The following is a 57,671-nucleotide window of genomic DNA, read 5'->3' on the forward strand; positions in this document are numbered from 1 at the left end:
CTCCCGTAGTCGTTGCGCACCTGTACGGCGCCCTCGGGCAGCCCCTCGAACTTGCCGCTGCCCGCACCCACCGGCAGCTCGGTCACCGAGGCCGGAATGTCGAACACGGACCAGTGCCAGAACCCGCTCCCCGTCGGGGCGTCCGGGTCGTAGCAGGTCACGGCGAAACTCTTGGTCTCGGGCGGGAAGCCCTCCCACCGCAGCTGCGGCGAGGTGTTGCCGGCCGCGTAGACCTGAGCGTCCTTGAGGGTCGCACCCTCCTCGACGTCCTCACTCGTGACCGTGAACGACGGCACGGGCGGATGGAAGTCATGGGGGAGCGGCCGCCTCTTGAGCTCGGTCACCTCGGTACCTCCTGATCGATTACTGGAATCAGCAGTTCCCGAGCCTAGAACCAGTTGCGCTTGCTGCCGACCTCGGACAGCCACTGGTTGAGATACGCCGCCCAGTCGGTCCCGTGGAAGTCGTGCAGACCCACCTGGAACGACCGGAAGGTGTCACTGCCCTCGCTGAACAGACCCGGCTTCTTGTCCATCTCCAGGATGACGTCCATGGCGTGCTCGTCGGCCACGAAGCTCAACTCGACCTGGTTCAGACCCCGGTACTGCGACGGCGGGAAGAACTCGATCTCCTGGTAGAACGGCAGCTTCTGCCGCGTACCCCGGATGTGCCCGCGCTCCATGTCCGCGTTCTTGAAGCGGAAGCCCAGCTGGATGAAGGCGTCCAGGATCGCCTTCTGCGCCGGCAGCGGGTGCACGTTGATCGGGTCCAGGTCACCGGAGTCGATGGCCCGCGCGATCGCCAGCTCGGTGGTGACCCCGATGTGCATCCCGCGCAGCGTCTGTCCGTCGATCGTCGTGACCGGCGTCTCCCACGGGATCTCGAGCCCGAACGGCACGGCGTGCACGGCACCGGCCTGCAGCTCGAAGGCCCCACCGAGACTCACCTTGGTGAACTCGATGTTCTGCTTGTACTCCTCGTCACCGCTCTCGACCTCGACCTTGGCCTGCAGACCCACGGACAGGCCCTCGATGTCCTGGTTCACGGACCCGCCCTGGATCCGCACCTCACCCTGGACGACGCCGCCCGGAACGACGTTGACCTCGGTCAGCACCGTCTCGACCGAAGCTCCGCCGGCCCCCAGGCTCGCGAGCAGCTTCTTGAACGCCATGTCTCTCCCTCTTACGTATGGACCCTTGATCCCTACAAACGCGATCCGGGCGTGGCCGGTTCCGCGCCCTCACCCTGGCAAGGAGACGGAACCTTGACCACCCCTTGGCCCGCACCCTCTGGACTAGGCTCGGGCGCCATGATCGCGCCCCCGGACCGTATGCCACTCCCCAGGGAATTCTTCGACCGCCCCGTCCTGGACGTCGCCCCCGACCTCCTCGGCCGCATCCTCGTGCGCACGACCCCGGACGGTCCGATCGCCCTGCGCCTCACGGAGGTCGAGGCCTACGACGGTCCGAACGACCCCGGCTCCCACGCCTATCGCGGCCCCACCGCCCGCAACGGCGTGATGTTCGGTCCGCCCGGGTACGTCTACGTCTACTTCACCTACGGCATGTGGTTCTGCATGAACCTGGTGTGCGGTCCGGAGGGGAAGGCGAGCGCGGTCCTGCTGCGGGCCGGCGAGGTCGTCGAGGGTGCCGAGCTCGCTCGTAAACGTCGAATCTCGGCCCGAAACGACAAGGAACTGGCCAAAGGGCCCGCACGCCTGGCCACAGCCCTGGACGTGGGCCGCGACCTGGACGGCACGGACGCGTGCACCCCCGGGGACACCCCCTTGCGGATCCTGACGGGCACTCCGGTCGGCTCCGACCAGGTACGCAACGGTCCGCGCACGGGGGTGGCGGGCGACGGGGGCGTGCATCCCTGGCGCTTCTGGATCGCCAACGACCCGACGGTGAGCCCTTATCGGGCCCATGTCCCCAGGCGCCGCTCAAGTTGACGCGTCCTTGGAAGCTGCGTAATGTAGCCCGAGCCGCTTGAACCGGGTACGGCAATCGCCAGCAGCCGGAAGCGGCCAAACCACTACCTACGATCACCCCTCAGCGGGGGCGAATTCGTCATGTCCGCATGCCTGAATTCGAACTCGCGGAACTCGATTATGAGCTCCCGGGGAAATCGGCTAACGTAGTGAATGTCGAAAGGCCCCGCCGACAGGGAATCAGGCCCGAAAGGATCTGATAGAGTCGGAAACACGAAGGGAAGCGCCCGGAGGAAAGCCCGAGAGGGTGAGTACAAAGGAAGCGTCCGTTCCTTGAGAACTCAACAGCGTGCCAAAAATCAACGCCAGATATGTTGATACCCCGTCTCCTGCCGGATATCCGGTGGGGGCGAGGTTCCTTTGAAGCAAAACACAGCGAGGACGCTGTGAACGACCGCCTTATTCCGGTGGTTGTTCCGCTCTCGTGGTGTCGACCCGATTACGGGTAAACATTCACGGAGAGTTTGATCCTGGCTCAGGACGAACGCTGGCGGCGTGCTTAACACATGCAAGTCGAACGATGAACCACTTCGGTGGGGATTAGTGGCGAACGGGTGAGTAACACGTGGGCAATCTGCCCTTCACTCTGGGACAAGCCCTGGAAACGGGGTCTAATACCGGATAGCACTCCTGCTCGCATGGGTAGGGGTTGAAAGCTCCGGCGGTGAAGGATGAGCCCGCGGCCTATCAGCTTGTTGGTGAGGTAATGGCTCACCAAGGCGACGACGGGTAGCCGGCCTGAGAGGGCGACCGGCCACACTGGGACTGAGACACGGCCCAGACTCCTACGGGAGGCAGCAGTGGGGAATATTGCACAATGGGCGCAAGCCTGATGCAGCGACGCCGCGTGAGGGATGACGGCCTTCGGGTTGTAAACCTCTTTCAGCAGGGAAGAAGCGCAAGTGACGGTACCTGCAGAAGAAGCGCCGGCTAACTACGTGCCAGCAGCCGCGGTAATACGTAGGGCGCAAGCGTTGTCCGGAATTATTGGGCGTAAAGAGCTCGTAGGCGGCTTGTCACGTCGGGTGTGAAAGCCCGGGGCTTAACCCCGGGTCTGCATTCGATACGGGCTAGCTAGAGTGTGGTAGGGGAGATCGGAATTCCTGGTGTAGCGGTGAAATGCGCAGATATCAGGAGGAACACCGGTGGCGAAGGCGGATCTCTGGGCCATTACTGACGCTGAGGAGCGAAAGCGTGGGGAGCGAACAGGATTAGATACCCTGGTAGTCCACGCCGTAAACGGTGGGAACTAGGTGTTGGCGACATTCCACGTCGTCGGTGCCGCAGCTAACGCATTAAGTTCCCCGCCTGGGGAGTACGGCCGCAAGGCTAAAACTCAAAGGAATTGACGGGGGCCCGCACAAGCAGCGGAGCATGTGGCTTAATTCGACGCAACGCGAAGAACCTTACCAAGGCTTGACATACACCGGAAAGCATTAGAGATAGTGCCCCCCTTGTGGTCGGTGTACAGGTGGTGCATGGCTGTCGTCAGCTCGTGTCGTGAGATGTTGGGTTAAGTCCCGCAACGAGCGCAACCCTTGTTCTGTGTTGCCAGCATGCCCTTCGGGGTGATGGGGACTCACAGGAGACCGCCGGGGTCAACTCGGAGGAAGGTGGGGACGACGTCAAGTCATCATGCCCCTTATGTCTTGGGCTGCACACGTGCTACAATGGCCGGTACAATGAGCTGCGATACCGTGAGGTGGAGCGAATCTCAAAAAGCCGGTCTCAGTTCGGATTGGGGTCTGCAACTCGACCCCATGAAGTCGGAGTTGCTAGTAATCGCAGATCAGCATTGCTGCGGTGAATACGTTCCCGGGCCTTGTACACACCGCCCGTCACGTCACGAAAGTCGGTAACACCCGAAGCCGGTGGCCCAACCCCCTTGTGGGGAGGGAGCTGTCGAAGGTGGGACTGGCGATTGGGACGAAGTCGTAACAAGGTAGCCGTACCGGAAGGTGCGGCTGGATCACCTCCTTTCTAAGGAGCACTTCTTACCGATCCCCACGGGGTGAGGTCAGAGGCCAGTACATCGGCGTACGTCCGATGCTGGTTGCTCATGGGTGGAACGTTGATTATTCGGCACACTTGATCGTCTTCTCCTTCCAGTACTGCTCGTCAGAGCGTGGAACGTTGAGGGAAGCGGGGAGTGGGCCGGGCACGCTGTTGGGTGTCTGAGGGTTCGGCCGGTTTTCGGCTGCCTTCAGTGCCGGCCCCAGTGAACTCGCCCGTGAGGGTGGGGTGATGGGTGGCTGGTCGTTGTTTGAGAACTGCACAGTGGACGCGAGCATCTGTGGCCAAGTTTTTAAGGGCGCACGGTGGATGCCTTGGCACCAGGAACCGATGAAGGACGTGGGAGGCCACGATAGGCCCCGGGGAGTCGTCAACCAGGCTTTGATCCGGGGGTGTCCGAATGGGGAAACCCGGCAGTCGTCATGGGCTGTCACCCTTGCCTGAACACATAGGGCAAGTGGAGGGAACGCGGGGAAGTGAAACATCTCAGTACCCGCAGGAAGAGAAAACAACCGTGATTCCGGGAGTAGTGGCGAGCGAAACCGGATGAGGCCAAACCGTATACGTGTGAGACCCGGCAGGGGTTGCGTGTGCGGGGTTGTGGGATCTCTCTTTTACGGTCTGCCGGCCGTGAGACGAGTCAGAAACCGTTGATGTAGGCGAAGGACATGCGAAAGGTCCGGCGTAGAGGGTAAGACCCCCGTAGTCGAAACGTCAACGGCTCGTTTGAGAGACACCCAAGTAGCACGGGGCCCGAGAAATCCCGTGTGAATCTGGCGGGACCACCCGCTAAGCCTAAATATTCCCTGGTGACCGATAGCGGATAGTACCGTGAGGGAATGGTGAAAAGTACCGCGGGAGCGGAGTGAAATAGTACCTGAAACCGTGTGCCTACAAGCCGTGGGAGCGTCGGGCAAGCACTTGTGCTTGCCTCGTGACTGCGTGCCTTTTGAAGAATGAGCCTGCGAGTTTGCGGTGTGTTGCGAGGTTAACCCGGGTGGGGTAGCCGTAGCGAAAGCGAGTCCGAATAGGGCGTTTTAGTAGCACGCTCAAGACCCGAAGCGGAGTGATCTAGCCATGGGCAGGTTGAAGCGGAGGTAAGACTTCGTGGAGGACCGAACCCACCAGGGTTGAAAACCTGGGGGATGACCTGTGGTTAGGGGTGAAAGGCCAATCAAACTCCGTGATAGCTGGTTCTCCCCGAAATGCATTTAGGTGCAGCGTCGTGTGTTTCTTGCCGGAGGTAGAGCACTGGATAGGCGATGGGCCCTACCGGGTTACTGACCTTAGCCAAACTCCGAATGCCGGTAAGTGAGAGCGCGGCAGTGAGACTGTGGGGGATAAGCTCCATGGTCGAGAGGGAAACAGCCCAGAGCATCGACTAAGGCCCCTAAGCGTACGCTAAGTGGGAAAGGATGTGGAGTCGCAGAGACAACCAGGAGGTTGGCTTAGAAGCAGCCACCCTTGAAAGAGTGCGTAATAGCTCACTGGTCTAGTGATTCCGCGCCGACAATGTAGCGGGGCTCAAGCGTACCGCCGAAGTCGTGTCATTGCGATATATACCCCCAACGGGGATCGTGATGGGTAGGGGAGCGTCGTGTGCCGGGTGAAGCCGCGCCGGAAGGCAGTGGTGGACGGTTCACGAGTGAGAATGCAGGCATGAGTAGCGATTCACACGTGAGAAACGTGTGCGCCGATTGACTAAGGGTTCCTGGGTCAAGCTGATCTGCCCAGGGTAAGTCGGGACCTAAGGCGAGGCCGACAGGCGTAGTCGATGGATAACCGGTTGATATTCCGGTACCCGCTGTGAAGCGTCAAACACCGAACCTATTGATGCTAAGGCCGTGAAGCCGTTCCGGACCCTTCGGGGAAAGGAAAGTGGTGGAGCCGCCGGACCAAGGTGGTAGTAGGTGAGTGATGGGGTGACGCAGGAAGGTAGTCCAGCCCGGGCGGTGGTTGTCCCGGGGTAAGGGTGTAGGACGTCAGGTAGGCAAATCCGCCTGACACATAGTCTGAGACCTGATGCCGAGCCGATTGTGGTGAAGTGGATGATCCTATGCTGTCGAGAAAAGCCTCTAGCGAGTTTTATGGCGGCCCGTACCCTAAACCGACTCAGGTGGTCAGGTAGAGAATACCGAGGCGTTCGGGTGAACTATGGTTAAGGAACTCGGCAAAATGCCCCCGTAACTTCGGGAGAAGGGGGGCCATCACCGGTGATCCGATTTACTCGGTGAGCTAGGGGTGGCCGCAGAGACCAGCGAGAAGCGACTGTTTACTAAAAACACAGGTCCGTGCGAAGCCGTAAGGCGATGTATACGGACTGACGCCTGCCCGGTGCTGGAACGTTAAGGGGACCGGTTAGTGCGCTTTCGGGCGTGCGAAGCTGAGAACTTAAGCGCCAGTAAACGGCGGTGGTAACTATAACCATCCTAAGGTAGCGAAATTCCTTGTCGGGTAAGTTCCGACCTGCACGAATGGCGTAACGACTTCTCGACTGTCTCAACCATAGGCCCGGTGAAATTGCACTACGAGTAAAGATGCTCGTTTCGCGCAGCAGGACGGAAAGACCCCGGGACCTTTACTACAGTTTGATATTGGTGTTCGGTTCGGCTTGTGTAGGATAGCTGGGAGACTTTGAACTCCGGACGCCAGTTCGGGGGGAGTCGTCGTTGAAATACCAGTCTGGTCGTGCTGGATGTCTAACCTGGGTCCGTGATCCGGATCAGGGACAGTGTCTGATGGGTAGTTTAACTGGGGCGGTTGCCTCCTAAAGAGTAACGGAGGCGCCCAAAGGTTCCCTCAGCCTGGTTGGCAATCAGGTGTTGAGTGTAAGTGCACAAGGGAGCTTGACTGTGAGACCGACGGGTCGAGCAGGGACGAAAGTCGGGACTAGTGATCCGGCGGTGGCTTGTGGAAGCGCCGTCGCTCAACGGATAAAAGGTACCCCGGGGATAACAGGCTGATCTTCCCCAAGAGTCCATATCGACGGGATGGTTTGGCACCTCGATGTCGGCTCGTCGCATCCTGGGGCTGGAGTCGGTCCCAAGGGTTGGGCTGTTCGCCCATTAAAGCGGTACGCGAGCTGGGTTTAGAACGTCGTGAGACAGTTCGGTCCCTATCCGCTGCGCGCGCAGGAATATTGAGAAGGGCTGTCCCTAGTACGAGAGGACCGGGACGGACGAACCTCTGGTGTGCCAGTTGTTCTGCCAAGGGCATGGCTGGTTGGCTACGTTCGGGAGGGATAACCGCTGAAAGCATCTAAGCGGGAAGCCTGCTTCGAGATGAGTATTCCCACCCACTTGATGGGGTAAGGCTCCCAGTAGACGACTGGGTTGATAGGCCAGATCTGGAAGGCGGGTAACCGCTGGAGGTGACTGGTACTAATAGGCCGAGGGCTTGTCCTCAGTTGCTCGCGTCCACTGTGTTAGTTCTGAGGCAACGACTGTTGCCGGCTTTGAGCTGAAAAACAAGTGAAGAGTGTGCTTGTTCGCTCGAAACCATTAGGGTTTCGGTGGTTATAGCGTGAGGGAAACGCCCGGTTACATTTCGAACCCGGAAGCTAAGCCTTACAGCGCCGATGGTACTGCAGGGGGGACCCTGTGGGAGAGTAGGACGCCGCCGAACAATCTTTGGAGGACCCCTGGTCCCAGCGTCAAGCTGGGACCAGGGGTCCTTTTTTGTTTTGAAACAAATTACAGCCCGAAGCGCGCCGGATACCGGGCTGCGCGAGAATGACTTGCAGTACCTAAGACAGGAGTCACCGATGTCCACCAACTCTCCCGAGGACCGACCGGAACGCGACCAGCGGCGACGGGACAGTGGGGACCGCGGCGACCGTGGTGGTTACCGCGGGGACCGCGGCAGCCGTGGTGGTCAAGGTGACCGTGGTGATCGTGGTGGCTTCCGTCGGGACGACCGGCGTGACGACAACCGCGGTGGTTCCGACCGCGGTGGCCATGGCCGCCGGGACGACAACCGGGGCGGTGACAATCGAGGCGGCGGGTACGGTCGGCGTGACGACCGCCCGCGTGATGACCGCGGTGACAACCGTGGTGACCGTGGCGGTTTCCGTCGGGACGACCGGCGTGACGACAACCGCGGTGGTTCCGACCGCGGTGGCTTCCGTCGGGACGACCGGCGCGACGGCGACCGTGGCCCCCGTCCGGCATTCCAGCGCGACGACCGTGACCGTGGGCCGCGTCGGGACGACCGCGGTGAACGCCCGCCCTTCCGCCGCGACGACCGCGGCGACCGTGGGGACCGTCCCTCCTTCCGTCGTGACGACCGCGGCGAGCGCCCTCCCTTCCGTCGGGACGACCGGGGGGACCGGCGCGACAACGACCGCGGCGGCTTCCGGCGCGACGACAACCGCGGCGGCTCCCACGGCGGCGGGTACGGTCGGCGTGACGACCGCCCGCGTGATGACCGCGGTGACAACCGTGGTGACCGTGGCGGTTTCCGTCGGGACGACCGGCGTGACGACAACCGCGGTGGTTCCGACCGCGGTGGCTTCCGTCGGGACGACCGGCGCGACGGCGACCGTGGCCCCCGTCCGGCATTCCAGCGCGACGACCGTGACCGTGGGCCGCGTCGGGACGACCGTGGTGAGCGCCCGCCCTTCCGTCGCGACGACCGCGGCGACCGAGGCGACCGTGGTGAGCGCCCGCCCTTCCGCCGTGACGACCGCGGCGACCGAGGCGACCGTGGGGACCGTCCTTCCTTCCGCCGTGACGACCGCGGTGACCGAGGCGACCGAGGCGACCGTCCTTCCTTCCGTCGTGATGACCGCGGTGACCGAGGTGAGCGTCCGCCCTTCCGTCGCGACGACCGCGGCGACCGTGGGGACCGTGGGGACCGTCCTTCCTTCCGTCGTGACGACCGCGGCGACCGAGGTGAGCGTCCGCCCTTCCGTCGCGACGACCGGGGGGAGCGCCGGGAGGGCGACCGCGGCGGCTTCCGTCGGGACGACAGTCGGGGCGAGCGCGGTGGGTTCCGCGGCCGTGACGACCGTGGTGGACGCGGCGGCCCCCGTCGTGACGACCGTGGTGGTCGCCCCGGAGGCTTCCGTGGCCGTGACGACCGGCGCGGCGGTGGCGGCGGGTTCCGTGACGAGCGGGACCGCGACCGGGAGCCGATCAAGCGGCTGCCCATCCCCGAGGACGTCACCGGCGACGAGATCGACAAGGACGTACGGCAGGAGCTGCAGAGCCTCCCGAAGGGGCTTGCGGAGGACGTCTCCAAGAACCTGGTGATGGTCGCCCGGCTTATCGACGAGGACCCCGAGAGCGCCTACGCCTACTCCAAGGTGGCCCTGCGGCTGGCGTCGCGCGTCGCCGCCGTACGCGAGGCGGGCGGGTTCGCCGCGTACGCGAACCAGAAGTACTCCGAGGCGCTTGCCGAGTTCCGGGCCGCGCGGCGGATGACCGGTGGTGTGGACCTGTGGCCCGTGATGGCCGACTGTGAGCGTGGTCTCGGGCGGCCGGAGAAGGCGCTGGACATGGCCGGGGCGCCCGAGGTGCAGAAGCTGGACAAGGCCGGGCAGGTCGAGATGCGTCTCGTCGCGGCAGGCGCCCGGCGCGACATGGATCAGCTCGACGCGGCCATCGTGACGCTGCAGAGCCCCGAGCTCGCCTCCAACTCCGTGCAGCCGTGGACCGCGCGACTGCGGTACGCGTACGCCGATGCGCTGCTCGCCGCCGGTCGTGAGGGCGAGGCACGGGAGTGGTTCGCGAAGGCCATCGAGGCCGACAAGGACGGCAGCACGAACGCCTCGGACCGGCTCGCCGAACTGGACGGTGTGGAGTTCGTCGACGCCTTCGACGAGGACGAGAACGAGAACGAGGGCGACAGTGAGGTCGAGGTCGAGGTCGACGGCGAGGTCGACGGCGAGTCCCGCGCCGCGGCTTCGGAGGACGACGAGGATAACGAGGACGACGACAAGGACTGAGGTCCTTGAGTGAGTGAAGGGGCGGGATCCCGGTCAACGGGGTCCCGCCCCTTTCACGTGTCGGGGGACGGCACAGGCGTCACAGGTCCAGCGTGCGCAGTACCAGACCCGACGCCGGCTTCGGGCCGAACGACGTCGACTTGCGGGGCATCGTCACGCCCTGGCGGGCCAGGTCGCGGACGACCTCCTCGCGGACCGGGTGCATCAGGACGGCCGTACCGCCGTCGCGTTCCGCCTTCTCGACCGTGGCGGCCGTGTCGTGGATGTAGGCGATGTGGGCCGGGGAGTCCTCGGGGATGTGCCAGACGTGGTCGAGGAGCGTGGCGTGGAGGACCGTCGCGTCCAGGGTGCGCCAGGCGGCGGGGTGGTCGGCGGGGACGGTGCGGGCCAGGAGGTCCGGGTCCGGGCGGTCGATCAGGTGGAAGGCGCCGTCGCCGGCCAGGAGGAAGGCGTTGCCGACACAGGCGGCGTCCGCCAGCGCGTCCAGGGCCTGTGGCAGGGGCACGGGCAGATGCCGTATGCGGAACCGGCCTTCCAGGGCGGCGAGTGCTTCGGCGACCGGCACGCCGTGCAGGAGGCGGTGGATGGCGCGGACGCGCAGTGGGTAGCGGGCCGTGTCGACAAGCAGGACGAGGCCGTAGTCCCAGGCGCTCGGGGAGGTGTGCTCCGTGCGGAGACGGCGATACGTCGCCCAGCGGTGGTGGCCGTCTGCGATCAGGGCCTGGTGCTCGGCCAGGTCGGACTGGACGCCGGCGAGTTCGGCCGGGTCGGTGATCGACCACAGGCGGTGGCTGAAGCCGTCCTCCGTGGTCGTGGACAGGAGCGGGGGGCGGTCGGTGACGCGTTCCACGAGCTGCGTCGCGGCCGATGTCGAGCCGTTGCCGCGGTAGGTCAGGAGCAGGGGCTCGAGGTTCGCGGAGGTGGCGCGCATCAGGGCCGCGCGGTCGGCGACCACGTGCGGCATGACGTCCTCGTGCGGCAGGACCACGCCCTCCGACGGGTCCGAGACGCGCAGGGCGCCGATGATGCCGCGCTGGAGCATTCCGTCGCTGTGGCGCTGCTCGTAGACGTACAGGCCCGGTTCCGCGTCGGGGGTCAGGACGCCCTCGGTCTGCCAGCGGCGCAGGGTGTCGGCGGCCTGTTCGTTGCGCGCGGTGGGGGTGGTGGCCTGCGGCAGGATCAGGCGGACGATGTTGTACGGGTCGGCGGACTGGAGGTGATGCAGGCCGTCGGGGCGTACGACGACGTCGTACGGCGGGGACGTCACGGCGGCCAGGCTGCCGACCCGGTCCGGGTCGTAGCGAAGACCTCGGAACGGCGTGAGTTCCAGGCCTCGGCGCACCGTTGCTTCCGAGTGACCTGCTGTGTTCATCCCGGCATCGTACGTGTGTCAGTGGTGTGAGGGATGATCGGGGGAAAGCCTGCTAACGAGGAGCGATGCGGAATGAGCCAGAGCGTCAGGACGAGGCCCGAGGGCAGTGGCCAGGCCCTGAGCGAGGCGTACGACACTGCGCTGCTCGATCTGGACGGGGTGGTGTACGCGGGGGGCAACGCCATCGCGTACGCCGTCGAGTCGCTCGGCACGGCCCGCGCGGGAGGCATGCATCTCGCGTACGTCACCAACAACGCGCTGCGGACGCCGGACACGGTGGCGGACCACCTGACCGAGCTGGGGATACCGACCGGCGCCGATGACGTCATCACCTCCGCGCAGGCGGTCGCGCGGCTGATCAGCGAGCAGGTGCCGGCGGGTGCGCGGGTGCTGGTGATCGGCGGGGAGGGGCTGCGGGTCGCGCTGCGCGAGCGCGGACTCGAGCCCGTCGAGTCGGCGGACGAGGATCCGGCGGCGGTCGTGCAGGGGTACGGCGGGCCCGAGTTGCCGTGGGGGCGGTTCGCCGAGGCCTGCTACGCCATTGCGCGCGGGGTGCCCTGGTACGCGTCCAACACCGACCTGACGATTCCGAGTGCGCGCGGGATCGCGCCGGGCAACGGGGCGGCGGTGGAGGTCGTACGGATAGCGACGGGTGCCGAACCCCAGGTCGCGGGCAAGCCGTTGCCCCCCATGCACCGGGAGACGATCCTGCGGACGGGCGCCGAGCGGCCGTTGGTGGTCGGGGACCGGCTGGACACGGACATCGAGGGCGCGTTCAACGGGGAGGTCGACTCGCTGCTCGTCCTGACCGGAGTGACCGACGGCGCGCAGCTGCTCGCCGCGCCGCCGCAGCACCGGCCGACGTACGTCGACGCCGATCTGCGCGGCATGCTCACGGGACAGCCGGAGGTCACCGAGGCGGGAGACGGCTTCCGGTGCGGCGGCTGGACGGCCACGGCGGGTGCGGACCGGCTTGAACTGGACGGTGACGGCGAGGCCCTGGACGGACTGCGGGCGCTGTGCGCGGCGGCCTGGACGGCGGCCGGCGAGAGTGCGTGCGAGCTGGATGCCGGGAAGGCGTTGGCGCGGCTGGAGTTGTGAGCCACGGCACATGTCCGGCGGGGAGCGGGGATCCTGTGAATCGCAGGTCTGCCGCGACCAGGGATCGAAGGGTAATGCGAGGGTAGGCTAACCTAACTGCGTGTTGGTCGACAGTCCTCCCGAACCGCGCGCGGAAACCGCCCCCGCGCCCCCAACCCGCCGGGCGATACGTGCCTTTGGGCTTCTCGCCTCCGTCGCCCTCCTGGTACTCGTCGCATTGGCGAGCATCGCGATCGGCGCGAAAGAGCTGCCCCTGGAGCAGGTCTGGCACGGACTGTTCCAGGACACGGGGACGTACGGCGACGTCGTGGTCGACGAGCGGCTGTCGCGGACCGTTCTCGGGCTGCTCGCCGGTGCGGCGCTCGGCCTGTCCGGGGCGGTGCTCCAGGCGCTCACCCGCAATCCGCTGGCCGACCCCGGACTGCTCGGCATCAACGCGGGTGCGTCGGCCGCGGTCGTCACGGCCATCACGTACTTCGGTGTCACGAGCCTCAACGGCTATGTCTGGTTCGCCTTCTTCGGCGCGGCCGCGGTCGGGGCGCTGGTCTGGTTCCTCGGCGGCAGCCGGGGCGCGACGCCGGTGCGGCTCGCGCTCGCCGGCACCGCCATCAGCGCCGCACTGTACGGCTATCTGCAGGCCGTGATGATCATGGACGAGTCGGCGCTCAACAAGATGCGCTTCTGGACGGTCGGTTCGCTCTCCTCGGCGACCAACTCGACCATCCTGGACGTGCTCCCGTTCTTCGCGGTCGGCACGGTCCTCGCCCTCGCGCTCGCCCGGCCGCTCAACGCCGTGGCCATGGGCGACGACACCGCCAAGGCCCTCGGCGCCAACCTGAACCGCACCCGGGCGCTGTCCATGCTCGCCGCGACCGTGCTGTGCGGGGCGGCGACCGCCGCCTGCGGCCCGATTGCCTTCGTCGGGCTGATGGTCCCGCACGTCGTACGGTCCTTCACCGGCCCGGACCTGCGCTGGATCCTGCCGTACGCCACGATCCTGTCGCCCGTGCTGCTGCTCGGTGCCGACGTCGTCGGCCGGGTCGTGGCCCGCCCCTCGGAGCTCCAGGTCGGCATCATCACCGCGATCATCGGCGGCCCGGTCTTCATCCTTCTGGTACGACGGCGGAGGACGGCGCAGCTGTGAAGAGCAACCGTGTGCTGAGGACGCCGGGCGGGCTGTCCGTGCGCCTGGACGTCCGGGCCGTCACCGTCGTCGCCCTGCTGCTGCTCGCCGCGCTCGCCGCGAGTGTCGTGCTCATCGGTACCGGCGACTTCCCGATCTCGGCGGGCGATGTGCTCAGGACGCTGGCCGGGAACGGAGACGCGGGGCAGGAGTTCATCGTCAACGAACTGCGGCTGCCGCGCGTCCTGGTCGGGCTGCTGGTCGGCGCCTCGCTCGGGCTCGGCGGCGCGCTGTTCCAGGCCGTCACCCGCAATCCGCTGGGCAGCCCGGACGTGCTCGGCCTGGGGCAGGGGGCGACGGCCGGGGCGCTCGTGATGATCGTGCTGTTCTCCGGGAGTTCGGCCCAGGTCACCATGGGCGCGCTGGTGGGCGGGCTTGCGACCGGGCTCGCCATCTATCTGCTCGCCTGGAAGCAGGGTGTGCACGGTTATCGACTGGTCCTGGTCGGTATCGGTGTCTCCGCGATCGTCACGGCGGTCAACGGCTATCTGCTCACCGTGTCCGACATCGTCGACGCCACCCGCGCGGTCGTCTGGATGACCGGGTCCCTCAGCGGCCGCGACTGGGACCAGGTCTGGCCGCTGCTTGGGCTGTGCGCCGTGCTCGTGCCGCTCGTCCTCGTGAACGCGCGCGGGCTGCGCATGATGGAGATGGGCGACGACGTCTCGAACGCCCTCGGGGTGCGCGTGGAGCGCGTACGGGAGCTGCTGATGGTGGCCGCCGTCCTGCTCACCGCCACCGCCACCGCCGCGGCCGGCCCCGTCAGCTTCGTGGCGCTCACCGCGCCGCAGCTCGCCCGCCGTCTGACCCGCTCGCCGGGCCCCAACCTGTTGTCGTCCCTGTGCATGGGCGCCGCCCTGCTGGTCACCGCCGACTGGGTCTCGCAGCGGGTGTTCGGCGCCGACCAGCTGCCCGTGGGCGTGGTCACCGGAGTCCTCGGCGGCGTCTATCTGCTGTGGCTGCTGGTCACCGAGCGCAAGGCGGGCCGGATATGAGCACCCGAGGCACCGCCAGCAGCGGGCTGAACAACCAAAGGAGCACCGTGAACCGCCTGTCCGCCGAGAACGTCACCCTCGCCTACGACCAGCGGGTCATCGCCGAGCAGCTCTCGGTGGAGATCCCCGACAACTCGTTCACCGTGATCGTCGGCCCCAACGCGTGCGGCAAGTCCACGCTGCTGCGGGCCCTGTCGCGGATGCTGAAGCCGAGCCAGGGCCGGGTGCTGCTCGACGGGCAGGTCATCCAGTCGATGCCGGCGAAGAAGGTCGCGCGGACGCTGGGCCTGCTGCCGCAGTCGTCGATCGCACCCGACGGCATCACCGTCGCCGACCTCGTCGGCCGCGGCCGCTACCCGCACCAGGGCATCCTGCGCCAGTGGTCGACCGAGGACGAGCGGGTCGTACAGGAGTCGATGGCGCAGACCGGGGTCGCCGAACTCGCCGATCGCTATGTCGACGAACTCTCGGGCGGTCAGCGGCAGCGCGTGTGGATCGCCATGGCACTCGCCCAGCAGACGCCGCTGCTGCTGCTCGACGAGCCGACGACGTACCTCGACATCCAGCACCAGATCGACGTCCTCGACCTGTGCGCCGAGCTGCACGAGGAGCAGGGGCGCACGCTGGTCGCCGTCCTGCACGACCTCAACCACGCGGCGCGGTACGCCACCCATCTGATCGCCCTGCGCGAGGGCACGGTGCTCGCCGAGGGGGCGCCGAAGGACATCGTCACGGCCGAACTGGTCGAGGAGGTCTTCGGGCTGCGCTGCCAGGTCATCGACGACCCGGAGACCGGTACGCCGCTGGTGGTGCCGGCGGCGCGCAAGGCACGGGCAGAGGCCAGGACCGAGCTCAAGAAGATGGCGGCTACAGAAGCGTCCTGAGCTGGAACAGATCGCGCAGGCCGGCCTCGAGCTTCACCCGGCCCGAGCCCCAGGCCTTGGCGAAGTTCAGCTCGCCGTCGACCATCGCTACCAGGTCGTCGCCCTTCATGGTCAGCCTGATCTGGGCCTTCTCCCGTGGTGGGCCCTGGATCGTGTCCTGGACCACGATCCGGCCGCCCGTCATCCTGCCGACGAACGTGATGTCGAGGTCGGTGATCCGGCAGCTCACCGAGCGGTCCAGGGCCGCGGCCGTGCGGACGTCCCCATCGGCGTTCTGCATGTTGTCCGAGAGCTTTTCGAGTGCGGCGCGGCACTCCTCGATCGTGGCCATCGCGATCGACGTTACCCCAGCGCTTCGGGGTAGCGTCTGGGCATGAGCGACTCTGTGCCCGAGGCCACGGTGGTGGAGGAGACGGTCGAGGTCGAACCCGAGTACGACCCCGCCGCTCCCGCCCCGCTGAACGTGCCCCGCACCCCGACCGGCAACGCAGATGTGGACGCCCAGCTGGAGCGGCTCGGTGACGCCGACCACCTCGCCACCGACGGGCACCTCGAGGTGTACGAGGATGTACACCGGGGGCTGCGCGACGCGCTCACCGCGCTCGACGCCCGCCCGGGACCTCCGGCGCCCCCTTCGACGTACCAGAGCAGGAGCTGAACCGAACGTGGCAGGAGTCGCACGTCGCCGTCTGGACGCGGAGCTGGTCCGCCGGAAGCTGGCGCGTTCGCGCGAGCATGCCAGCCAGCTGATCGCGGCCGGGCGGGTCAGTGTCGGCAAGACCGTCGCGACCAAGCCCGCCACACAGGTGGAGACCGCGGCGGCGATAGTCGTCTCGGCCGACGGCAGCGATCCCGAGTACGTGTCCCGGGGCGGGCACAAGCTTGCGGGAGCGCTGCAGGCGTTCGTGCCGCAGGGGCTCGTGGTGGAAGGGCGGCGTGCGCTGGACGCCGGAGCGTCCACCGGCGGGTTCACCGACGTCCTGCTGCGGTCGGGGGCCGCGCACGTCGTCGCCGTCGACGTCGGATACGGACAACTCGCATGGACTCTGCAGAGCGATGAACGCGTCACCGTCAAGGACCGTACGAACGTACGCGAGTTGACGCTCGAAGCGATCGATGGGGAGCCTGTGGATCTTGTCGTGGGGGATCTGTCCTTCATCCCGCTCGGCCTGGTACTGCCCGCCCTGGTGCGGTGTGTGAAGCCGGATGCCGATCTGGTGATGATGGTCAAGCCGCAGTTCGAGGTGGGGAAGGAACGGCTGGGCAGCGGGGGAGTCGTACGGAGTTCGCAACTGCGGGCGGAGGCCGTGCGGGGTGTGGCCCACAAGGCGTGGGAACTCGGGCTCGGCGTGAAGGGTGTCACCGCCAGCCCGTTGCCCGGACCATCCGGGAATGTCGAGTATTTTCTGTGGCTGCGGGCCGGAGCACCCGAACTGGACCCGGCCGACGTTGACCGTGCAGTGGCGGAGGGGCCGCGTTGACACAGAACCGAGCTCGTACTGTTTTCCTGCTCGCCCACACCGGGCGGCCCGCGGCCATTCGCAGTGCCGAACTCGTGGTCAAAGGGCTGTTGCGCGAGGGCATCGGCGTGAAGGTGCTCGAGTACGAGGCCGCCGATCTGCCGCTGCCCGAGGAGGTGGAGCTGGTCAAGGAGGCCACTCCGCAGTGCCTCGACGGGTGCGAACTGCTCATCGTGCTGGGCGGTGACGGGACGCTGCTGCGCGGCGCCGAGTTCGCCCGGGCCTCCGGGGTACCCATGCTCGGCGTCAACCTCGGGCGCGTCGGGTTCCTCGCGGAGGCCGAGCGGGACGATCTCGACAAGGTCGTCGACCGGGTGGTGACGAAGTCGTACGAGGTCGAGGAGCGGATGACCGTCGATGTCGTCGTTCATCGCAACGGCGACATCGTGCACACGGACTGGGCCCTGAACGAGGCGGCCGTGCAGAAGGTGTCCGCCGAGAAGCTGCTCGAAGTCGTGCTGGAGATCGACGGGCGGCCGGTGACCGGGTTCGGGTGTGACGGGATCGTGCTGTCCACTCCGACGGGGTCGACCGCCTATGCGTTCTCCGCGGGTGGGCCTGTGGTGTGGCCCGAGGTGGAGGCGTTGCTGATGGTGCCGATCAGTGCGCATGCGCTGTTCGCGAAGCCGTTGGTGACGTCGCCGGATTCCGTGCTGGCGGTGGAGGTGCTGCCTCATATTCCGCCGGGGGTTTTGTGGTGTGACGGGCGGCGGACCGTGGAGTTGCCGCCGGGGGCCAGGGTCGAGGTGCGGCGGGGGGCTGTGCCGGTGCGGTTGGCTCGGCTGCACCATGCGTCGTTCACCGACCGGCTTGTGGCGAAGTTTGCGTTGCCGGTTTCCGGGTGGCGAGGGGCGCCGCACTAGCGCTCTGCAGGGAGTGGCTGGGGATTCCTGCGCGGCTGCGGGTCCGTTGTGGCTTGTCGCGCCCACGCGGCGGAGCCGCACATCGATGCAGCCCCGCGCCCCTGAAAACGTTGCACTCGGCCGGGTGACAATGTGCGGTCGATGCGTATTCGTCACCTGCACCTTCACACAACCGAGCTGGGGGGCGTCGCACAGCCGCCCCCCGACCTCGTAAGGTCGTGTTCGTGTTGGAGGAGATGCGGATACGGTCGCTCGGAGTCATCGACGACGCGGTCGTCGAGCTGTCGCCCGGGTTCACTGCCGTCACCGGCGAGACGGGTGCGGGCAAGACCATGGTGGTCACCAGTCTTGGGCTGTTGCTGGGTGGGCGAGCCGACCCGGCGCTCGTGCGGATCGGGGCCGAGAAGGCGGTCGTGGAGGGGCGGATCACCGTTCCCCCGGGCGCCTCGGCCGTCGTACGCGCCGAGGAGGCCGGGGCCGAGCTCGACGACGGGGCGCTGCTCATCAGCCGTACCGTTTCCGCCGAGGGGCGGTCCCGGGCGCATGTGGGCGGGCGCAGTGTGCCGGTGGGCCTGCTCGCCGACCTGGCCGACGACCTCGTCGCCGTGCACGGGCAGACCGATCAGCAGGGGCTGCTGAAGCTGTCCCGGCAGCGGCAGGCGCTCGACCGGTACGCCGGGGACGCCGTCGCCGGGCCGCTCGCGAAGTACGGCGAGGCGTACCGGCGGCTGCGGGCCGTCTCCGTCGAGCTGGAGGAGATCGTCACGCGCGCGCGTGAGCGGGCCCAGGAAGCCGACATGCTGCGGTACGGGCTCGACGAGATCGGCGGCGTGGAGCCGCGGGCCGGCGAGGACGTGGAGCTGGCGGAGGAGGCCGAGCGGCTCGGGCACGCGGAGGCGCTGTCGTCCGCCGCCACGGCCGCTCATGCCGCTCTCGCCGGCAATCCGGAGGATCCCGAGGGCATCGACGCCGCCACGCTCGTCGCGGGTGCCCAGCGGGCGCTGGACGCCGTGCGCTCGCACGATCCGGCGCTGTCCGCGCTCGCCGACCGGATCGGGGAGATCGGGATCCTGCTGGGCGACGTGGCAGGCGAGTTGGCGGGATACGCCGACGACCTGGACGCGGATCCCTTGCGGCTGGCGGCTGTTGAGGAACGGCGGGCCGCGCTGGGCGCACTGACGCGGAAGTACGGCGAGAACGTCGCCTCGGTGCTCGCGTGGGCCGAGCACAGTGCCGCGCGGCTGACCGAGCTGGACGGTGACGACTCGCGGGTCGACGAGCTGACCGCCGAGCGGGACGCGCTGCGAACCGAACTGGGCGGGCTGGCACAGGCGTTGACGGATGCGCGGGCCGAGGCGGCGGAGCGGTTCGCTGCCGCCGTGACCGCGGAGCTGGCCTCGCTCGCGATGCCGCACGCGCGTGTGTCGTTCGAACTGCGGCAGACCGAGGACCCGGAGGGCGTGGAGGTCGGCGGTCGAGCGGTCGCCTACGGGCCGTCCGGCGTCGACGAGGTCGAACTGCTGCTGGCTCCGCATCCGGGGGCGCCGCCGCGGCCCATCGCCAAGGGCGCGTCCGGTGGTGAGCTGTCACGCGTGATGCTCGCCGTCGAGGTCGTGTTCGCGGGGACGGATCCCGTGCCGACGTACCTCTTCGACGAGGTCGACGCCGGTGTCGGCGGCAAGGCGGCGGTCGAGATCGGACGGCGGCTGGCGCGGCTCGCGAAGTCCGCGCAGGTCGTGGTCGTGACCCACCTGCCGCAGGTGGCCGCGTTCGCCGACCGGCAGTTGCTGGTCGAGAAGACGAACGACGGGACCGTGACGCGGTCCGGCGTGAAGGTGCTCGAGGGCGAGGAGCGGGTGCGGGAGCTGTCCCGCATGCTGGCCGGCCAGGAGGACTCCGAGACGGCCCGGGCACACGCGGAGGAGCTCTTGGCCACGGCCAGGGCGGACGGCTAGGGCGGGGTCTGGAGCGGGCGTTGACGGCCGGTGCCGGGGCTGAGGCCTCCGTGGCGGGCGGACGCGACCTCCGCCGTGAGATGGCCGGCCGCGGGGGCTCTGCGCGGACGGCTTGCTCGTGCGGCGGCCACCGATGCCTGGGCGTGCTGCTCACGCGGGCGGCCATGGGCGGGGGCCGATGCGGGCAGTTCGCGCGATACCGGGGCGGGGCGGCATGGCCGGTGCGGAGCTCCGGGGCGGCGGCCGTCCTGTGTGGTGGCATGACCTCGTAGGGTTGCCGGATGGTCAACCGCGCTCGTAGAACCACGTCGTTCGGACTTGCCGCCGTGCTCGCCCGTGCCGGGATCGCCGGCCTGCGGGCCAAGGCCCCTGGCGGCCGCGGGCGTTGGGAGCGGACGAACTACGCCGGGCGGACCGTCGAGTTGTACGCCGGGCCCGCGGTCGGCGTGGCGGCCGCTGTCGGGGCCGGGCGGGTTCGGCCCGCCGCCGGGTTCGCGGTGCTCGCGGCCGGGCTCTGCGGGGCCTACGACGATGTTGCCGGGGCCGGTGATCCCCGACGCGGCTTCCGGGACCATCTCCTCGCGCTTCGGGACGGCGAGGTCACCAGCGGGGCCGTCAAGCTGTTCGGGATCTCCGCGGCGGGGCTCGTCGCGGGCGCGCTGCTCAAGGAACGGGCCGTCGACAAGGTGCTCGCAGGGGTCGTGATCGCCGGAACCGCCCACTTCGTGAACCTCGTGGACGTACGACCGGGGAGGGCCGCGGCGGCGGTGGTCGCGCTCGGAGCGCCGGGGCTGTTGCGTTCGGGCGCCGGCGCGGAACTGGCCGCCGTCGCGACGGGCGCCGCCGCGGCCGTACTGCCCGACGACCTCGGTGAGCGCGCGATGCTCGGCGACACGGGGGCCCATGCGCTCGGCGCGGCTCTGGGCGCCGCCGTCGTCGCGGGCAACGGGCGCACCGGCCTCCTCGCCCACGCCGTCGCCCTCGTGGCCGCGGCGGCGTACGGCGACAAGGTGAGCGAGGCGGCAGGGATGTCGGCCGGGGGGTGAGGTGATCTGCGTGGGGGCGCACCACCTGGACCCGCGCCACCCCGAAGTGCCCCCATCTCACTCATGTGAGTGACCAACGCCACGACTCCGCAGCCCCCGCAGTCCCTCCGCGTTGTCGGAACACCCGTACGTCCTGGCATCCTTGACGCAGTACGTGGAGGAACAGCGCGGTACACCCCCTCCGCTCGATCCTTCTGTACTTTCTTCGTGACCGCCCGACGCCGAACCAGGAGCCCCGGCCACGTGAGCCCCGTGAGCAGCCACTCACCGCACGGCCAGTCACCGCTGCGCACCGTGCAGGTGCTGGGCGGCGGCAACTCCGGCAGCAGCGCGCATGTGCGCTCGCTGGCGTCGGGGCTTGTCGCGCGGGGCGTGCGGGTCACCGTGTGCGCCCCCGTCGAGGCCGATCGCTCCTACGACTTCACGGGCGCCGGGGCCGAACACGTGCACGTGCCGCGCAGCAGCGACCCGGGAGCCGTGGCCGCACTGCGAGCGGCCTGCGCCGACGCCGACCTGGTGCACGCGCACGGCCTGCACGCCTCCTTCCGCGCCGCGCTCGCCCTCAGCGGCCGACGCACCCCGCTCATCGTCACCTGGCACAACCGTGCACACGCCGAAGGCGCCCGGGCCCATCTGCTCCGTCTTCTGGAGCGGCGGGTCGTGAAGGCCGCCACCGTGGTGCTCGGCACCACCTCGGACCTTGTGGACCGGGCCCGCCGGACCGGAGCGCGGGACGCAAGGCTGGCCGCCGTCGCCCTGCCGGGACCGCGCCGGTCCGCCGAGCCGGAGGACCCCGAGCATCCGAGCCTCAAGATCCGGGCCGAACTCGGCGCCACCGGCCGCCCGTTGCTGATGGCCGTCGGCTCCCTCGACCGGCACCGGGGCTACGACACACTGCTGGACGCCACGCGCGCGTGGCGCCGCCTCGACCCCGTGCCGCTCGTCGTGATCGCGGGGGAGGGTCCGCTGCGAGCCGTTCTGCAGCGCCGTATCGAGGACGAAGGGCTGCCGGTCCGGCTGATCGGACGGCGTGACGACGTCACCGAGCTGCTCGCGGCCGCCGACCTCGCGCTGCTGCCCAGCAGTTGGGAATCGCGTTCCGTGCTCGCGCAGGAGGCCCTCCACGCGCGCGTGCCGCTCGTCGCGACCCAGGTGGGCGGCATCCCCGAACTCGTCGGCGACGCCGCCGAACTCGTCCCGTACGGAGACGCGGAGGCCCTCGCGGACGCCGTTGCCGGGCTCCTCGGCGATCCCGAGCGCCGCGAGCTGCTCCGGGAGAAGGGCACCCGGCAGGCCGCCACCTGGCCGACCGAGGACGAGACCGTCGCCCAAGTGCTCAGCGTCTACGACGAGTTGACCCAGCACCGCCCACTGATCTAGCCCCGCGCCCACTGATCCGGCTCCGGTCACTGATCCGGCCGCCCAGTGATCTACGGCACGTGTCGGCGCGCCCGCAGGGCCAGGCTCAACGCCAGTACCGTCTGCGGGTCGTCGAGGTCCGTGCCGAGCAACTCGCCGATCCGGGCGAGGCGGTTGTAGAGCGTCTGCCGGTTGAGGTGGAGTTCGCGCGCCGTCTCCGCCTTGCGGCCGGCATGCGCCAAGTACGTTTCCAGGGTGGGCACAAGGGGCGGCCTGGAGCGGTTGTCGTGGTCGCGCAGCGGACCGATCGCGCGGTCCACGAACGCCGCCAGGTCCGGGTGGTCGCGCAGGCGCCACAGGAGCAGGTCGATGTCCAGGCGGCGGGCGTCGTACCACGGCCTCTCCGACAGGCCCTGCGCCGCCGTCGCCGTCTCCGCCGCGTGTCTGAGGCCCGCCGAGGCCGCGGCCCAGCCGCCCGCCACCCCGACCACCACCACCGGCGGCTGCGCCCCGGGCCGCTGCATCCCGGCCCGCTCCACGCCCGCCCGCAGCGCCGCCGCGACCCGGTCCGCGACCGCCGACCGCTCCGACTCCGCACGCAGGCCCAGCAACAACGGGACGCGGCCCTCGACAGGTCGTACGCCCAACAGGACCGGAACCCCCACCGAGGCCAGCTCCTCCGAGACCGCGCGCGCCAGCACCGCCCAGCCCCCGCCGGGCGACAGCGTGTCGCCCAGCCGCATGACGACCGGCAGCAGCGGGCTGTTGCCCGGCTTGAAGCCCAGCACGCGCGCCTGCGCGGGCGCGTCCTGCGCGGCGATACGGCCCTCGGCGAGGTCGGTGAGGAAGTCCCCGCGGCCGCGCGCCGCCAGCTCCTCCTCCTGCCGCGCCTGCATCAGGACGACGGCCAGGATGCCCGCGGCCCGCTCGGCCGCGATCCGGTGCACCGGCGCCAGCGGCGCCCGTACGGGGAGCAGGACCAGACGCGCCCGCACCGAACCGGTGCCCGGCCCGCCCCCGGGCACGTCCACCAGGACCGACCCGGACGGCGGCGGGGCGTCCTTGTGCTGGCCGCGCAGCCCCTCCCACACCTGCAGTGGGTCCGCGCCCTCGGGCCCGGCCCCGGCCGCGTACAGCAGTTGCCCGTCCGTCGTCTCCAGGAAGACCGGGTTGCCGCTGAAGTCGGCCAGGATGCCCAGCACCTGGGGCACCCCGCCGCCGCCCAACAGGGCCTCGGTACACCGGCGGTGCACCTCCTCCGCCCGCTGCAGCAGCGCGTAGTGGCCGTTGACGATCTCGGTGTGGACCTCCTCCGTGACCGCCACGAAGGGCACCTCGCGGTGCAGTTGGACCAGCGGGAGCCCGGCCGAGCGTGCCGTGTCGACGAGTGCGGCGGGCAGACGCGTGAAGCGCGGGCCGAGCTCCACGACGAGGGCCGCGATGCCGCGCTCGGCCAGCGTGCGCACGAACGCCCGCTGCTCGGCCGGACGGGTGCCGAGGCCGTACCCCGTGGTCAGCAGCAGCTCGCCGCCCTTGAGCAGCGAGGCGATGTTCGGCACCTCGCCCGCGTGCACCCAGCGCACGGTGCGCTGCAGCCGGTCCGCGCCCGCGAGGACCTCCGGCAGCCCGCTGCGCAGGCCGGGCAGCTCCAGCGCCCGCTGCACGGTGATCCCGGCGCCCTGGGTGTCGAATCTGCTGTCCGTACCGCTGTCCATGAGCCGGACGCTACCCGCGCGTGGGCATCCGGGACATCTCCGGGCCGGGTTAGGGCTTCGGAAGCCGGGTAGCGGCCGGAGCATGGACTTCAGCGTGGTCGCCGTGGCACGGGAGGACGACACCCCGGTCGAGGAGCCGCTGCGGGTCGCGGCGCTCGCCGATCGGCTCGGCTACCGGGAGGTATGGGCCGGGGAGGGGCCGACCTGGGACTCCTTCGTCCTGGCCGCGGCCCTCGGCAACGTCACCGAACGGGCCGCGCTGACCGCCGGGCCCGTCCCGGTGTCCGTGCGCGACCCGATGACGATCGCGCGGGGTGCCGCGTCGGTCGCCGCCGTCACCGGACGGGCGGTCGGCGTGGCCCTGGGCACCTCCAGCAAACGGGTCGTCGAGGGCGTGCACGGACGGCCCCGGGTGCGCCCCGCGGCCGTACTGGAGGAGTCCGCGGCGGCCGTGCGCGCCCTGCTGCACGGAGCACCGGGCGAGCCGGTCGTGCCCGGCAGTCCCTTCCTGCGCCGGCTCGCGCCGCCCGGCGGCCCGCTCACCGTGGCCGCGTTCGGGGACCGCGCGATCGCCACCGCCGCCGCGCACGCCGACCGCATGCTCCTCGACGTCGTCTCCCCGGAGCAGGTCCGCGACCTGCGCGCCAGGCTCGTCGAGGCGGCCCGGAAGGCGGGCCGTACGCCGCCCACGCTCGCCGCCTGGCTGCCCGCGGCCGTCGACCCCGCACCTCAGTCGCTCGCGCAGGTGCTGGGCAGCATCGCCGGATACCTGACCGTGCCGGGCTACCGCGAGGTCTTCGCCGCGGCCGGTTTCGCCGAGGCCGTCGAGCTGGCCGCCTCCGGCGCCGACCGCGACACCCTCGTCCGCGTGCTCCCGCCGGAGGCCGCGGCCACCGTCGGCCTGGTGGGCGACCTCGCCACCGTCCGCGCCCGGATCGACGCCTATGCCGAGGCGGGTCTCGACGAGATCGCCCTCGTCCCGGCGACGGCCGCCGACCCGGCGGGGGATCGCACGCTGAAGGCCCTCAGCCCGGCTTGATGTTGTGGTTGAAGCGGAACACGTTGTCGGGGTCGTACGACCGTTTCACGTCCGCGAGCCGGCGGGCGTTCTCGGCGCCCAGGCCCGCCACCACCCGGTCGGTGCCCTCGTCGCCGATGAAGTTGAGGTAGACCGCTCCCGTGCTCCACGGCTGCACCGCGCTGCGCACGTCCCTCACCCACCGGATGCACCGCTCGTCGTCCGCCGCGTCCTCCCACAGCCCGAAGGGGTGCACGCCCCACGGCGCGTCCCGGTAGGGCACGGGGTACTCGTGCGGCCCGGTGCCGATCGCGCCGCCCTGCGGGAACAGCGCGTGCAGGGTGCCCGTCGGCACGGGCACCGACTCCCCGAGGCCGCAGAAGGCGGCCACGAAGTCGTCCGGGGCACCCGTCAGGTACTCCGCCGACCAGTAGTTCCGCATCCCCGGCGGATCGTCGAGCATGCACTGCACGTCGGCGTACGGCATCGCCCCGACGATCTCCGACTCGTGCGGCAGCGCCAGCAGCGGCTCGGCCAGCTTGCGCATGTCCGTCTCGGCGCCCGCGTACGTCAGCAGCACCCCGCACAGCAGCGTGCCGACCAGGTGCGGTGGGACGAACTCCTCGGGCGGGCCGGTGACGTAGATGACGGCACCGCTCGCCTCGTCCGGGCCGGCCTCGATCACATCCCGGTAGGTGCGGGTGGCCTCCGGCCCGAACTCCGGCAGGTACAGCACGAACGCGATGGAGAACTCGGGCAGTTCGTGCAGTTTCAGCGTGAGTGCGGTGGCGACGCCGAAGTTGCCGCCACCGCCGTGCAGGGCCCAGAACAGGTCGGGGTTCTCGTCGGCGCTCGCGTGGACCCGCTCGCCGTCGGCGGTGACCAGCTCGACGCCGAGGAGATTGTCGACGGCGTATCCGCAGCAGCGGTCCAGCCAGCCGGTGCCGCCGCCCAGCACGAAGCCGCCGACACCGGTCGTGGAGGCACGGCCGCCGGTCGTTGCGAGGCCGTGCGGCTGGCAGGTCCGGTCCAGGTCGCTCATGGTGGCCCCGCCCGCGATCCGTACCGCCTCGGCCGCCGGATCGACGGTCACCGCGCGCATGTGACGCAGGTCGACCACCACGGCTGCGTCGCCCAGTGCCGAGCCCGCCACGCTGTGCCCGCCCCCGCGCACCGCGATCTTCAGGTCCAGGTCACGGGCGAAGCGCACCGACCGCACGACGTCGGCTTCGTCCACGCACTGCGCGATCACCGCCGGACGCCGGTCGATCATCGCGTTGAAGACGGTCCGGGCCTCGTCGTAGCCCGGATCCTTGGGGGCGAACACGTCGCCGACCAGATCCTCGCGCAGCGCGGCGAGTGCCGTGCCCGCCTTCGATGGGGAGGCCATGGGGGCGCCCCCTTCCGTGCAGGGGCTGTTGGCTCCAGCGTAGGCGGGCCCGGTACGGCGGTCCTGTTCAGCCGCCGTAGGTCACCGATCCGTAAGGCTCAGCCGCCGTACGCACCCGACGCCGTCAGACGCAGCGCCGTGTCGATGAGCGGGACGTGGCTGAAGGCCTGCGGGAAGTTGCCGACCTGGCGCTGGCGGCGCGGATCCCACTCCTCGGCGAGCAGGCCCAGGTCGTTGCGGAGCGCGAGCAGCTTCTCGAACAGCTTGCGGGCCTCGTCCACGCGGCCGATCATCGCCAGGTCGTCCGCCATCCAGAACGAGCAGGCCAGGAAGGCCCCTTCGTCACCGGGGAGGCCGTCGACGCCCTCGCTGGAACCCTCCGTCGGGTAGCGCAGGATGAAGCCGTCCGTCGTGGACAGCTCGCGCTGGATCGCCTCGATGGTGCCGATCACGCGCTTGTCGTCCGGGGGCAGGAAGCCCATCTGCGGGATCAGCAGCAGCGACGCGTCCAGCTCCTTCGAGCCGTACGACTGCGTGAAGGTGTTGCGCTCCTTGTCGTACCCCTTCTCGCACACGTCCCGGTGGATGTCGTCGCGCAGCTCGCGCCAGCGCTCCAGCGGGCCGTCGGCGTCGCCCGACTCGATGAGCTTGATGGTCCGGTCGACGGCGACCCACGCCATGACCTTGGAGTGCACGAAGTGGCGGCGCGGGCCGCGCACCTCCCAGATGCCCTCGTCGGGCTCGTCCCAGTGCCGCTCCAGGTAGCGGATGAGCTTGAGCTGGAGCAGCGACGCGTAGTCGTTGCGGGCCAGACCGGTCATGTGGCCCAGGTGCAGGGCCTCGGTGACCTCGCCGTACACGTCGAGCTGGAGCTGGTGCGCGGCGCCGTTGCCGACGCGCACCGGCGCCGAGTTCTCGTAGCCCGGCAGCCAGTCCAGCTCCGCCTCGCCGAGCTCGCGCTCGCCCGCGATGCCGTACATGATCTGCAGGTTCTCGGGGTCGCCCGCGACCGACCTGAGCAGCCACTCGCGCCAGGCGCGGGCCTCCTCGCGGTAGCCGGTGCGCAGCAGGGAGGAGAGGGTGATCGCCGCGTCGCGCAGCCAGGTGTAGCGGTAGTCCCAGTTGCGGACACCGCCGATGTCCTCGGGGAGGGAGGTGGTGGGGGCGGCGACGATGCCGCCGGTCGGGCCGTACGTGAGCGCCTTGAGCGTGATCAGCGAGCGGATCACTGCCTCACGGTAGGGGCCGTGGTACGTACAGTGCTCCACCCACTCGCGCCAGAACTCCTCCGTCGCCTGCAGCGACTGCTCCGGCTCCGGCAGCGGGGGCGGCTGCTTGTGCGAGGGCTCCCACGAGATCGTGAACGCGATCCGGTCACCCGGAGCGACCGTGAAGTCCGCGTACGTGGTCAGCGACTTGCCGTACGTCTCGGCCTCCGTGTCGAACCACACCGAGTCCGGACCGGCGACGGCGACCGTACGGCCCTCGTGCTTGTGCACCCACGGCACCACACGGCCGTACGAGAAACGCATCCGCAGGGCCGAGCGCATCGGGACGCGGCCCGATACGCCCTCGACGATGCGGATCAGCTGGGGGGCGCCGTCACGTGGGGGCATGAAATCGGTCACTCTGACCGTGCCGCGCGGGGTGTCCCACTCGGACTCCAGGATCAGGGAGTCGCCGCGATAGCTGCGCCGGGCCGCGGTGGGCGGCGGTGCGTCGGAGGCATGGGCGGGACCGAGCCGCCAGAAGCCGTGTTCCTCGGTGCCCAGCAGGCCGGCGAAGATGGCGTGCGAGTCGAAGCGGGGCAGGCACAGCCAGTCCACCGTGCCGTCCCGGCAGACCAAGGCGGCGGTCTGCATGTCTCCGATGAGTGCGTAGTCTTCGATGCGCCCGGCCACGTGCAACTCCAGTCGAACGGCCACGTCACCCCCAAAGGGGGCTGTCGCTAGTGCGGTCAAGGGGTCGTTGTAATGCGTCGTTGAGCGGTGAAGCAAAGCAGGCGTCCAGCCATGTGGCAAAACGACGATTTCTGCTCAACGAACTGACGAGCTCTCGTTGTTCCGGTGCGTTACGGGCGGGGGTGGTGCCGTGTTGCCGGCCGGGCTCGGCAGCGAGTGTCCGAGCAGGATACGACGCACGTAGATGATCTGCGCGCCGCTCCGGGCAACCCGGATAGGCCGAACGGGTGAGCAACGGGTGAGGAACGTGTGTGTCCGTGCAGCTCTGTGGTGACTCGTGTGCGGAGCGTGGCCGGAAGCCATCTCGTCCGGGCGCTGATACCCTGGTAGCCCGTGGACCGGTGGGCACGAAACCCCCGAACCGCAGCGACGGCACCCCCGGAAATCTCCGGTCGGCAGCCGCACAGCACCCCAGACCGCGACCACGGGAGCCCCCCTTTGGCCATGCCGCCCGTTGCTTTCCGAAGCAGCACAGCCACGACGACCAAGCACATCTTCGTCACCGGGGGTGTCGCCTCCTCGCTCGGCAAGGGCCTCACCGCCTCCAGCCTCGGCATGCTGCTCAAGGCGCGGGGACTGCGCGTCGTGATGCAGAAACTCGACCCGTACCTCAATGTCGACCCGGGCACGATGAACCCCTTCCAGCACGGTGAGGTCTTCGTCACCAACGACGGTGCCGAGACCGACCTGGACATCGGACACTACGAGCGGTTCCTCGACCGTGACTTGGACGGCAGTGCCAACGTCACTACAGGCCAGGTCTACTCGACGGTGATCGCCAAGGAGCGGCGCGGCGAGTATCTCGGCGACACCGTGCAGGTCATCCCGCACATCACCAACGAGATCAAGCACCGCATCCGCCGCATGGCGACCGACGAGGTCGACGTCGTCATCACGGAGGTCGGCGGCACGGTCGGCGACATCGAGTCGCTGCCCTTCCTGGAAACGGTCCGCCAGGTCCGTCACGAGGTCGGCCGTGACAACGTGTTCGTCGTCCACATCTCGCTCCTGCCGTACATCGGCCCCTCGGGAGAGCTGAAGACGAAGCCGACCCAGCACTCGGTTGCGGCCCTGCGCAACATCGGTATCCAGCCGGACGCGATCGTGCTGCGGTCCGACCGCGAGGTGCCCACCGCGATCAAGCGCAAGATCTCGCTGATGTGCGACGTCGACGAGGCCGCCGTGGTCGCCTGCCCCGACGCCCGCTCGATCTACGACATCCCGAAGACCGTGCACAGCGAGGGCCTGGACGCCTACGTCGTCCGCAAGCTGGACCTGCCGTTCCGCGACGTGGACTGGCGGACCTGGGACGACCTGCTCGACCGCGTCCACAACCCCGACCACGAGATCACCCTCGCCCTGGTCGGCAAGTACATCGACCTGCCCGACGCCTACCTCTCGGTCACCGAGGCGCTGCGCGCCGGCGGATTCGCCAACAAGGCCCGCGTGAAGATCAAGTGGGTCACCTCCGACGACTGCAAGACCCCGGCCGATGCCGCGGCGCAGCTCGGCGACGTCGACGGCATCTGCATCCCCGGTGGCTTCGGCGACCGCGGTGTGCTCGGCAAGGTCGGCGCGATCAAGTACGCCCGGGAAAACAAGATCCCGCTGCTCGGCCTCTGTCTCGGCCTGCAGTGCATCGTGATCGAGGCCGCGCGCAACCTGGCCGACATCCCGGACGCCAACTCCACCGAGTTCGACTCGGCCACCGGCCACCCGGTCATCTCCACCATGGCCGAGCAGCTCGACATCGTCGCCGGCGAGGGCGACATGGGCGGCACGATGCGCCTGGGCATGTACCCGGCCAAGCTGGCCGAGGGCTCGATCGTGCGCGAGGTGTACGACGGCAAGGAGTACGTCGAGGAGCGGCACCGTCACCGCTACGAGGTGAACAACGCCTACCGCGCGGAGCTGGAGAAGAAGGCCGGCATCCAGTTCTCCGGCACCTCTCCGGACGGCAAGCTCGTCGAGTACGTCGAGTACTCGCGCGACGTCCACCCGTACCTGGTCGCGACCCAGGCGCACCCCGAGCTGCGCTCGCGTCCGACCCGGCCGCACCCGTTGTTCGCGGGCCTGGTGAAGGCCTCGGTCGAGCGGAAGAGTTCCAAGTAGCACAACAGTTGTACGGTGACCGGGGTGCTCGCATTCAAAAGGCGAGCACCCCGGCTTCACTTGGTGGGTCTTTCACAGCGTGCGGAAGGGCAAGGGCATGACGATCAAGGACACCCCCGAGGAGTGGGAGATCCGGGCGACGGACACCCCCTTCGTGGGTAACAAGACCTCCGTCCGCACGGACGACGTGGTCATGCCCGACGGACATGTGGCCCGCCGCGACTACCAGGTCCACCCCGGCTCGGTCGCCGTCCTCGCTCTCGACGAGGCGGGGCGGGTCCTGGTCATCCGCCAGTACCGCCACCCCGTACGCCACAAGCTGTGGGAGATCCCGGCCGGCCTGCTCGACGTGCCCGGTGAGAACCCGCTGCACGCCGCCCAGCGCGAGCTGTACGAGGAGGCGCACGTCAAGGCCGAGGACTGGCGCGTGCTGACCGACGTGTACACCACCCCCGGCGGCTGCGACGAGGCCATCCGCATCTTCCTCGCCCGCGACCTGTCCGAGGCCGAGGGCGACCGCTTCGAGGTCGAGCACGAAGAGGCCGACATGGAACTCGCGCGAGTGCCCGTGGAGGATCTCGTACGGGGCGTGCTGGCGGGGGAGTTGCACAACAACTGCCTGGTCGTGGGCGCCCTTTCACTGGTCGCCGCACAGAACGGGGACGGACTCGACGCACTGCGCCCGGCCGAGGCGGAGTGGCCGGCGCGTCCCTTCGAGTCCTGAACGGCGGGCTGTCCGGGGCGGTGGCAGTGCTATGTCACATTCCACCGACGATGTGACCATCGGCTGATCCGATCGAGCGACCTGTCCGCCGTGCTCCGCCCGGCACGTAGCAGAGCGTGAACTAGGCTCTGGAAACGCCCGAACCGGAGTCCCGGCGGGCTTGCGCGTGCGGTGGGACGGGAGTGTGGCCCGTGACGGATCAGGCGGTGGACACAGACGGTGTACGGCTGTCGGGGCACGCTGCTGACGAGAGTCAGTTCCTGGGCCGTACAAGGGAGTTGAAGGAGCTCCGCGCCGACATCGAGCGCGCGGGCCTGGACACCATCTCGGGCCGCAAGGCCCCCCGCGCACGCGTCCTGCTCATCGCGGGCAGACCCGGTTCCGGACGTACGGCACTCGCCGAGGAACTCGTACGGCAGGTTGCGGACCGTTACGACGACGGGGTGCTCCGGGCGCGTTTGAGTGAACACGACGGCACACCCGTCCCCGTCGAGCACACCGCCCGCGAACTGCTCGCCGCCCTGCAGCTGCCCACCCCCGCCGGAGCCACCGAGGACGACCTGGCCGAGGCGCTGCGCGACGCCCTCGCCGACCGCCGGGTCCTGGTGCTGCTCGACGACGCGGCGCACGCCGAGCAGGTCGACGCCCTGCTGCCGGACACCCCGGAATGCCTGGTCGTGGCCGTGTCCGGCGGTCCCCTCACCGGTATTTCAGACGTCCGCCCCTGTACGCTCGGCGGCCTCGACACCAAGTCCGCCCTGGAGCTGCTCACCCGGCACACCGGCTCGGTCCGCATCACGGTCGACCCCCGTGCCGCCGAGGGTCTCGTCGAGGAGTGCCAGGCCCAGCCGGCCGCGCTGATGCTGGCCGGCGGCTGGCTCGCGGCCCGCCCCAAGGCGGCCGTCGCCGATCTCGCCAAGCATCTGCACACGGAGAGTGACGAGGGCACGCCCCTCAGCCGGGTCTTCCGGCTCGCCTACACCTCGCTGCCCGCGCCGACCGCCCGGATACTGCGACTGCTCGCGCTCGCCCCGGCAGGACTGGTCGACCCGCACACCGCGTCCGCGCTCGCCGGCTGCTCGGTGAGCGGCGCGGTCACCGCGCTGGACGGCTTCGTCGCCCTCGGGCTGCTGCGGGCGGTGGATTCGCCGTTGCCGCAGTACGAGGTGCCGGGCTGTCTGCAACCCCTGCTGAAGGAGCTCACCGAGACCCAGGACCGCCCCGGCGAGCTGCAGCTGGCCCGCGCCCGGATGCTGGAGCGGACGGTACGGCTGCTGCAGTCGTGCCGGACGATCACCGAGACGGACAACCCCGAGGCGCGCGAGAAGCTCCAGGGCATGCCGCGCTCCCTGCGCTTCCCCACCCCGCGGGCTGCCGAGGACTGGCTGCGCATCCGCAGACCCGCGCTGCTGGCCGCGGCCCGGCTCGCCGTCGCCGACGGGGAGCTGGACACCCTCGCCCGCCGCCTGATGTCCCAGCTGGTCAAGGCCATGGCCGCGCACTTCGGCACCCAGGCCGCCGCCCCGGACCTGTACGGCATCCATCGACTCGTCCTGGACGTGGCCGAGCGGCGGAAGCTGCCCCGCGAGCAGGCCGCGGCCCTGCTGAACCTCGGTGACCTGGACGCCCAGACCGGCCGTACCCGGGAGGCACTGGCGCGCTATCGGGCCGCGCTGGACGCCGGACGGCAGGCAAATGACCCGTACGCGACCGGTCGCGCGATGGAATCCGTAGGTGGTGCGCACCTGGAGCTCGGGGACTACGACCGGGCCGCCGACTGGTTCGGCCGCGCTCTCGCCCAGTGCCTGGCCCGGGACGAGCGCGCGGGCGCCGCCCGGCTCTACGGCCGGATCGCCGCGGCCCACACCTATGCGGGCCGCTACGGCGAGGCCCTGCGCAGCTGGCGTGCGGCGGTCTCCGGGTACCGCAAGGACGGCGATGTCCCCGCCCACGCACGGGCGTTGAGCGAGCTCGCGCGCGTCCAGGAGTACGCGGGACGGCCCGAGGAGTCGCTGCGCACCTGCCACGAGGCGGTGGAGTGGGCGCGCAGGGCCGAGGACGTACGGCTGCAGGCTGCGCTGCAGCTGCGGCTCGCGGACACGCTGGAGCGCCTGGGCGATCCCGCCGCGGCTCAGCTGCACCGGGGCACCGCGGAACGGCTGCTGGGGGAGCAGCGCGAGGAGGCCGAGCCGGATCCGGAACCCCTTGATCCACCGGAACAAGACGCTAACGCCTGCGAAATCCGTAGTACATCCGGCGAAGATTAATGCAATGAAAGGCTAGACAGAGAGAACGCCTTCATTAGACTGGCTCTGCCGCACCTTCTCCCGCGGTGTCTCCCGGTGTGCTCCTGCATGCCTGGGTATGTGTTGTATTGCCCCACACATCCACTGAGCCAAGGACCGTGATCCACGTGAAGGTCGGCATCCCCCGCGAGGTCAAGAACAACGAGTTCCGGGTGGCCATCACCCCTGCCGGTGTGCACGAGCTGGTGCGCCACGGCCACCAGGTCGTCGTCGAGCGGGGCGCCGGTGTCGGCTCCTCGATCGTGGACGCCGAGTACGTCGCGGCCGGCGCGCGGATCCTGGAGACGGCCGACGAGGTGTGGGCCACCGCCGACCTGCTGCTCAAGGTCAAGGAGCCCATCGCCGAGGAGTACCACCGCCTCCGCAAGGACCAGACGCTCTTCACGTACCTGCACCTGGCCGCCTCCAAGGAGTGCACCGACGCCCTCGTCGAGTCCGGCACCACGGCGATCGCCTACGAGACGGTCGAGCTGCCCAGCCGCGCGCTCCCGCTGCTCGCCCCGATGTCCGAGGTCGCGGGCCGGCTCGCCCCGCAGGTCGGCGCCTACCACCTCATGCGCGCCAACGGCGGCCGTGGCGTCCTGCCCGGCGGGGTCCCCGGTGTGCTGGCCGGCCGCGCCGTCGTCATCGGCGGTGGCGTTTCCGGCTGGAACGCCGCGCAGATCGCCATCGGCATGGGCTTCCATGTGACCCTGCTCGACAAGGACATCAACAAGCTCAAGGAGGCCGACAAGATCTTCGGTACGAAGATCCAGACCGTCGTCTCCAACGCCTTCGAGCTGGAGAAGGCCTGCCTCGAGGCCGACCTCGTCATCGGCGCCGTCCTCATCCCGGGCGCCAAGGCCCCGAAGCTGGTCACCAACGAGCTCGTGTCGCGCATGAAGCCCGGGAGTGTCCTTGTCGACATCGCGATCGACCAGGGCGGCTGCTTCGAGGACTCCCGTCCGACCACCCACGCCGAGCCGACCTTCCCGGTCCACAACTCGGTCTTCTACTGCGTCGCCAACATGCCGGGCGCGGTGCCCAACACCTCCACCTACGCGCTCACCAACGCGACGCTGCCCTACATCGTCGAACTCGCCGACCGCGGCTGGGTCGAGGCGCTGCGCCGCGACGCCGCGCTCGCCAAGGGTCTCAACACCCATGACGGCAAGGTCGTTTACCGCGAGGTCGCAGAGGCGCACGGCCTCGAGCACGTCGAGCTCGAGAGCCTGCTCGGCTGAGCCGGACAGTCGTCGAGCCGCTAAGTCACCTTTCGGTAAAAGGCGATACGTCAACACAGGTCGTCAACACCGCGCACCCGGCCGGACCTTGCCCGACAAGGTCCGGCCGGATGTGTGTATGGTCACTTTGCGGCACTAGGTCAACTCGCCTCGAACGTAACCCTTTGGTCGATTCGCACACCGGTGAAGCCTGCCGTGCGACGGCCGTACGCCCTTGACAGAGGGATGTTTCATTGCCGACACATCCTGCCGGGTCCGGCGGATTGTGTTGCTGCGGACGCCCGACACGCCATAGAGTCGCCAACCGTCGGCATGGTGCCACGCTGACCTGTCTAGAAGTTTCCTGGTCACCAAGGAGGTAAGACGACTTGTGAATGAGTCGACATTTTCTCCCGGGGGTGGTCAACCAGGAATGCCTGTCCGGGGCCAAGGCCCCGAGGGATTCGAGGCTGTCGGCTCCGTCGCGGTGCGCACCTTCGCAGCCCAGCAGAGTCCGCAGGCGACTCGGACAGCACACCAGAGCATGGATGGCCATCACGTGAACGCCATGGCCGGCGACGGAAGTGGCGCGCCCCACAACCACCTCGCCGCCTACGACGAACTGCCCGAGGGGCACTTCTACGACCCCGACGCGGAGTACGAGCCGGATCCGGAATACGCGGCCACGCTTGCGCCCGACGCTGCCCGTCAGCGCCGTGAGCGCATCGGGCCGACCGGTCGCCCGCTGCCGTACTTCCCGATCCCGGGCCCGCTGACCGACCACGGCCCCGCGAAGATCATCGCGATGTGCAACCAGAAGGGCGGCGTGGGCAAGACGACGTCGACCATCAACCTGGGTGCTGCGCTCGCGGAGTACGGCCGGCGCGTGCTGCTCGTGGACTTCGACCCGCAGGGCGCGCTGTCGGTGGGTCTCGGTGTCAACCCGATGGAGCTCGACCTCACCGTCTACAACCTGCTCATGGAGCGGGGGATGGCGGCCGACGAGGTGCTCCTGAAGACGGCGGTTCCGAACATGGACCTGCTGCCCAGCAACATCGACCTGTCCGCGGCCGAGGTCCAGTTGGTCTCCGAGGTCGCGCGCGAGTCGACGCTGCAGCGGGCCCTGAAGCCGCTCATGGCCGACTACGACTACATCGTGATCGACTGTCAGCCTTCGCTCGGTCTGCTCACCGTCAACGCGTTGACGGCCGCGCACAAGGTGATAGTGCCACTGGAGTGCGAGTTCTTCGCGCTGCGTGGTGTGGCACTGCTGACGGAGACCATCGAGAAGGTCCAGGAGCGGCTCAACCCCGAGCTGGAGCTCGACGGGATCCTCGCCACGATGTACGACTCGCGCACCGTGCACAGCCGCGAGGTGCTCGCGCGTGTCGTCGAGGCGTTCGACGACCACGTCTACCACACGGTCATCGGGCGCACGGTCCGCTTCCCGGAGACCACGGTCGCCGGTGAACCGATCACCACGTACGCCTCCAACTCCGTCGGCGCCGCCGCCTACCGTCAGCTCGCCAGGGAGGTGCTCGCCCGGTGTCACGCCGAGTGAGTCTGCCGGGGGCCGACGAACTCTTCCGTACGACAGGGGGAATGGCGCTCCAGCCGTCCACTCCGCGGCGGGGGGTCAACGGCGAAGCCCGGGTCCCCGCTCCCGCGGGAGAGAGCGACGGGGCCGCGGCCGCGTCGTCCGAGGACGCCCCGCAGTCGGTGCCCGTGCAGGGCGGCGACGGCGAGGGTGCGGAGCATGTGGCCGCGGACTCGGAGGCGGCCGACGGCGGGGAGTCCCGCAGTCGCGCCGCGGCCGGGGAGCGCTCCGGCCGACGTCAGGAGGCGCAGGAAGGTTCTGTCGCCGCGGCTCCGCGCAAGCGCGGGCGGAGCCCTTCACGCCGGCCCAGCGGGCGTGAACGCCACGACGAGAAGATCACGGTCTACGTGTCCGCCGAGGAGCTCATCGACCTGGAGCACGCACGCCTGGTGCTCCGGGGCGAGCACGGGCTTGCGGTCGACCGCGGGCGGATCGTCCGTGAGGCGGTCGCCGTGGTGCTGGCCGATCTGGAGTCCCGCGGGGACGCGAGCATCCTCGTACGTCGGCTGCGCGGGCGGTAGCGATAGCCTGCGGGGGTCATGACCTCGAACGACGTTCCCGCCCCCGGCGCCTCCGCCGGCCGTCGGCGTGCGCTGGGGAAGGGGCCCGGGGCAGGGCCGGTTCCTGCGGAACCACCTGCTCCGGTGGAGGAACTCCCGGTGGCGGAGCCTCCGTTGGTGGAGCCCGGGGTCGTAGAGCCCGCAGCTGCCGAGCCGGAGCCCGAGCCCGAGCCGGGGCCCGAGTTCGAACCCGAAGCCGTAGTCCTCGCTCCTGAACCGGAGCCGGTGGCCGAGCTTCCTGCGAGTGAGCCCGAGCCCGTCGAGGCCGGTGACGGTGTTTTCAAGGTTCGGCTCGCCAACTTCGAAGGGCCCTTCGACCTTCTCCTCCAGCTGATCTCCAAGCACAAGATGGACGTCACCGAGGTCGCCCTGTCCAAGGTGACCGACGAGTTCATGGCGCACATCCGGGCGATGGGGCCGGACTGGGACCTGGACCAGACGACCGAGTTCCTGGTCGTCGCGGCCACGCTGCTCGACCTCAAGGCCGCCCGGCTGCTGCCGTCCGCCGAGGTCGAGGACGAGGCCGACCTCGCGCTCCTCGAAGCCCGCGACCTGCTGTTCGCGCGACTGCTGCAGTACCGCGCGTACAAGCAGATCGCCGACATCTTCAACCGCCGCCTCGAAGAAGAGGCCCGCCGCTACCCCCGTACCGTCGGCCTCGAACCGCACCACGCCGAGCTGCTGCCCGAGGTGGTCATCAGCATCGGCGCCGAGGGCTTCGCCAGGCTCGCCGTCAAGGCGATGCAGCCCAAGCCCAAGCCGCAGGTCTACGTCGACCACATCCACGCGCCCCTGGTCAGCGTGCAGGAGCAGGCCGGGATCGTGGTCGCGCGGCTCAGGGAGCTCGGGGAGGCCAGCTTCCGGGCGCTGGTCGAGGACACGGACGACACCCTGACCGTCGTGGCGCGCTTCCTGGCCCTGCTGGAGCTCTACCGCGAGAAGGTTGTGGCGCTGGACCAGGAGACCGCGCTCGGCGAGCTGCTGGTGCGCTGGACCGGTGGGGACGGGGACGAGACGCCGGTGGTGACGGACGAGTTCGACCGGCCGCCCGAGGTGCCCAAGGACGAAGCCAAGGAGAAGAAGGCGTGAGCGAGGAGACCACCGACGTTCCGGCGGGGCTGCACACCGTCGCCGACCTCGATCTCAAGCCCGCCCTGGAGGCCGTCCTCATGGTCGTGGACGAGCCCGCGACCGAGGAGCACCTCGCGAAGATCCTCCAGCGGCCGAAGCGGCGGATCGGGGACGCCCTGCGGGAGCTGGCCGACGAGTACGCCGTCCAGGGCCGCGGCTTCGAGCTGCGGCTGATCGCCGGCGGCTGGCGTTTCTACTCCCGGCCCGAGTACGCGGCGGCCGTCGAGGGCTTCGTCCTGGACGGCCAGCAGGCACGGCTCACCCAGGCCGCGCTGGAGACGCTCGCGGTCGTCGCCTACCGCCAGCCGGTGAGCCGCAGCCGGGTTTCGGCCGTACGAGGAGTCAACTGCGACGGGGTCATGCGCACCCTCCTGCAGCGGGGTCTGGTCCAGGAGGCGGGCACGGAACCCGAAACAGGTGCGATCCTGTACACGACGACGAACTACTTCCTGGAGCGGATGGGCCTGCGCGGCCTGGACGAGCTCCCGGAACTCGCGCCCTTCCTCCCGGAGGCGGAGGCGATCGAGGCCGAGACACTGGAAGGGGTCCCGTCGTTCGATCCGGACGCTCCGGATTCCGAGGACGCAGACGACAAGACGGAACTTTGATGCGAAGCAGCAGCGGCAGGAACAGCAGCGGAAACAACGGCGGGAGCCGTGGTGGCAACAGCGGCGGCCGCGGCGGGAGCAGCGGTGGCCGCGGTAATCAGCGCGGCGCCGGTAACAACCGCGACGACAAGCAGGGCGCCCGGCCGAAGAGGCCGCGCCCGGAGGAGCGGCGCTACGACGTGGGCCCCGGCGGCACCCAGGACGGCCCGAAGTCGGGGCGTGGCGCCTCGGCGCGCGGCGGCGCCAAGGGCGGCCCCAAGCAGGGCCAGGGCACCGGGCGCGGCCGCACGGCTCCGGCGAGCTCCCGTGAGTACGACGCCCGGGCCGAGGAGCGCAACCGGGAGCGGTACGCGGGCAAGAAGGACGTGAAGCTGCCCAAGACCTTCCCGGGCGCCGAGCAGGAGGGCGAGCGGCTCCAGAAGATCCTCGCGCGGGCGGGCTACGGCTCCCGGCGGGCCTGCGAGGAGCTGATCGAGCAGGCCAGGGTCGAGGTCAACGGCGAGATCGTCCTGGAGCAGGGCAAGCGCGTCGACCCGGAGAAGGACGAGGTCAAGGTCGACGGCCTGACGGTCGCGACGCAGTCGTACCAGTTCTTCTCGCTGAACAAGCCCGCCGGTGTCGTGTCGACGATGGAGGACAACGAGGGCCGTCAGTGCCTCGGTGACTACGTCACCAACCGTGAGACGCGGCTCTTCCACGTCGGGCGGCTCGACACCGAGACCGAGGGCGTCATTCTGCTCACCAACCACGGCGAGCTGGCGCACCGCCTGACCCACCCCAAGTACGGCGTGAAGAAGGTCTACCTCGCGCACATCGTGGGCCCGATCCCGCGGGACCTGGGCAAGAAGCTCAAGGACGGCATCCAGCTGGAGGACGGGTACGCGCGCGCGGACCACTTCCGGGTCGTCGAACAGACCGGCAAGAACTACCTGGTCGAGGTGACCCTCCACGAGGGCCGCAAGCACATCGTGCGGCGCATGCTGGCCGAGGCCGGCTTCCCGGTCGACAAGCTGGTGCGGGTCGCCTTCGGGCCGATCACCCTGGGCGACCAGAAGTCCGGCTGGCTGCGGCGGCTGTCGAACACCGAGGTCGGCATGCTGATGCAGGAGGTCGACCTCTAGAGCGTGCGAGCTGTGTGAACGGCCGGTTCCGGATCCTTTCCGGGACCGGCCGATTCGTTTTGGGCTTCCCGCCGGTCTGTACTCGTGACCGGGGAGAGGAGTGGCCATGCCTGCGACGACCACGGACCGCGACGAGTTCGTACGGCTGACGGACCCGTACCGGCGGGAGCTGCTCGCGCACTGCTACCGGATGCTGGGCTCGGTCGACGAGGCCGAGGACCTGGTGCAGGAGACGTATCTGCGGGCCTGGCGGTCCTACGACGGCTACGAGGGCCGGGCCAGCATGCGGACCTGGCTCCACCGCATCGCCACCAACACGTGTCTGACGGCGCTGGAGAGCCGCGTGAGGCGTCCTCTGCCCTCGGGGCTCGGCGGGCCGTCACAGGCGCACGAGGAGCCGCTGAGGGCCCCTGCCACGGATGTTCCGTGGTTGCAGCCGCTGCCGGACTCGCTCGTCGACCCGGCGACCGTCGTGGCCGCCCGCGGCAGTCTGCGGCTCGCGCTGGTCGCCGCGCTGCAGCACCTGCCCGCGCGGCAGCGGGCCGTGCTCATCCTGCGGGACGTGCTGGCCTGGCGGGCGCCCGAGGTCGCCGCGCTGCTCGGGACGTCCACGGCGGCGGTCAAGAGCAGCCTCCAACGCGCGCGTGCCCGGCTCGACGAGGTCGCACCGGACGAGGACCTCGTCGTCGAGCCCGAGGGGGCGTCGGACCGCGAAGTGCTCGACCGGTACATGGCCGCCTTCGAGCACGCCGACATGGACGCGCTGCTCGATCTCCTCCAGGACGGCGTCGAGTTGGAGATGCCGCCCAACTTGGAGTGGTTCCGCGGCAAGAAGGACGTGCTGCTGTTCCTGCGGGCGCGGGGGCACGGCGAGGGCCTCTACCGGATGCTGCCCACGCGCGCGAACGGGCAGCCGGCCGTCGTCATGTACGTGCGCGGGGCGGACGGCGTACTGCGGGCGCACTCGGTGCAGGTCCTCACCGTGGAGGGCGGCACGGTGGCCCGTGTCACGGCCTTCATCGACGTGGAGCAGGTCGTCCGCTTCGGGTTCCCGCGAGTGCTCTCGTGAACGCCGGGGAGCTGCTGGAGCGTTCGCTCGCCTACGCGCTGGGAAGCGTCGCCGGGGTCGCGCCCGGGAACCTGGCACGGGGCACGCCGTGCGCCGAGTGGGACCTCGCCGAGCTGCTCGGGCATCTCGACGACTCGCTGGACGCCCTGCACGAGGGGCTGACGGGCGGCCGGATCGGGCTCGTTCCCGGGGCGCCGGGAGCCGTCGACCTCGCGTGCGCGTTCCGCACGCGCGCGTGTGCAGTGCTCGGCGCCTGGGCGGCCGGGCCGGGGGAGTGGGTCCTGGTGGGTGAACTGCCGCTGGACATGCGGGTGATGGCCGCCGTGGGGTCTGTGGAGATCGCCGTCCACGGGTGGGACGTCGCGCAGGCCTGCGGGCGGTCGCGGCCCATCCCGGCCCCGCTCGCGGCCGAGCTGCTGTCCGTCGCGCGGTGCGTGGTCGCCGAGGAGGACCGGGGCGTGCGGTTCGCCGAGCCGGTCGGTGTGCCGGCGTGCGCCGGGCCCGAACCCCGGCTGCTGGCGTTTCTGGGGCGGCGCGATTCCTTTCCGGGGTGAGGGTGGTCTGCCTTCCGTGAGTGACCTCAAGGACCTCACGGAAGGCACCGTCATGAGCGACACCCTGAAAGTCCCCCTCCGCACACCACCGGCCGAACAGCTACCGGCCCGACGGGTGTGGACCGTCGTACTGGCCGGGCTCGGCGCGCTGCTGTGCTCCCTCGACGTCGTGGTCGTCTCGACCGCGCTGCCCGCCCTGCGGGCCGATTTCGGGGCGAGCCTGTCCGACCTGGAGTGGACGATCAATGCCTACAACCTGGTCTTCGCCTGCCTCACCCTGACCGGCGCCGCGCTCGGCGACCGGTTCGGGCGGCGGCGGATGTACATCGTCGGGCTCGCCGTCTTCACCGTGGGCTCCGCCGCCTCCGCGCTGGCGGGCGGCCCGGGCGAGCTCATCGGCGCGCGCATGGTGCAGGGCGCCGGAGCGGCCGTACTCCTCCCGCTCACCCTGACCCTGATCAGCGAGGCGTTCCCGGCCGAGAAGCGCGGCGTCGCCATCGGGGTGTGGGGCGGGGTGACCGGCCTCGGCGTGGCGGCCGGACCCGTGCTCGGCGGGGCCGTCACCGAGGGCCTGTCCTGGCAGTGGATCTTCTGGCTGAACGTGCCCCTCGGGCTGGCGATGCTGCCCCTCGCCGCCACGAAACTCCGCGAGAGCCACGGCACCCGGCCGCAACTCGACCTGGTGGGGCTGGTGTTGGCGGCCGCCGGCCTGACGGGCCTGGCCTGGGCGCCGGTGCGGGCGCCCCAGGTGGGATGGGGGAGTGCCGAGGTGCTGTCCGCGCTGGCCATGGGCGTCGTGTCCATGGTGGCCTTCCTCGCCTGGGAGCGCCGGGGCGCCCGTTACCCGATGCTGCCGCTCGCGTACTTCCGCCGGCGCGGCTTCGCCACCTCCAACGCGGTCGCCTTCCTCCTCTTCGGGTCCCTGCTGGGCGCCCTCTTCATGATCACGCAGCTCTTCCAGACGGGGCTCGGCTACTCCCCGCTGGAGGCGGGCGTGCGCATCCTCGTCTGGAACGCCATGCCACTGCTGGTGGCCCCGGTCGCGGGCGCGCTCGCGGACCGCTTCGGCACCCGGCCCTTCATGCTGGGCGGCCTGGTCCTGCAGGCCACCGGCCTCGCCCTGCTGGCCTGGCAGGTCGAACCCGGAGTCCGGTACGGACAGCTCGTCGTCCCACTGATCATCGCCGGCATCGGCATCTCCATGGTCTTCCCGAGCGTCGCCAACGCCGTGACCTCCTCCGTCCCCCTCGGTGACGCGGGCGTCGCGGCCGGCGTGAACAACGCGCTGCGCGAACTGGGCGGCGTCTTCGGCGTCGCCGTCGCCGCCCTCGTCTTCACGCAGTACGGCGGTTACGGCTCACCCGCCTCGTTCCTGGACGGGTGCGCACCGGCGCTGTGGGTGTCGGCGGGAGCCGCGGGAGTCGGCGCGCTGGTGGCGGCGTTCGCACCCTCCCGTGGCCAGGAGGTATCCCTCGCGCGGGAGTTGTGACCGACGGGTTGTGGAAGAGCACCCGCCCTCTTTATAGTCGTAGTGACTATTAAAGGGGGTGGGTGCGCATGACGTTCAACAAGTCGGACTACGACAAGTACGCCTACGAACCCTTCGCCGTCACCGTCGACCTCGCCGTCCTGACCATCCGCTCCGGCGCGCTGCACGTGCTGCTCGTCGAGCGCGGGCATGAGCCGTACGCCGGTCACTGGGCGCTGCCCGGCGGCTTCGTGGAGCCGCGGGAGTCGGCGGAGACGGCCGCCCGGCGTGAACTCGCCGAGGAGACCGGCCTCGCGGACGTCACCGGGCTGCACCTGGAGCAGCTGCGGACGTACAGCGAGCCCGACCGTGACCCCCGGATGCGGGTCGTGTCCGTCGCCTTCACCGCGCTGCTGCCCGACGCGCCCGAGCCGCACGCCGGCAGCGACGCGGCACAGGCGAGCTGGCTGCCGTACGACTCGGCCCGGCCGCTCGCCTTCGACCACGACCGGATCCTGGCCGACGCCCACGAACGCGTCGGCGCCAAGCTCGAGTATTCCTGTCTCGCCACCGCCTTCTGCCCGCCCGAGTTCACGCTCGGCGAGCTGCACCTCGTCTACGAGACGGTGTGGGGCACCGCCCTGGACCGGCCCAACTTCCGCCGCAAGGTGCTCGCCACGCCCGGTTTCGTCGAACCGGTCCTGGGCGGCGCGCGTCTGACCGGTGGCCGCGGCAAGCCCGCCGCCCTCTATCGCGCGGGACCGGCCGCCGGCCTGCACCCGCCCCTCCTCCGACCGTCCCCGGAAGGACGCCCCGCATGACCGCAACGACCGTCAGGAAGCAGGCCGCCACAGGCGCGCTGACCGGGCTCGCCCTGGGGGACGCGCTCGGCTATCCGACCGAGTTCGACGACGTGCCGACGATCATCGCCAAGCACGGGCCCTGGCGGGAACTTCCGCTTCCGAAGCGCGCGTTGGTCTCCGACGACACGCAGATGACGCTGGCGTTCGGACACGGGCTGCGGACGGCGATGGACCGCGGGGTGCTCGCGCCGAAGCGGCTGGAGCGGCCGCTGCGCGAGGAGTTCGTGAACTGGTACCAGTCGCCGGAGAACAACCGGGCGCCGGGGAACACCTGCCTGCGGGCCTGCAGCCTGCTCAAGGACGAGAGCCGGTTCTGGCAGGACGCCAGTCAGATCGACTCCAAGGGCTGCGGCGCCAACATGCGGGTCGCGCCTGTCGGGCTCGCCCCCGGCCTGAGCGACGAACAGCGCGCGGGCGCCGCACAGTTGCAGTCCGCGCTCACGCACGGGCATCCGACGGCCCTCGCCGCCTCCGACCTCACCGCCCGCGCCGTACGACTGCTCGCGCAGGGCGCCGAGCCGACCGGACTCGTCGGCCTGCTGCGCTCGTACGCCCTCGAGAACCGCAGCCACTACCACCACACCTGGCTGGGCGACCTGTGGACCCGCTCCGACGACGCCACCCCCGAGCAGTTCATCGCGCGAGGCTGGGACGAGTGCCTGGAGATCCTCGTGCGCCTCCAGGATGCCGTGCGCACCGTCTCGCCGGAGACCGACCCGTGCCTGGCGACCGGTGCGGGCTGGATCGCCGAAGAGGCCCTGGCGACCGGCCTGTTGTGCTTCCTGCTGTTCGTCGACGAGCCGGTGACGGCCATCCGGCGGGCGGCCTGCACCTCCGGCGACTCGGACTCCATCGCCTGTCTGACGGGGGCCTTCGCGGGCGCGTACCTGGGCGTCGACGCATGGCCCACGGAGTGGGCGGACCGGATCGAGTACCGGGGCGACCTGCTGACTCTCGGAGCCCTCTGGGACTCTTGAGCGGTGATCGACGCCCTGGACATCGACCTGACGCCGGTGGTCGCCGAGCAGCCCGACCCGGTGCTGTTCGCGACCGTCTCCGGCGCGCACCTCTACGGCTTCCCGTCCCGCGACTCGGACGTCGACCTCCGGGGCGTGCACCTGCTGCCGGCGGCCGACCTGTTGGGGCTGCGCGAGCCGGACGAGACCCGGTCCCGGATGTGGGACCGGGACGGCGTCGAGATGGACCTGGTCACCCACGACCTGCGCAAGTTCGTACGGCTGATGCTGCGCCGCAACGGCTATGTGCTGGAGCAGCTGCTCTCGCCCCTGGTCGTGCACACCACCGACGCGCACCGGGAGCTGGCCGCGCTCGCGCCGGGCGTCCTCACCGGCCACCACGCGCACCACTACCGCGGGTTCGCGACGACCCAGTGGCGGCTGTTCGAGAAGACCGGCCAACTCAAGCCGCTGCTCTACACGTTCCGCGTCCTGCTCACCGGCATCCATCTGATGCGCAGCGGCGAGATACAGGCCCATCTGCCCACGCTGCTGGGCGAAGTGGACGCGCCCGCCTATCTGCCGGAGCTGATCGCGGCGAAGGCGGAGCGGGAGCACGGGGACGCCGATGTCGACCACGCGCGCGTGGTCGACGACGTCGAGCGGCTGCACGTGGTCCTGGACGAGGCGCAGGACGCCTCAGCCCTGCCCGACGCCCCCACCGTGTACGACGCCCTGCACGACCTCGTCGTACGGATCCGTCTGGAGGGCTGAGGCGCGGCGGACGCGGACGAGGAAGTCCTCGACGCGGCGCCGGTCCGGGTCCTCGGGGAGCGGGCTGCGCCGGGAGGCCTCGTCCGCCTCGGTCGCCAGGCGGTTCATCCAGGACTCGACCTCCGGCCAGGGGACCTCGCCGCGCTTGACCGCAAGCAGGGGCCCGCGCCGGTCGCCGACATCGATCGTGAGGGCGCCTGTGCGCAACAGGTCGCGGGAGCTCATCAGCAGGCGGAGCAGGTGCATCGCGTGCTTCCAGCGCGGGGCGCCGTGCGTGCGCACGTCGGCCTCCAGCTTCTTGCGCTGGCCGAGCGCGTAGCGCGTGAACGTCTCGTGGGCCCGACGGGAGAGGAACGCCCCACGCAGCGCCAGGAGTTCACGTCCGGTGTCGTCGACGTGCTCGACGAGCGGGGAGTGCAGGCACTCCAGGATGTTCGGGTTCGCGCGCAGGGCCAGCTCGCAGAAGCGCTCCAGCTCCCAGCTGAACTGCTCCTCGGCCGGGCCCTCGACATGCGTCGGCGGCTTCTCGAAACGCCAGAACAGGGGGGTGGGGGCGAGGAACACACCCCGGCGGTCGGTGTCGCTGCCGTTCGTCGCCAGACCGAAGGCGCGCGAACCCATCACGCAGGCGTAGATCGTGTGGTCGCGGACCAGGCTCTCGGGCTGCATGCCCGGGAGCGTACGCGGCGTCTCACGCCAGACGGATCGAATTTCCCTCCACCTTGATCTGCTCCGCGGGCAGCGGCTTCGGCGCCGGACCGCCGGCCACCGAGCCGTCCGCGATGCGGAACTCGCTCTTGTGGCACGGGCAGTGGATGATGCCGTCCGCGATGCTGCCCACCGTGCAGCCCTGGTGGGTGCAGACCGCCGAGAAGGCCTTGAACTCGTCCTTCTTCGGCTGGGTGACGACGACCTTCTCCTCCTTGAAGATCTTGCCCCCGCCGACCGGGATCTCGGAGGCCTTCGCCAGCTCCTGCCCGCCGGAGGCGTTCACGGAGGACGATCCGGAGTCGTTGTTGTCGCCGCCGTACTTGCTGCAGCCCGCGGCGAGCGTCGCCGCGCCCGTCGCGAGGAGAACCGTGCGTCGCGTCGAGCGATGGGTCATGTCGTCACTCCGAAGGTGCGGAAGAACCAGAGGGCGGAGGTCAGCCAGAGGAGGGTCAGGCCGGTGAAGACCAGCCCGCCGACGAGCGGCAGCAGCCAACCGGGAAGTCGCTCCCAGCGGAGCAACAGCATCTTGGCGCTGAAGGCACCGAAGAAGAAACAACCCAGGACAGAGTGCCACAAAACGCGCGTTTCATACGTCTGATATCCCAGTGCGTACAGGCAGTGCACGGCGACCGGGACCGCCACGAGGAACGCGATGCGCCCCGACCAGCGGTGCAGCGTCGCCGACCAGCGCGGGCCCGGCAGTTTGCCGTACACCATGAACGCGCTGACCACCTGGACGAGTGCGAAGAAGAACGCGGCCGTCGCCAGCCACGACTTCACCGCGCCCGTGCTGCTGAACCCGGCGATGTTGAAGGCGGTGCCCGCCGGGTCGTGGGTCTTGCCGTACACGCCGAGGGCGACGGCCACCGCGGCCGCGACCAGGGCAGGGATCAGGTAGCGGACGGGGCTGGGGGCGCGGTGGGCCGGTGGCGGGGACGGGAAGTTCTGCGTGGCGGCGTTCGGGTCGACGGTCATGGTCGGCTCCCTGGGCGGACTGTGGTATCGAAGGCTGACGGAGCGTGTGCCTGGGCTGTCAGGGTGTGACGGGACGTGCCGTGAGCTGCTGTCCGTCGACCGTTACCGCGCCCGTGTCCGGGTCGATGCTGGGTGCGGCCGAGGCGACCGAGTCGCGGGTGACGATGCCGACCTGCTTTCCGCCCGGCAGGACGATCCAGCCGCCGTCGATCTTGGCGCCGCGCACCGTGGCCGTCGCCCGGTACAGCCCGGACGGCTTCTTGGCCTTGTCGGCGCTGAAGGCGTAGTGCCCGCCGCCGACGTCGACCGTGCCGCTGATGCGCTTGCCCTCCTTCAGGGTGCCGTTCAGCTCGTCTCCGTTCTTGCCGGTCAGGCGCATGCTGCCGTCGTCCTTGACGTCGCCCTTCAGCCAGGACTCCTTGGCGCGGCCGTCGCAGAAGTACGCGACCGCCTTGCCGTCGTCCACCGTGACGGCGACGGCGGACGAGTCGTCGTCGGTCCGGCCCGCGTAACTGGCGTCGGGCACGGGTGTCCGCGACGGCGACGGGCTGGGTGGCGCGGAGGTCTTCGTGGGCGCAGGCGACGCCGTGGCGGTCGGTGACTCCTTCTTGGCCGTGGACGAGACGCTCTTCGTCCCCGTCGTCGCGTTGAGCGACAGCATGAACAAGCCGAGCAGCAGTCCCGCGATCAAGGTGATCAGCGGTCCAGGACGCTTCATACGGGCCCCCCGAGGCGAGTGTCCTGCCATCAGAGCGGACCGGCGCCCCGGCGTAAAGAGGCGCACAGGGACGTCTGACGCCAAGTAGCGGAATCGGGGCGATTCGGTGACATTGGCAATGTCTCCGGTACTCGCGGCGAGCGGTGTGCACGGCCCTTGTCCGTCTCAGCGGGCGGGCGTCGCGCACCCGCCCGTCGCGGGCTGACTAGGCTGGACGGTCGAAGAGCCGATCCGTACATCAGCAAGGAGCCAAGCCGTGGCGGTACGAGCGGTCCGGGGAGCCGTCCAACTGGAACGGGACGAGGCCGGCCACATGGACGAGCAGGTCGGGGCCCTGCTCACCGCCATCCTCGAGCGCAACGCCCTGAACGGCGACGACCTGATCAGCATCTGGTTCACGGCGACGCCCGACCTGCACAGCGACTTCCCGGCGGCCGCCGCCCGCAAGCTCGGCATCGTCGACGTACCGCTGATCTGCGCCCAGGAGCTGGACATCGAGGGCGCCATGCCCCGCGTCGTCCGCGTACTCGCGCACATCGAGTCCGACCGGCCCCGCGCCGACATCGCCCATGTCTACCTCGGCGCCGCGGCCGCCCTGCGCAAGGACATCGCCCAGTGAGAACCGCCCTCGTCATCGGAACCGGGCTCATCGGTACGTCCGCCGCCCTCGCCCTGTCCCAGCGGGGCGTCGTCGTCCACCTCTCGGACCACGACCCCGAGCAGGCCCGTACGGCGGCCGCGCTCGGCGCCGGCACCGACGAGGCCCCCGAAGGACCGGTCGACCTCGCGATCATCGCCGCCCCTCCCGCCCATGTGGCCGGCGTGCTCGGCGACGCCATGCGCCGGGGCGCGGCCCGCGGCTACCTCGACGTGGCCAGCGTCAAGGGCGGCCCGCGCCGCGAGCTGGAGGCGCTGGGCCTGGACCTGTCCTCGTACATCGGCTCGCACCCCATGTCGGGCCGCGAGAAGTCCGGTCCGCTGGCGGCGACCGGCGACCTCTTCGAGGGCCGTCCCTGGGTACTGACGCCGACCCGGGACACCGACACCGAGGTGCTGAACCTCGCCCTGGAGCTGGTCTCGCACTGCCGGGCCGTGCCGGTCGTCATGGACGCCGACGCCCACGACCGCGCCGTCGCCCTGGTCTCCCACATGCCCCACCTGGTCTCCAGCATGGTGGCCGCGCGCCTGCAGAACGCCGAGGAGGCGGCCGTACGACTGTGCGGTCAGGGCATCCGTGACGTCACCCGGATCGCCGCCTCCGACCCCGGCATGTGGATCGACATCCTGTCCGCGAACCCCGGGCCGGTGGCCGACCTGCTCTCCGACGTCGCCGCCGACCTGGACGAGACGGTCGAGGCCCTTCGGTCCCTGCAGTCCTCCGACGACGCCAAGCGGCTCGAGGGCACGGCCGGCATCGAGGACGTCCTGCGGCGCGGCAACGCCGGGCAGGTCCGGGTGCCGGGCAAGCACGGGTCCGCGCCGCGTACGTACGAGGTCGTGGCCGTCCTCATCGACGACCAGCCGGGCCAGCTGGCCCGCATCTTCGCGGACGCCGGCCGGGCCGGCGTCAACGTCGAGGACGTACGCATCGAGCACGCGACCGGGCAGCAGGCCGGTCTGGTCCAGCTGATGGTGGAGCCGCAGACCGCGCCGGTACTGACCGCCGCCCTGCGGGAGCGGGGCTGGGCGATCCGGCAGTGATCGACCGCACCCCTCCGCGATGATCACCCGGATCATCCGCCTGTAAGAAGGGTTCCGGCGAGCCAGTAACCTTGTGCGGGGCACAATCGCGTCCCGCACTCCCTCCGCACCGCACCAGGAAGGTGTCCTCCCGTGGAAAACGGCGTCGCCAAGCCCGTGATTGTCGCCATCGACGGTCCGGCCGGCACGGGCAAGTCGAGCACGTCGAAGGCCGTCGCCGCGCAGCTCCGCCTGAGCTACCTGGACACCGGCGCCCAGTACCGGGCGATCACCTGGTGGATGGTGAGCAACGGGATCGACATCGACGACCCGACGGCGATCGCCGCCGTGGCGGGCAAGCCCGAGATCGTCTCCGGTACGGACCCGGAGAACCCCACGATCACGGTCGACGGCACCGACGTGGCCGGCCCGATCCGCACCCAGGAGGTCTCCGCCAAGGTCAGCGCGGTCAGCGCGGTGCCCGAGGTGCGGGCCAGGATCACCGAGCTGCAGCGGTCGGTGGCGGCCGGCGCGGAGGACGGCATCGTCGTCGAGGGCCGTGACATCGGTACGACCGTGCTGCCCGACGCCGACCTGAAGATCTTCCTCACCGCCTCCCCGGAGGCACGCGCCGCCCGCCGCAGCGGTGAGCTGAAGGGAGCCGACGTGCACGCCACCCGCGAGGCGCTGATCAAGCGGGACGCGGCCGACTCCTCCCGCAAGACCTCGCCGCTCGCCAAGGCGGACGACGCGGTCGAGGTGGACACCACCGAGCTCACGCTCGCGCAGGTCATCGAGTGCGTCGTGACCCTCGTCGAGGAGAAGCGGGCCGGGAAGTGACCGCGCCCTCCGTCCCCTCCGAGAAGGGCGCCGAGGTCGGGCGGCGTATCGGCGTCGGCCTGATGTACGGGCTGTGGAAGCCGCGGGTGCTGGGTTCCTGGAAGGTGCCCGCCACCGGCCCGGTGATATTCGCCGTCAACCACTCCCACAACATCGACGGCCCGATGGTCATGGGCGTGGCGCCCCGGCCGACGCACTTCCTGATCAAGAAGGAAGCGTTCATCGGCCCGCTCGACCCCTTCCTGCTGGGCATCGGCCAGCTGAAGGTGGACCGCTCGGTCGCCGACCGCGGGGCGATCATGCAGGCCCTGGACGTGCTGTCGGCCGGGGGAGTCCTCGGCATCTTCCCCGAGGGCACCCGCGGTGAGGGCGACTTCGCCTCGCTGCGCGCCGGGCTCGCGTACTTCGCGGTACGCAGCGGTGCCCCGGTCGTCCCGGTCGCCGTGCTGGGAAGCACCGAGCGGCGGGGACGGTTGATAAAGGGGCTGCCTCCGCTGCGCAGCCGTATCGACGTCGTCTTCGGCGACCCCTTCGAGGCCGGCGACGGCAGCGGACGACGTACGCGCAAGGCGCTCGACGAGGCGACCGAACGCATCCAGAAGCAGCTCACCGCGCACCTGGAAAACGCCAGGCGCCTGACCGGGCGCTAGGCGACACTAAGTAGTGGATCAACCCGCGGAAAGCGGGCGTTCCACCGATCACCACGATGAACGACGAGGTACGGACTTCATGAACGACCACATTCCCTCCGGCGGCTCGGGCGAGGAGCACGACCACGGAGCGCTTGGCGATGCCGAGTACACGGACTTCATGGAGCTCGCCGCGGAAGAGGGCTTCGATCTCGAGGACGTCGAGGGAGCCATCGAGGAGGCCGGTCACGGCCCGCTGCCCGTCCTCGCCGTCGTCGGCCGCCCGAACGTCGGCAAGTCGACGCTCGTGAACCGCATCATCGGCCGCCGCGAGGCCGTCGTGGAGGACAAGCCCGGCGTCACCCGCGACCGCGTCACCTACGAGGCCGAGTGGGCGGGCCGCCGCTTCAAGGTCGTCGACACCGGCGGCTGGGAGCAGGACGTCCTCGGCATCGACGCCTCCGTGGCCGCGCAGGCCGAGTTCGCGATCGAGGCCGCCGACGCCGTCGTGTTCGTCGTCGACGCCAAGGTCGGCGCGACCGACACCGACGAGGCGGTCGTACGACTGCTGCGCAAGGCCGGCAAGCCCGTCGTGCTGGCCGCCAACAAGGTGGACGGCCAGAGCGGCGAGGCGGACGCGGCCTACCTGTGGTCGCTGGGCCTCGGCGAACCGCACCCCGTCTCGGCCCTGCACGGCCGCGGCACCGGCGACATGCTGGACGCCGTCCTCGACGTCCTGCCGGAAGCGCCCGCGCAGACCTTCGGCACGGCCGTCGGCGGACCGCGCCGCATCGCCCTGATCGGCCGCCCGAACGTCGGCAAGTCCTCCCTCCTGAACAAGGTGGCGAACGAGGAGCGGGTCGTCGTCAACGAGGTCGCGGGCACCACCCGCGACCCGGTCGACGAGCTCATCGAACTCGGCGGAGTCACCTGGAAGTTCGTCGACACCGCGGGCATCCGCAAGCGCGTCCACCTCCAGCAGGGCGCCGACTACTACGCCTCGCTGCGCACCGCGGCCGCGGTCGAGAAGGCCGAGGTGGCGGTCATCCTGATCGACGCCTCCGAGTCCATCTCGGTGCAGGACCAGCGGATCGTGACGATGGCCGTCGAGGCCGGGCGCGCGATGGTCATCGCCTACAACAAGTGGGACACCCTCGACGAGGAGCGCCGCTACTACCTTGAGCGGGAGATCGAGACCGAGTTCGGCCAGGTCGCCTGGGCGCCCCGGGTGAACGTGTCGGCGCGCACCGGCCGCCACATGGAGAAGCTGGTCCCGGCGATCGAGTCCGCCCTCGCCGGCTGGGAGACCCGCGTCCCGACGGGCCGTCTGAACGCCTTCCTCGGTGAGCTGGTCGCCGCCCACCCGCACCCGGTCCGCGGCGGCAAGCAGCCGCGCATCCTGTTCGGGACCCAGGCCGGTACCAAGCCCCCGCGGTTCGTGCTCTTCGCGTCCGGCTTCATCGAGGCGGGCTACCGGCGCTTCATCGAGCGCCGCCTGCGCGAGGAGTTCGGCTTCGAGGGGACGCCGATCCACATCTCGGTGCGGGTGCGCGAGAAGCGCGGAGGCAAGAAGAAGTAGCAGCAAACGGCAGAGGGGCGGCCCCAAGTGGGGCCGCCCCTCTGCCGTTCAGCGGACGCCGCTCACAGGGCGCTGCGCGGGCCGGGTGGCAGCGCGGCCGGCACATGGTGCATCCCCGTGCCCTGCTGCCCGACGCGCTGCCACTGCGACTGCTGCCGGGCGCTGAACGCCCCCGCGCTGTAGGCGCTGTACGAGCTGCTGAAGGTCCCCGGCCGGTGTTCTTCGTACGGCCTCGTACTGGTCGGGATGTTCCCGAAGGCGGTGAACCCCAGCTCCTCCTCGCCACTGCGGTCACCCGGCAGCGTGCGGAACGACTTGACGTACTCGGCGTAGAGCGCGTCGTAGATGGGCGTGGCCGAGGGGCCGCCCGAAACGTCCTGGGCCGACCGCGCGGACGGAATCGGCTGGAGGGACTGGCGGCGGGGAACGTCGTATGCGTGCACGTATGTCCAAACGACCCCGAACTTCAAGGGATGCGGTCCGGACCGGCCCCGTTGGGCGCTCTCAGGTCCCCGCGAGAGGCATGGCCACGCCGACCAACTTCCCGTTGGCCGCCGCCTTGTCCAGGGCGTCCCGCAGCAGGTCCTCCCGGGGCTGACGCCCGATGGATCCCACCGGGGCGGCGAACATCAGCACCTGCTGGTGCTTGTTGGCGGCGGCCCGCCAGCCCTCGGTCACCTGGAGCGGCTGGTGCGCCTGCCACCACGCCACCTGCTGGCCCCCGTTCGTGCCGGGCTGCAGTACGGCGTGCAGCTGGCCCATGGCGAGCAGCACCGACCAGCCGTGCAGCACGGGCGGCACCTCGGCCAGCTCCGTCAGCGGCATGAACCCCTGCTCGATGAGCAGCGGAAGGAAGTCGTCGCCGAGCCCGGTGGTGCCCGGCCGCACGATGGGCCCGGTCGGCTCGACCACCAGCGCCGGGTGCAACTCCCCGGCGATCAGGACGAGTCCACTGGTCACGCCGAGTACGGCCTGCTCGGGGACGACCTGTGCGGGGTCCAGGTCCACGCTGTCCCCGGAGATGGACTTCACGGCCCCCCGGAGCTGCTCCTCGGTGACCTGGACGACCTGCGAGGGCAGACAGGTGGAGTGGGCGAAGGCGAGGACGGCGGTCTCCTCGCCGATGAACAGGACGGTGCTGGTGCGCTCCTGTTCGGAGTCGCCCGGGGTGCGGCAGGACGTGCAGTCGTAACTGCCCGGGGCGTTGTCTCCGGCGAGCAGCCGGTCGGCTTCTTCGTCGCCGATCTCGGCGCGTACCTCGTCGCTGACGTCGAGCATGCGCGGCACGGGTGGCTCCCTCGGGGTGTGGTGCGTGACGGGGCCGGGTGGCTCCCGGTCCGTGAACCGGGTGGGCCCCGGGCTCATGAAGAAGACAACGGGCGATCTGTGGCGGGAGTCACGCCCCAGGGCGAACGGAATCGAACCATCCACCGCACAGGGTCACCGCTGGTCCGGAATCGGGCACTCAATGTCAATTCCTTGGAAATCCAAGGAAGTTGGTTCGGTGAGGTGGGTCACAGATCACTGAGGCGACTGGTCGACAAATCAGGAAATCAGCGAATGAAGTGGGTGGCCGGAAATCGCCGATACCTGGGGTAACGGCGAACTGGCCTGGAGTGACAAGCAGTTGGTTGCTGTCCAGTCGCCGGGGTCCCTAGATTCCCGGCCGTGTGCAACGAGCACCGCTCGGGTTCGTCCGCCGGCCGTACCAAGCCAGCTCACAGCACCAGCCTCCGGCGGACGGGGCGGAGCGCGACGGCCCTGCCCCTGCGCAGGGAGCGCGCCCCGCCTTGGGGGACCCCGGGTCCTTCGAGAGGGAATTACATGTCCGAATGTGCCGATACCAACCGCGACAACGCTCGTAAGACGCAGGTCCGTACGACGGCGGTTCTCGCCGGGGCGGCACTGCTCGCCCCGCTCGGACTGCTGGCCGCCACCGGCAACGCCGCGGCGGCCGACGGCGGAGTGTGGGACCGCATCGCCCAGTGCGAGAGCGGCGGCAACTGGCACATCAACACCGGCAACGGCTACTACGGCGGGCTTCAGTTCTCCGCCGGCACCTGGCGCGCCTACGGCGGCGCGGCCTATGCGGCGACCGCCGCCGGGGCCTCCAGGGAGCAGCAGATCGCAGTGGCCACCAAGGTCCAGCGCGCCCAGGGTTGGGGCGCCTGGCCGACCTGCTCGGCACGGGCCGGAGCCTATGGGAGCGCACCCGCCTCCTCCGGTTCGGTCTCCACCGAGTCCACGAAGTCCACCAAGGCAGCACCGTCGAAGAAGCCGTCGAAGGAGCCGGCACGCTCGACGGGCCACACGACTCGCGGTGCCTCCCGCGGCGACTACACCGTCCGCAAGGGCGACACACTCAGCAAGATCGCCGCGCGGCACGGGACCACCTGGCAGCGGCTGTACGCCGCGAACAAGGCCGTCATCGGCGGTGATCCCGACCTGATCGTGCCCGGGCAGCAGCTCGACCTCTGAGTCGCTCCCGCTCGCCCAGGCACGGGCCCCGTCCGGTCGCGTCCGACCGGGTGGGGCCCTCGGCGCACCGGACGCGCCGGAGCGGCCTCGGGCCACCCACTGCTTACCGTGGCCCGATGTTCCGCACGCACCGCAGGCAGCGCCCGCACCGCACGCCGATCGTCCTCGCCCTTGCCGCCGCCCTGTTCGCCGTCCTGGTCCCCGCCACGGCCCATGCGGCGGCACCGCCACCGCCGCTGCCCGGAGCGTTCCCGGTGAGCGTGTCCTTCGACTGCGCCAAGGACCACTGGCCCTGGGGCTGCCTCGCGGAGTGCGAGAGCGGCGGGCGGTGGGACTCCAACACCGGGAACGGCTACTACGGCGGGCTTCAGTTCTCCGCCGGCACCTGGAAGGCCTACGGAGGGCAGAAGTACGCCGCGCGCGCGGATCTCGCCACGCGCGAGCAGCAGATCGCCGTCGCCGAGAAGGTGCTGGCCGAGCAGGGGTGGGGGAGCTGGCCCTCGTGCTCCCAGCGGTACGGGCTCGAGGGGCGCATGCTCGCGGTGCACGCCGGCGAGACGCTGGTGTCGATCGCGAGCCAGTACGGCGTCCACGGCGGCTGGCGGGAGCTCTACCGCGCCAACAAGGACATGGTCGGCCGCCGTCCGGACCGGGTGAACGTCGGCACGCTGCTGGTCATCCCGGAGGGCTCGGCCCGCGTCGGTCAGCCGCGCCCCGCCCCGGCGGTGTTCGGCCCGCCCCTGACCGCCGCGCCCGCTCGCCCGCCTCTCCGCTGAACACGACGGCACCGCGGCGCAGTTCGTACACGAGGACACCCGCCCGGACCCGGAGCCCTGGCGGCAACCGCTGCTCGGCGACGACCACGCACGCGTCGAGGGCGCCCAGCAGGTCGTAAGTGCGGGCCGCGACCGCGGGCGACATGCCCTGCGCGGGCTCGTCGACGAGCACCACGCGTGCGCGTGCCAGCAGGGCGCGGGAAAGGGCGAGCATGCGTTGCTCGCCGCCGGAGAGGGTGCCGGCGCGGCGCGCGAGCAAGGGCCCGAGCTGCGGGTAGGCGTCGATGGCGAAGTCGTGGTCCCGTGCGGTCAGTTCGAGGTTCTCGCGCACGGTCAGGGAGCCGAACACGGCCTGCCGCTCGGGGACCAGGCACAGTCCGCGCCGGGCCCGTTCGTAGGCCGGCATCCGGCTCACGTCGACGCCGTCCCACACCACCGCGCCGCCGGACAGCGGCACGGTTCCGGCCAGCGCGCGCAGGGCCGTCGTACGGCCGGATCCGTTGCGGCCCAGGAGGACGGTGAGGCCGGGGCCCGGGGCGGCGAGGGTGACGCCGTGCAGAGCCTCCAGCGGGCCGTAGCGCACGCGCGCGTGGCGCAGGGAGATGGTCATGCGCCCGCCTCCCGGGTGCCCAGGGCATCAAGGGCGTCGAGTACGTGCTCGGGCGGGCCGGAGGCGACGATGCGGCCCGCCGCCATGACGTGCACGACGTCCGCGAGGTCGGCGACCAGGTCGAGGTCGTGCTCGACGACGAGGAGGGCGGTGCCGTCGGCGGCCAGGGCCTTCAACACCCGGGCCAGAGCGGAGACTTCGGCACTGTCGAGACCCGCGGCGGGCTCGTCAAGGAGCAGCACGCGCGGGCTGCCCGCCAGGGCCCGGGCCAGCTCGACGCGGCGCAGCGTGCCGGTGGGCAGCCCGGCGGCCGGCAGCGCCCGCACCGGCCCGTCGAGCCCGAGCAGGCGCAGCGCCCGCTCCACGGCCGCCGGGTCTCTCACCCGCCCCTGCTCGGCACCCACGCGGACGTTCTCGGCCACGGTCAACGACGGGAAGACCGCCAACTGCTGAAAGGTCCGCGCGATCCCGAGCCGGGTACGGGCGTGCGCGGCCAGCCGCGTGATGTCCCGCCCCCCGAACCGCACGCGCCCGCGCGCGGGCCGCAGCGTCCCCGCCAGACAGTGGAACAGGGTGCTCTTCCCGGCCCCGTTGGGCCCGACCACCGCGGTCACCTGCCCGGGCCGCACATCCAGATCGACCCCGCCGAGAGCGGTGAAGCCGCCGTAGCGGACTTGTAGGTGACGGGCTGTGAGGGTGGGGGTGGCGGGGGAGCGCGGGTCGGTGGAGGCGGCATTACGGATGGCAGGAGTGCGGGGGCTGCTGGAATCGGCGCCGGCGGAGGCACCCGGTCGGTCGGCCGGGCGGTCGGTGGCGGGATACCCGGTGCCTGGGCCGCCGTTCCGCGGGCCGCCGGGGTCGGTGTCCTCGTCCTCGTACGGCCGGGTGCCTGCGCTGTCGTCTTCGCGTGGGTGGGGGGTTTCGTCGCCGTTGGCGTCCTGGTGGCCGCTTCCGGTGGCGGGCCCGTGCGGCGCTGCACGGGTGTTGTCGTCTCCCGCGCGCGGCTCTTCGTCGTTCGGCTTGGTGGGGTGGTGTTGTTCGGTGGCCGTTGAGTGGGGGCGGGGGCCGTCGTCGTTGTCGTCCGTGTGCTTGCTCGTCTCTGCGGGCCTTTGCGGCTCGTGGCCGGTGTTGTCGTCTGCCGCGCGCGTCGCATCGTCGTCCGGCTTCGTGGCCTGGTGTTGTTCTCCGGCCGTTCCGTGCCGCCGAGGGCCGTCGTCGCCGTTTCCATCCGTCTGGCCGCCCCTGTCGGCAGACCCCTGCGGCTCACTCCCGGCGTTGCCGCCCCCGCCCCGAACCGCATCGTCGTCCAGCCCGTTGC

Annotated in this window: 50 protein-coding genes, 3 rRNA genes and 1 pseudogene (2 of these 54 cut by a window edge); 39 read left to right on the plus strand and 15 right to left on the minus strand. The window is 70.1% G+C overall.

Annotated elements, in window-relative coordinates; genetic code table 11:
* Both OG303_RS38340 and OG303_RS38345 read right to left on the minus strand, forming a co-directional pair.
* Positions 1-344: the 5' portion of a YbhB/YbcL family Raf kinase inhibitor-like protein gene (locus tag OG303_RS38340; protein ID WP_405874376.1), read on the minus strand. 196 nt of this gene lie to the left of the window's left edge; only the first 344 of its 540 coding nucleotides appear in the window; it begins with the start codon at positions 342-344; its stop codon lies beyond the left edge, outside the window.
* Between the two features lie 44 nt (positions 345-388).
* Entirely contained in the window at positions 389-1,171 is a 783-nt protein-coding gene (locus OG303_RS38345; RefSeq protein WP_405874378.1) for a sporulation protein, read from the minus strand.
* 138 nt (positions 1,172-1,309) lie between these two features.
* Between OG303_RS38345 and OG303_RS38350 the strand changes: the two genes are divergently transcribed.
* From OG303_RS38350 to OG303_RS38375, 6 genes and pseudogenes are all read left to right on the plus strand, one after another.
* Positions 1,310-1,951, plus strand: coding sequence for a DNA-3-methyladenine glycosylase (locus tag OG303_RS38350; RefSeq protein ID WP_405874380.1), 642 nt, complete (start codon positions 1,310-1,312; stop codon positions 1,949-1,951).
* 491 nt (positions 1,952-2,442) lie between these two features.
* Positions 2,443-3,970, plus strand: a 16S ribosomal RNA gene (locus OG303_RS38355).
* 315 nt (positions 3,971-4,285) lie between these two features.
* A 23S ribosomal RNA gene (locus OG303_RS38360) occupies positions 4,286-7,407 on the plus strand.
* A gap of 103 nt (positions 7,408-7,510) precedes the next feature.
* Positions 7,511-7,627, plus strand: a 5S ribosomal RNA gene (gene rrf / locus OG303_RS38365).
* The 16S, 23S and 5S rRNA genes sit together here, the layout of an rRNA operon.
* 409 nt (positions 7,628-8,036) lie before the next feature.
* A pseudogene (locus OG303_RS38370) lies at positions 8,037-8,882 on the plus strand (hypothetical protein); the annotation flags it as partial.
* 264 nt (positions 8,883-9,146) lie between these two features.
* Complete coding sequence (locus OG303_RS38375; RefSeq protein ID WP_405877680.1) at positions 9,147-9,950, plus strand: hypothetical protein; 804 nt, start codon at positions 9,147-9,149, stop codon at positions 9,948-9,950.
* A gap of 79 nt (positions 9,951-10,029) precedes the next feature.
* On the opposite strand, the gene OG303_RS38380 is transcribed toward OG303_RS38375, so the two are convergent.
* The gene (locus OG303_RS38380; RefSeq protein WP_405874382.1) at positions 10,030-11,322 is read right to left on the minus strand and encodes a DUF1015 domain-containing protein; all 1,293 of its coding nucleotides are present in this window, start codon (positions 11,320-11,322) and stop codon (positions 10,030-10,032) included.
* Between the two features lie 72 nt (positions 11,323-11,394).
* On the opposite strand from OG303_RS38380, the gene OG303_RS38385 reads away from it, so the two are divergent.
* The 4 genes from OG303_RS38385 (at position 11,395) to OG303_RS38400 (ending at position 15,485) form a co-directional block, all read left to right on the plus strand.
* Entirely contained in the window at positions 11,395-12,423 is a 1,029-nt protein-coding gene (locus OG303_RS38385; protein ID WP_405874383.1) for an HAD hydrolase-like protein, read from the plus strand.
* A gap of 100 nt (positions 12,424-12,523) precedes the next feature.
* The gene (locus tag OG303_RS38390; protein ID WP_405874385.1) at positions 12,524-13,567 is read left to right on the plus strand and encodes a FecCD family ABC transporter permease; all 1,044 of its coding nucleotides are present in this window, start codon (positions 12,524-12,526) and stop codon (positions 13,565-13,567) included.
* Positions 13,564-14,601, plus strand: a complete 1,038-nt coding sequence (locus OG303_RS38395) for a FecCD family ABC transporter permease (RefSeq protein WP_405874387.1) — start codon at positions 13,564-13,566, stop codon at positions 14,599-14,601. The genes OG303_RS38390 and OG303_RS38395 overlap by 4 nt, the downstream gene beginning before the upstream one ends.
* Entirely contained in the window at positions 14,598-15,485 is an 888-nt protein-coding gene (locus OG303_RS38400) for an ABC transporter ATP-binding protein (RefSeq protein WP_405874389.1), read from the plus strand. Before OG303_RS38395 ends, OG303_RS38400 begins: the two co-directional genes overlap by 4 nt.
* On the opposite strand, the gene OG303_RS38405 is transcribed toward OG303_RS38400, so the two are convergent.
* Positions 15,469-15,816: an SCP2 sterol-binding domain-containing protein gene (locus OG303_RS38405; protein ID WP_405874390.1), complete on the minus strand. Its 348-nt coding sequence runs from the start codon at positions 15,814-15,816 to the stop codon at positions 15,469-15,471. The two genes, OG303_RS38400 and OG303_RS38405, sit on opposite strands and share 17 nt — an antisense overlap.
* Before the next feature lie 42 nt (positions 15,817-15,858).
* On the opposite strand from OG303_RS38405, the gene OG303_RS38410 reads away from it, so the two are divergent.
* From OG303_RS38410 to OG303_RS38435, 6 genes are all read left to right on the plus strand, one after another.
* Positions 15,859-16,143: a hypothetical protein gene (locus OG303_RS38410; RefSeq protein WP_405874392.1), complete on the plus strand. Its 285-nt coding sequence runs from the start codon at positions 15,859-15,861 to the stop codon at positions 16,141-16,143.
* Positions 16,144-16,150: 7 nt separating this feature from the next.
* A complete protein-coding gene (locus OG303_RS38415) occupies positions 16,151-16,966 on the plus strand; it encodes a TlyA family RNA methyltransferase (RefSeq protein WP_405874393.1) in 816 nt (271 codons plus the stop codon).
* Positions 16,963-17,868, plus strand: coding sequence for an NAD kinase (locus tag OG303_RS38420; protein WP_405874395.1), 906 nt, complete (start codon positions 16,963-16,965; stop codon positions 17,866-17,868). Before OG303_RS38415 ends, OG303_RS38420 begins: the two co-directional genes overlap by 4 nt.
* A 236-nt stretch (positions 17,869-18,104) precedes the next feature.
* Entirely contained in the window at positions 18,105-19,823 is a 1,719-nt protein-coding gene (recN, locus tag OG303_RS38425) for a DNA repair protein RecN (RefSeq protein WP_405877682.1), read from the plus strand.
* 281 nt (positions 19,824-20,104) lie between these two features.
* Complete coding sequence (locus tag OG303_RS38430; RefSeq protein ID WP_405874397.1) at positions 20,105-20,869, plus strand: hypothetical protein; 765 nt, start codon at positions 20,105-20,107, stop codon at positions 20,867-20,869.
* A gap of 243 nt (positions 20,870-21,112) precedes the next feature.
* A complete protein-coding gene (locus tag OG303_RS38435) occupies positions 21,113-22,249 on the plus strand; it encodes a glycosyltransferase family 4 protein (protein ID WP_405874399.1) in 1,137 nt (378 codons plus the stop codon).
* Between the two features lie 50 nt (positions 22,250-22,299).
* Here OG303_RS38435 and OG303_RS38440 read toward each other — a convergent pair whose 3' ends face one another.
* Positions 22,300-23,943: a PucR family transcriptional regulator gene (locus OG303_RS38440; protein WP_405874400.1), complete on the minus strand. Its 1,644-nt coding sequence runs from the start codon at positions 23,941-23,943 to the stop codon at positions 22,300-22,302.
* A gap of 82 nt (positions 23,944-24,025) precedes the next feature.
* Here OG303_RS38440 and OG303_RS38445 point away from each other — a divergent pair, with 82 nt between their 5' ends.
* A complete protein-coding gene (locus OG303_RS38445; protein WP_405874401.1) occupies positions 24,026-24,982 on the plus strand; it encodes an LLM class F420-dependent oxidoreductase in 957 nt (318 codons plus the stop codon).
* Here the strand turns inward: OG303_RS38445 and OG303_RS38450 are convergent.
* Both OG303_RS38450 and OG303_RS38455 read right to left on the minus strand, forming a co-directional pair.
* On the minus strand, positions 24,969-26,351 hold the full coding sequence (locus OG303_RS38450) for an FAD-binding oxidoreductase (RefSeq protein ID WP_405874403.1): 1,383 nt from the start codon (positions 26,349-26,351) through the stop codon (positions 24,969-24,971). The two genes, OG303_RS38445 and OG303_RS38450, sit on opposite strands and share 14 nt — an antisense overlap.
* A gap of 98 nt (positions 26,352-26,449) precedes the next feature.
* Complete coding sequence (locus OG303_RS38455; RefSeq protein WP_405877684.1) at positions 26,450-28,252, minus strand: glycoside hydrolase family 15 protein; 1,803 nt, start codon at positions 28,250-28,252, stop codon at positions 26,450-26,452.
* A gap of 504 nt (positions 28,253-28,756) precedes the next feature.
* On the opposite strand from OG303_RS38455, the gene OG303_RS38460 reads away from it, so the two are divergent.
* The 15 genes from OG303_RS38460 to OG303_RS38530 all read left to right on the plus strand — a co-directional run bounded on the left by OG303_RS38460 (position 28,757) and on the right by OG303_RS38530 (position 45,357).
* Positions 28,757-30,424, plus strand: a complete 1,668-nt coding sequence (locus OG303_RS38460) for a CTP synthase (protein WP_405874404.1) — start codon at positions 28,757-28,759, stop codon at positions 30,422-30,424.
* Between the two features lie 97 nt (positions 30,425-30,521).
* Positions 30,522-31,148, plus strand: a complete 627-nt coding sequence (locus tag OG303_RS38465; protein WP_405874405.1) for an NUDIX domain-containing protein — start codon at positions 30,522-30,524, stop codon at positions 31,146-31,148.
* 191 nt (positions 31,149-31,339) lie between these two features.
* On the plus strand, positions 31,340-33,415 hold the full coding sequence (locus tag OG303_RS38470) for a tetratricopeptide repeat protein (RefSeq protein WP_405874407.1): 2,076 nt from the start codon (positions 31,340-31,342) through the stop codon (positions 33,413-33,415).
* A 137-nt stretch (positions 33,416-33,552) separates the two neighbouring features.
* Positions 33,553-34,677 carry an alanine dehydrogenase gene (gene ald / locus OG303_RS38475; RefSeq protein ID WP_405874408.1) on the plus strand — a complete coding sequence of 375 codons (1,125 nt, stop codon included), beginning with the start codon at positions 33,553-33,555 and terminating at the stop codon, positions 34,675-34,677.
* A 412-nt stretch (positions 34,678-35,089) separates the two neighbouring features.
* Positions 35,090-36,217, plus strand: coding sequence for a ParA family protein (locus OG303_RS38480; RefSeq protein WP_405874409.1), 1,128 nt, complete (start codon positions 35,090-35,092; stop codon positions 36,215-36,217).
* Positions 36,202-36,774 carry a hypothetical protein gene (locus OG303_RS38485; RefSeq protein ID WP_405874410.1) on the plus strand — a complete coding sequence of 191 codons (573 nt, stop codon included), beginning with the start codon at positions 36,202-36,204 and terminating at the stop codon, positions 36,772-36,774. Before OG303_RS38480 ends, OG303_RS38485 begins: the two co-directional genes overlap by 16 nt.
* 18 nt (positions 36,775-36,792) lie before the next feature.
* A complete protein-coding gene (locus OG303_RS38490) occupies positions 36,793-37,902 on the plus strand; it encodes a segregation and condensation protein A (RefSeq protein WP_405874411.1) in 1,110 nt (369 codons plus the stop codon).
* On the plus strand, positions 37,899-38,552 hold the full coding sequence (gene scpB / locus OG303_RS38495) for an SMC-Scp complex subunit ScpB (RefSeq protein ID WP_405874413.1): 654 nt from the start codon (positions 37,899-37,901) through the stop codon (positions 38,550-38,552). Before OG303_RS38490 ends, scpB begins: the two co-directional genes overlap by 4 nt.
* A complete protein-coding gene (locus tag OG303_RS38500) occupies positions 38,552-39,673 on the plus strand; it encodes a pseudouridine synthase (RefSeq protein WP_405874415.1) in 1,122 nt (373 codons plus the stop codon). Before scpB ends, OG303_RS38500 begins: the two co-directional genes overlap by 1 nt.
* Before the next feature lie 106 nt (positions 39,674-39,779).
* Positions 39,780-40,742, plus strand: a complete 963-nt coding sequence (locus tag OG303_RS38505) for a sigma-70 family RNA polymerase sigma factor (RefSeq protein WP_405874416.1) — start codon at positions 39,780-39,782, stop codon at positions 40,740-40,742.
* Positions 40,739-41,296, plus strand: coding sequence for a TIGR03086 family metal-binding protein (locus OG303_RS38510; RefSeq protein ID WP_405874418.1), 558 nt, complete (start codon positions 40,739-40,741; stop codon positions 41,294-41,296). The genes OG303_RS38505 and OG303_RS38510 overlap by 4 nt, the downstream gene beginning before the upstream one ends.
* Before the next feature lie 16 nt (positions 41,297-41,312).
* Positions 41,313-42,785, plus strand: a complete 1,473-nt coding sequence (locus OG303_RS38515) for a DHA2 family efflux MFS transporter permease subunit (RefSeq protein WP_405874420.1) — start codon at positions 41,313-41,315, stop codon at positions 42,783-42,785.
* A gap of 68 nt (positions 42,786-42,853) precedes the next feature.
* Positions 42,854-43,585: an NUDIX domain-containing protein gene (locus tag OG303_RS38520; protein WP_405874422.1), complete on the plus strand. Its 732-nt coding sequence runs from the start codon at positions 42,854-42,856 to the stop codon at positions 43,583-43,585.
* Positions 43,582-44,604, plus strand: a complete 1,023-nt coding sequence (locus OG303_RS38525) for an ADP-ribosylglycohydrolase family protein (protein ID WP_405874424.1) — start codon at positions 43,582-43,584, stop codon at positions 44,602-44,604. The genes OG303_RS38520 and OG303_RS38525 overlap by 4 nt, the downstream gene beginning before the upstream one ends.
* Before the next feature lie 3 nt (positions 44,605-44,607).
* Positions 44,608-45,357, plus strand: a complete 750-nt coding sequence (locus tag OG303_RS38530) for a DNA polymerase beta superfamily protein (RefSeq protein ID WP_405874426.1) — start codon at positions 44,608-44,610, stop codon at positions 45,355-45,357.
* On the opposite strand, the gene OG303_RS38535 is transcribed toward OG303_RS38530, so the two are convergent.
* The 4 genes from OG303_RS38535 to OG303_RS38550 are packed head-to-tail and all read right to left on the minus strand — an operon-like array spanning position 45,283 to position 47,761.
* Positions 45,283-46,026, minus strand: coding sequence for a DNA polymerase beta superfamily protein (locus OG303_RS38535; protein ID WP_405874428.1), 744 nt, complete (start codon positions 46,024-46,026; stop codon positions 45,283-45,285). The genes OG303_RS38530 and OG303_RS38535 overlap by 75 nt on opposite strands.
* A gap of 22 nt (positions 46,027-46,048) precedes the next feature.
* Positions 46,049-46,462, minus strand: coding sequence for a Rieske (2Fe-2S) protein (locus OG303_RS38540; protein WP_405874429.1), 414 nt, complete (start codon positions 46,460-46,462; stop codon positions 46,049-46,051).
* On the minus strand, positions 46,459-47,043 hold the full coding sequence (locus tag OG303_RS38545) for a DUF6529 family protein (RefSeq protein ID WP_405874430.1): 585 nt from the start codon (positions 47,041-47,043) through the stop codon (positions 46,459-46,461). Before OG303_RS38545 ends, OG303_RS38540 begins: the two co-directional genes overlap by 4 nt.
* A 58-nt stretch (positions 47,044-47,101) precedes the next feature.
* Positions 47,102-47,761 (minus strand): hypothetical protein, encoded by a 660-nt coding sequence (locus OG303_RS38550; protein WP_405874432.1) that lies wholly within the window; start codon positions 47,759-47,761, stop codon positions 47,102-47,104.
* A 256-nt stretch (positions 47,762-48,017) separates the two neighbouring features.
* Here OG303_RS38550 and aroH point away from each other — a divergent pair, with 256 nt between their 5' ends.
* From aroH to der, 5 genes are all read left to right on the plus strand, one after another.
* The gene (aroH, locus tag OG303_RS38555) at positions 48,018-48,380 is read left to right on the plus strand and encodes a chorismate mutase (RefSeq protein ID WP_405874433.1); all 363 of its coding nucleotides are present in this window, start codon (positions 48,018-48,020) and stop codon (positions 48,378-48,380) included.
* Entirely contained in the window at positions 48,377-49,462 is a 1,086-nt protein-coding gene (locus OG303_RS38560; protein ID WP_405874434.1) for a prephenate dehydrogenase, read from the plus strand. The genes aroH and OG303_RS38560 overlap by 4 nt, the downstream gene beginning before the upstream one ends.
* Before the next feature lie 132 nt (positions 49,463-49,594).
* On the plus strand, positions 49,595-50,281 hold the full coding sequence (cmk, locus tag OG303_RS38565) for a (d)CMP kinase (RefSeq protein WP_405874436.1): 687 nt from the start codon (positions 49,595-49,597) through the stop codon (positions 50,279-50,281).
* On the plus strand, positions 50,239-50,931 hold the full coding sequence (locus OG303_RS38570) for a lysophospholipid acyltransferase family protein (RefSeq protein WP_405874437.1): 693 nt from the start codon (positions 50,239-50,241) through the stop codon (positions 50,929-50,931). The genes cmk and OG303_RS38570 overlap by 43 nt, the downstream gene beginning before the upstream one ends.
* Before the next feature lie 79 nt (positions 50,932-51,010).
* The gene (der, locus tag OG303_RS38575; RefSeq protein ID WP_405874438.1) at positions 51,011-52,489 is read left to right on the plus strand and encodes a ribosome biogenesis GTPase Der; all 1,479 of its coding nucleotides are present in this window, start codon (positions 51,011-51,013) and stop codon (positions 52,487-52,489) included.
* Positions 52,490-52,551: 62 nt separating this feature from the next.
* Here der and OG303_RS38580 read toward each other — a convergent pair whose 3' ends face one another.
* Positions 52,552-52,932, minus strand: coding sequence for a hypothetical protein (locus OG303_RS38580; protein ID WP_405874440.1), 381 nt, complete (start codon positions 52,930-52,932; stop codon positions 52,552-52,554).
* A 61-nt stretch (positions 52,933-52,993) separates the two neighbouring features.
* Entirely contained in the window at positions 52,994-53,776 is a 783-nt protein-coding gene (locus OG303_RS38585) for a hypothetical protein (RefSeq protein WP_405874441.1), read from the minus strand.
* Between the two features lie 537 nt (positions 53,777-54,313).
* Between OG303_RS38585 and OG303_RS38590 the strand changes: the two genes are divergently transcribed.
* Positions 54,314-54,967 carry a transglycosylase family protein gene (locus tag OG303_RS38590; protein ID WP_405874443.1) on the plus strand — a complete coding sequence of 218 codons (654 nt, stop codon included), beginning with the start codon at positions 54,314-54,316 and terminating at the stop codon, positions 54,965-54,967.
* Between the two features lie 116 nt (positions 54,968-55,083).
* Positions 55,084-55,743 (plus strand): transglycosylase family protein, encoded by a 660-nt coding sequence (locus tag OG303_RS38595; RefSeq protein ID WP_405874445.1) that lies wholly within the window; start codon positions 55,084-55,086, stop codon positions 55,741-55,743.
* Here the strand turns inward: OG303_RS38595 and OG303_RS38600 are convergent.
* Both OG303_RS38600 and OG303_RS38605 read right to left on the minus strand, forming a co-directional pair.
* Positions 55,643-56,353, minus strand: a complete 711-nt coding sequence (locus OG303_RS38600) for an ATP-binding cassette domain-containing protein (RefSeq protein ID WP_405874446.1) — start codon at positions 56,351-56,353, stop codon at positions 55,643-55,645. The two genes, OG303_RS38595 and OG303_RS38600, sit on opposite strands and share 101 nt — an antisense overlap.
* Positions 56,350-57,671 carry the final stretch of an ABC transporter permease subunit gene (locus tag OG303_RS38605; protein ID WP_405874447.1) on the minus strand. The gene runs 2,002 nt beyond the window's last position, so the window shows 1,322 of its 3,324 coding nt (coding positions 2,003-3,324); its start codon lies off the right edge, out of view; it ends in the stop codon at positions 56,350-56,352. The genes OG303_RS38600 and OG303_RS38605 overlap by 4 nt, the downstream gene beginning before the upstream one ends.

Source organism: Streptomyces sp. NBC_00005 (genome assembly GCF_045160215.1).
Lineage (GTDB): Bacteria > Actinomycetota > Actinomycetes > Streptomycetales > Streptomycetaceae > Streptomyces.

Excerpts from the sequence above, each read along its gene's own strand:
- OG303_RS38535 (WP_405874428.1), bottom strand. The coding sequence starts at position 46,026 with ATGCAGCCCGAGAGCCTGGTCCGCGACCACACGATCTACGCCTGCGTG.
- OG303_RS38500 (WP_405874415.1), top strand. The coding sequence starts at position 38,552 with ATGCGAAGCAGCAGCGGCAGGAACAGCAGCGGAAACAACGGCGGGAGC.
- OG303_RS38505 (WP_405874416.1), top strand. The coding sequence starts at position 39,780 with ATGCCTGCGACGACCACGGACCGCGACGAGTTCGTACGGCTGACGGAC.
- OG303_RS38540 (WP_405874429.1), bottom strand. The coding sequence starts at position 46,462 with ATGACCCATCGCTCGACGCGACGCACGGTTCTCCTCGCGACGGGCGCG.
- recN (WP_405877682.1), top strand. The coding sequence starts at position 18,105 with ATGCGGATACGGTCGCTCGGAGTCATCGACGACGCGGTCGTCGAGCTG.
- OG303_RS38590 (WP_405874443.1), top strand. The coding sequence starts at position 54,314 with ATGTCCGAATGTGCCGATACCAACCGCGACAACGCTCGTAAGACGCAG.
- OG303_RS38465 (WP_405874405.1), top strand. The coding sequence starts at position 30,522 with ATGACGATCAAGGACACCCCCGAGGAGTGGGAGATCCGGGCGACGGAC.
- OG303_RS38445 (WP_405874401.1), top strand. The coding sequence starts at position 24,026 with ATGGACTTCAGCGTGGTCGCCGTGGCACGGGAGGACGACACCCCGGTC.
- der (WP_405874438.1), top strand. The coding sequence starts at position 51,011 with ATGAACGACCACATTCCCTCCGGCGGCTCGGGCGAGGAGCACGACCAC.
- OG303_RS38490 (WP_405874411.1), top strand. The coding sequence starts at position 36,793 with ATGACCTCGAACGACGTTCCCGCCCCCGGCGCCTCCGCCGGCCGTCGG.
- OG303_RS38345 (WP_405874378.1), bottom strand. The coding sequence starts at position 1,171 with ATGGCGTTCAAGAAGCTGCTCGCGAGCCTGGGGGCCGGCGGAGCTTCG.
- OG303_RS38440 (WP_405874400.1), bottom strand. The coding sequence starts at position 23,943 with ATGGACAGCGGTACGGACAGCAGATTCGACACCCAGGGCGCCGGGATC.
- OG303_RS38600 (WP_405874446.1), bottom strand. The coding sequence starts at position 56,353 with ATGACCATCTCCCTGCGCCACGCGCGCGTGCGCTACGGCCCGCTGGAG.
- OG303_RS38400 (WP_405874389.1), top strand. The coding sequence starts at position 14,598 with ATGAGCACCCGAGGCACCGCCAGCAGCGGGCTGAACAACCAAAGGAGC.
- OG303_RS38380 (WP_405874382.1), bottom strand. The coding sequence starts at position 11,322 with ATGAACACAGCAGGTCACTCGGAAGCAACGGTGCGCCGAGGCCTGGAA.
- OG303_RS38350 (WP_405874380.1), top strand. The coding sequence starts at position 1,310 with ATGATCGCGCCCCCGGACCGTATGCCACTCCCCAGGGAATTCTTCGAC.
- OG303_RS38525 (WP_405874424.1), top strand. The coding sequence starts at position 43,582 with ATGACCGCAACGACCGTCAGGAAGCAGGCCGCCACAGGCGCGCTGACC.
- OG303_RS38595 (WP_405874445.1), top strand. The coding sequence starts at position 55,084 with ATGTTCCGCACGCACCGCAGGCAGCGCCCGCACCGCACGCCGATCGTC.
- OG303_RS38405 (WP_405874390.1), bottom strand. The coding sequence starts at position 15,816 with ATGGCCACGATCGAGGAGTGCCGCGCCGCACTCGAAAAGCTCTCGGAC.
- OG303_RS38480 (WP_405874409.1), top strand. The coding sequence starts at position 35,090 with ATGCCTGTCCGGGGCCAAGGCCCCGAGGGATTCGAGGCTGTCGGCTCC.
- OG303_RS38460 (WP_405874404.1), top strand. The coding sequence starts at position 28,757 with ATGCCGCCCGTTGCTTTCCGAAGCAGCACAGCCACGACGACCAAGCAC.
- OG303_RS38545 (WP_405874430.1), bottom strand. The coding sequence starts at position 47,043 with ATGACCGTCGACCCGAACGCCGCCACGCAGAACTTCCCGTCCCCGCCA.
- OG303_RS38410 (WP_405874392.1), top strand. The coding sequence starts at position 15,859 with ATGAGCGACTCTGTGCCCGAGGCCACGGTGGTGGAGGAGACGGTCGAG.
- OG303_RS38520 (WP_405874422.1), top strand. The coding sequence starts at position 42,854 with ATGACGTTCAACAAGTCGGACTACGACAAGTACGCCTACGAACCCTTC.
- OG303_RS38450 (WP_405874403.1), bottom strand. The coding sequence starts at position 26,351 with ATGGCCTCCCCATCGAAGGCGGGCACGGCACTCGCCGCGCTGCGCGAG.
- OG303_RS38430 (WP_405874397.1), top strand. The coding sequence starts at position 20,105 with ATGGTCAACCGCGCTCGTAGAACCACGTCGTTCGGACTTGCCGCCGTG.
- OG303_RS38385 (WP_405874383.1), top strand. The coding sequence starts at position 11,395 with ATGAGCCAGAGCGTCAGGACGAGGCCCGAGGGCAGTGGCCAGGCCCTG.
- OG303_RS38550 (WP_405874432.1), bottom strand. The coding sequence starts at position 47,761 with ATGAAGCGTCCTGGACCGCTGATCACCTTGATCGCGGGACTGCTGCTC.